Annotated in this window: 52 protein-coding genes and 1 tRNA gene (2 of these 53 running past the window's edge); 39 read left to right on the top strand and 14 right to left on the bottom strand. The window is 30.8% G+C overall.

Going from position 1 to position 57,671, the window contains the following annotated elements; translation table 11 throughout:
• From H0I32_RS04270 to H0I32_RS04250, 5 genes are all read left to right on the top strand, one after another.
• A protein-coding gene (locus H0I32_RS04270; RefSeq protein WP_173589005.1) for a response regulator crosses the window boundary here: on the top strand, positions 1-349 show its 3' portion. The gene continues 95 nt to the left of window position 1, outside the view; 349 of the gene's 444 nt are visible here — the last part of the coding sequence; its start codon lies off the left edge, out of view; the stop codon is at positions 347-349.
• A 3-nt stretch (positions 350-352) separates the two neighbouring features.
• Positions 353-2,131: a sensor histidine kinase gene (locus H0I32_RS04265; protein WP_173589004.1), complete on the top strand. Its 1,779-nt coding sequence runs from the start codon at positions 353-355 to the stop codon at positions 2,129-2,131.
• A 178-nt stretch (positions 2,132-2,309) separates the two neighbouring features.
• Positions 2,310-2,462 carry a lmo0937 family membrane protein gene (locus H0I32_RS04260; protein ID WP_173589003.1) on the top strand — a complete coding sequence of 51 codons (153 nt, stop codon included), beginning with the start codon at positions 2,310-2,312 and terminating at the stop codon, positions 2,460-2,462.
• Between the two features lie 453 nt (positions 2,463-2,915).
• The gene (locus tag H0I32_RS04255) at positions 2,916-3,932 is read left to right on the top strand and encodes a helix-turn-helix domain-containing protein (protein ID WP_179314697.1); all 1,017 of its coding nucleotides are present in this window, start codon (positions 2,916-2,918) and stop codon (positions 3,930-3,932) included.
• Positions 3,933-4,046: 114 nt separating this feature from the next.
• A complete protein-coding gene (locus H0I32_RS04250) occupies positions 4,047-4,505 on the top strand; it encodes an RNA methyltransferase (RefSeq protein ID WP_179314696.1) in 459 nt (152 codons plus the stop codon).
• Between the two features lie 87 nt (positions 4,506-4,592).
• Here the strand turns inward: H0I32_RS04250 and rho are convergent, their stop codons facing one another.
• On the bottom strand, positions 4,593-6,314 hold the full coding sequence (rho, locus tag H0I32_RS04245; protein ID WP_173589000.1) for a transcription termination factor Rho: 1,722 nt from the start codon (positions 6,312-6,314) through the stop codon (positions 4,593-4,595).
• Positions 6,315-6,531: 217 nt separating this feature from the next.
• Between rho and H0I32_RS04240 the strand changes: the two genes are divergently transcribed.
• Together H0I32_RS04240 and H0I32_RS04235 are read left to right on the top strand one after the other, a co-directional pair.
• Positions 6,532-6,942, top strand: a complete 411-nt coding sequence (locus H0I32_RS04240) for a DUF4293 domain-containing protein (protein ID WP_173588999.1) — start codon at positions 6,532-6,534, stop codon at positions 6,940-6,942.
• Between the two features lie 203 nt (positions 6,943-7,145).
• The gene (locus tag H0I32_RS04235) at positions 7,146-7,301 is read left to right on the top strand and encodes a hypothetical protein (protein ID WP_173588998.1); all 156 of its coding nucleotides are present in this window, start codon (positions 7,146-7,148) and stop codon (positions 7,299-7,301) included.
• Positions 7,302-7,344: 43 nt separating this feature from the next.
• On the opposite strand, the gene H0I32_RS04230 is transcribed toward H0I32_RS04235, so the two are convergent.
• Positions 7,345-7,836 (bottom strand): metallophosphoesterase family protein, encoded by a 492-nt coding sequence (locus H0I32_RS04230; protein WP_179314695.1) that lies wholly within the window; start codon positions 7,834-7,836, stop codon positions 7,345-7,347.
• Between the two features lie 144 nt (positions 7,837-7,980).
• Here H0I32_RS04230 and truA point away from each other — a divergent pair, with 144 nt between their 5' ends.
• Both truA and H0I32_RS04220 read left to right on the top strand, forming a co-directional pair.
• Entirely contained in the window at positions 7,981-8,730 is a 750-nt protein-coding gene (truA, locus tag H0I32_RS04225; protein WP_179314694.1) for a tRNA pseudouridine(38-40) synthase TruA, read from the top strand.
• Between the two features lie 56 nt (positions 8,731-8,786).
• Positions 8,787-10,556 (top strand): ABC transporter ATP-binding protein, encoded by a 1,770-nt coding sequence (locus tag H0I32_RS04220; protein ID WP_179314693.1) that lies wholly within the window; start codon positions 8,787-8,789, stop codon positions 10,554-10,556.
• Here H0I32_RS04220 and H0I32_RS04215 read toward each other — a convergent pair.
• The 5 genes from H0I32_RS04215 to folP form a co-directional block, all read right to left on the bottom strand.
• On the bottom strand, positions 10,553-11,374 hold the full coding sequence (locus H0I32_RS04215) for a DUF3667 domain-containing protein (RefSeq protein ID WP_179314692.1): 822 nt from the start codon (positions 11,372-11,374) through the stop codon (positions 10,553-10,555). The two genes, H0I32_RS04220 and H0I32_RS04215, sit on opposite strands and share 4 nt — an antisense overlap.
• 202 nt (positions 11,375-11,576) lie before the next feature.
• Positions 11,577-12,155 carry a DUF3667 domain-containing protein gene (locus H0I32_RS04210; protein ID WP_179314691.1) on the bottom strand — a complete coding sequence of 193 codons (579 nt, stop codon included), beginning with the start codon at positions 12,153-12,155 and terminating at the stop codon, positions 11,577-11,579.
• Positions 12,156-12,158: 3 nt separating this feature from the next.
• Positions 12,159-12,941 carry a diadenylate cyclase CdaA gene (gene cdaA, locus H0I32_RS04205; protein WP_173588992.1) on the bottom strand — a complete coding sequence of 261 codons (783 nt, stop codon included), beginning with the start codon at positions 12,939-12,941 and terminating at the stop codon, positions 12,159-12,161.
• Positions 12,942-13,046: 105 nt separating this feature from the next.
• Positions 13,047-13,736 (bottom strand): hypothetical protein, encoded by a 690-nt coding sequence (locus H0I32_RS04200; protein ID WP_179314690.1) that lies wholly within the window; start codon positions 13,734-13,736, stop codon positions 13,047-13,049.
• A gap of 3 nt (positions 13,737-13,739) precedes the next feature.
• Entirely contained in the window at positions 13,740-14,567 is an 828-nt protein-coding gene (folP, locus tag H0I32_RS04195; protein WP_179314689.1) for a dihydropteroate synthase, read from the bottom strand.
• Between the two features lie 95 nt (positions 14,568-14,662).
• Between folP and H0I32_RS04190 the strand changes: the two genes are divergently transcribed.
• From H0I32_RS04190 to tpiA, 4 genes are all read left to right on the top strand, one after another.
• Positions 14,663-15,205 (top strand): DUF1599 domain-containing protein, encoded by a 543-nt coding sequence (locus tag H0I32_RS04190; protein ID WP_173588989.1) that lies wholly within the window; start codon positions 14,663-14,665, stop codon positions 15,203-15,205.
• 54 nt (positions 15,206-15,259) lie between these two features.
• On the top strand, positions 15,260-16,354 hold the full coding sequence (locus H0I32_RS04185) for a BT_3928 family protein (protein WP_179314688.1): 1,095 nt from the start codon (positions 15,260-15,262) through the stop codon (positions 16,352-16,354).
• Positions 16,355-16,684: 330 nt separating this feature from the next.
• Positions 16,685-17,761, top strand: a complete 1,077-nt coding sequence (locus H0I32_RS04180) for an ABC transporter permease (RefSeq protein ID WP_179314687.1) — start codon at positions 16,685-16,687, stop codon at positions 17,759-17,761.
• Between the two features lie 83 nt (positions 17,762-17,844).
• Positions 17,845-18,594 carry a triose-phosphate isomerase gene (tpiA, locus tag H0I32_RS04175; RefSeq protein WP_173588986.1) on the top strand — a complete coding sequence of 250 codons (750 nt, stop codon included), beginning with the start codon at positions 17,845-17,847 and terminating at the stop codon, positions 18,592-18,594.
• A gap of 122 nt (positions 18,595-18,716) precedes the next feature.
• Here the strand turns inward: tpiA and H0I32_RS04170 are convergent, their stop codons facing one another.
• The gene (locus tag H0I32_RS04170; RefSeq protein ID WP_179314686.1) at positions 18,717-19,919 is read right to left on the bottom strand and encodes a porin; all 1,203 of its coding nucleotides are present in this window, start codon (positions 19,917-19,919) and stop codon (positions 18,717-18,719) included.
• Positions 19,920-19,990: 71 nt separating this feature from the next.
• Between H0I32_RS04170 and prmA the strand changes: the two genes are divergently transcribed.
• Both prmA and H0I32_RS04160 read left to right on the top strand, forming a co-directional pair.
• A complete protein-coding gene (gene prmA / locus H0I32_RS04165) occupies positions 19,991-20,824 on the top strand; it encodes a 50S ribosomal protein L11 methyltransferase (RefSeq protein ID WP_179314685.1) in 834 nt (277 codons plus the stop codon).
• 76 nt (positions 20,825-20,900) lie between these two features.
• Positions 20,901-21,173, top strand: a complete 273-nt coding sequence (locus tag H0I32_RS04160) for an ATP-dependent Clp protease adaptor ClpS (protein WP_173588983.1) — start codon at positions 20,901-20,903, stop codon at positions 21,171-21,173.
• A gap of 52 nt (positions 21,174-21,225) precedes the next feature.
• On the opposite strand, the gene H0I32_RS04155 is transcribed toward H0I32_RS04160, so the two are convergent.
• From H0I32_RS04155 to H0I32_RS04130, 6 genes are all read right to left on the bottom strand, one after another.
• On the bottom strand, positions 21,226-21,495 hold the full coding sequence (locus H0I32_RS04155; RefSeq protein ID WP_179314684.1) for a heavy-metal-associated domain-containing protein: 270 nt from the start codon (positions 21,493-21,495) through the stop codon (positions 21,226-21,228).
• Positions 21,496-21,540: 45 nt separating this feature from the next.
• Positions 21,541-22,947, bottom strand: coding sequence for an MBL fold metallo-hydrolase (locus H0I32_RS04150; RefSeq protein ID WP_179314683.1), 1,407 nt, complete (start codon positions 22,945-22,947; stop codon positions 21,541-21,543).
• A 71-nt stretch (positions 22,948-23,018) separates the two neighbouring features.
• Positions 23,019-23,822, bottom strand: coding sequence for a sulfite exporter TauE/SafE family protein (locus tag H0I32_RS04145; RefSeq protein ID WP_179314682.1), 804 nt, complete (start codon positions 23,820-23,822; stop codon positions 23,019-23,021).
• Positions 23,823-24,239, bottom strand: coding sequence for a DUF6691 family protein (locus H0I32_RS04140; protein WP_179314681.1), 417 nt, complete (start codon positions 24,237-24,239; stop codon positions 23,823-23,825).
• A gap of 2 nt (positions 24,240-24,241) precedes the next feature.
• Positions 24,242-24,799: a YeeE/YedE family protein gene (locus tag H0I32_RS04135; protein WP_179314680.1), complete on the bottom strand. Its 558-nt coding sequence runs from the start codon at positions 24,797-24,799 to the stop codon at positions 24,242-24,244.
• Between the two features lie 57 nt (positions 24,800-24,856).
• Positions 24,857-25,492: a Crp/Fnr family transcriptional regulator gene (locus H0I32_RS04130; protein ID WP_179314679.1), complete on the bottom strand. Its 636-nt coding sequence runs from the start codon at positions 25,490-25,492 to the stop codon at positions 24,857-24,859.
• A gap of 69 nt (positions 25,493-25,561) precedes the next feature.
• Here H0I32_RS04130 and H0I32_RS04125 point away from each other — a divergent pair.
• From H0I32_RS04125 to queC, 24 genes are all read left to right on the top strand, one after another.
• Positions 25,562-25,635: transfer RNA gene (locus H0I32_RS04125), tRNA-Arg, on the top strand.
• A 184-nt stretch (positions 25,636-25,819) separates the two neighbouring features.
• Positions 25,820-26,596, top strand: coding sequence for a phage integrase SAM-like domain and Arm DNA-binding domain-containing protein (locus H0I32_RS18120; protein WP_317618117.1), 777 nt, complete (start codon positions 25,820-25,822; stop codon positions 26,594-26,596).
• Between the two features lie 9 nt (positions 26,597-26,605).
• The gene (locus H0I32_RS18115) at positions 26,606-27,121 is read left to right on the top strand and encodes a site-specific integrase (protein ID WP_317167004.1); all 516 of its coding nucleotides are present in this window, start codon (positions 26,606-26,608) and stop codon (positions 27,119-27,121) included.
• A gap of 210 nt (positions 27,122-27,331) precedes the next feature.
• Complete coding sequence (locus tag H0I32_RS04115; protein WP_179314702.1) at positions 27,332-28,078, top strand: RteC domain-containing protein; 747 nt, start codon at positions 27,332-27,334, stop codon at positions 28,076-28,078.
• Between the two features lie 299 nt (positions 28,079-28,377).
• The gene (locus H0I32_RS04110; RefSeq protein ID WP_173588976.1) at positions 28,378-28,650 is read left to right on the top strand and encodes a helix-turn-helix domain-containing protein; all 273 of its coding nucleotides are present in this window, start codon (positions 28,378-28,380) and stop codon (positions 28,648-28,650) included.
• 8 nt (positions 28,651-28,658) lie between these two features.
• Positions 28,659-29,426, top strand: coding sequence for a hypothetical protein (locus H0I32_RS04105; RefSeq protein WP_179314678.1), 768 nt, complete (start codon positions 28,659-28,661; stop codon positions 29,424-29,426).
• Positions 29,427-29,464: 38 nt separating this feature from the next.
• Complete coding sequence (locus H0I32_RS04100; RefSeq protein ID WP_179314677.1) at positions 29,465-30,148, top strand: ATPase; 684 nt, start codon at positions 29,465-29,467, stop codon at positions 30,146-30,148.
• 178 nt (positions 30,149-30,326) lie between these two features.
• On the top strand, positions 30,327-30,503 hold the full coding sequence (locus H0I32_RS04095; RefSeq protein WP_179314676.1) for a helix-turn-helix transcriptional regulator: 177 nt from the start codon (positions 30,327-30,329) through the stop codon (positions 30,501-30,503).
• Entirely contained in the window at positions 30,503-31,105 is a 603-nt protein-coding gene (locus tag H0I32_RS04090; RefSeq protein ID WP_179314675.1) for a DUF1819 family protein, read from the top strand. The genes H0I32_RS04095 and H0I32_RS04090 overlap by 1 nt, the downstream gene beginning before the upstream one ends.
• Before the next feature lie 2 nt (positions 31,106-31,107).
• Positions 31,108-31,692 (top strand): DUF1788 domain-containing protein, encoded by a 585-nt coding sequence (locus H0I32_RS04085; protein ID WP_179314674.1) that lies wholly within the window; start codon positions 31,108-31,110, stop codon positions 31,690-31,692.
• Positions 31,689-35,171 carry a BREX system P-loop protein BrxC gene (gene brxC / locus H0I32_RS04080; protein ID WP_179314673.1) on the top strand — a complete coding sequence of 1,161 codons (3,483 nt, stop codon included), beginning with the start codon at positions 31,689-31,691 and terminating at the stop codon, positions 35,169-35,171. The genes H0I32_RS04085 and brxC overlap by 4 nt, the downstream gene beginning before the upstream one ends.
• 1 nt (position 35,172) lies before the next feature.
• Entirely contained in the window at positions 35,173-38,694 is a 3,522-nt protein-coding gene (gene pglX / locus H0I32_RS04075; RefSeq protein WP_179314672.1) for a BREX-1 system adenine-specific DNA-methyltransferase PglX, read from the top strand.
• Positions 38,695-38,696: 2 nt separating this feature from the next.
• A complete protein-coding gene (locus H0I32_RS04070; RefSeq protein WP_246293651.1) occupies positions 38,697-39,311 on the top strand; it encodes an alpha-ketoglutarate-dependent dioxygenase AlkB family protein in 615 nt (204 codons plus the stop codon).
• Positions 39,311-40,327, top strand: a complete 1,017-nt coding sequence (locus H0I32_RS04065) for a DUF1848 domain-containing protein (RefSeq protein WP_179314671.1) — start codon at positions 39,311-39,313, stop codon at positions 40,325-40,327. Before H0I32_RS04070 ends, H0I32_RS04065 begins: the two co-directional genes overlap by 1 nt.
• Positions 40,328-40,338: 11 nt before the next feature.
• On the top strand, positions 40,339-41,433 hold the full coding sequence (locus H0I32_RS04060) for a 3'-5' exonuclease (RefSeq protein ID WP_179314670.1): 1,095 nt from the start codon (positions 40,339-40,341) through the stop codon (positions 41,431-41,433).
• An 11-nt stretch (positions 41,434-41,444) separates the two neighbouring features.
• Positions 41,445-43,169, top strand: coding sequence for a hypothetical protein (locus H0I32_RS04055; protein WP_179314669.1), 1,725 nt, complete (start codon positions 41,445-41,447; stop codon positions 43,167-43,169).
• A 4-nt stretch (positions 43,170-43,173) separates the two neighbouring features.
• Complete coding sequence (locus H0I32_RS04050) at positions 43,174-44,616, top strand: hypothetical protein (protein ID WP_179314668.1); 1,443 nt, start codon at positions 43,174-43,176, stop codon at positions 44,614-44,616.
• Positions 44,617-44,619: 3 nt separating this feature from the next.
• Positions 44,620-47,118: a BREX-1 system phosphatase PglZ type A gene (gene pglZ / locus H0I32_RS04045; RefSeq protein WP_179314667.1), complete on the top strand. Its 2,499-nt coding sequence runs from the start codon at positions 44,620-44,622 to the stop codon at positions 47,116-47,118.
• Between the two features lie 67 nt (positions 47,119-47,185).
• Positions 47,186-49,477, top strand: coding sequence for a DUF262 domain-containing protein (locus H0I32_RS04040; RefSeq protein ID WP_179314666.1), 2,292 nt, complete (start codon positions 47,186-47,188; stop codon positions 49,475-49,477).
• Positions 49,478-49,484: 7 nt separating this feature from the next.
• Positions 49,485-52,016 (top strand): DUF262 domain-containing protein, encoded by a 2,532-nt coding sequence (locus tag H0I32_RS04035; RefSeq protein WP_179314665.1) that lies wholly within the window; start codon positions 49,485-49,487, stop codon positions 52,014-52,016.
• 86 nt (positions 52,017-52,102) lie between these two features.
• Complete coding sequence (locus H0I32_RS04030) at positions 52,103-52,936, top strand: glycosyltransferase (protein ID WP_179314664.1); 834 nt, start codon at positions 52,103-52,105, stop codon at positions 52,934-52,936.
• Positions 52,933-54,357, top strand: a complete 1,425-nt coding sequence (locus tag H0I32_RS04025; RefSeq protein WP_179314663.1) for a glycosyltransferase — start codon at positions 52,933-52,935, stop codon at positions 54,355-54,357. Before H0I32_RS04030 ends, H0I32_RS04025 begins: the two co-directional genes overlap by 4 nt.
• A complete protein-coding gene (locus H0I32_RS04020; RefSeq protein WP_179314662.1) occupies positions 54,354-57,635 on the top strand; it encodes a glycosyltransferase in 3,282 nt (1,093 codons plus the stop codon). Before H0I32_RS04025 ends, H0I32_RS04020 begins: the two co-directional genes overlap by 4 nt.
• Positions 57,622-57,671, top strand: the 5' end (the start) of a protein-coding gene (gene queC / locus H0I32_RS04015) for a 7-cyano-7-deazaguanine synthase QueC (RefSeq protein WP_179314661.1). 592 nt of this gene lie beyond the right edge of the window; only the first 50 of its 642 coding nucleotides appear in the window; it begins with the start codon at positions 57,622-57,624; the stop codon falls past the right edge of the window. The genes H0I32_RS04020 and queC overlap by 14 nt, the downstream gene beginning before the upstream one ends.

Genomic DNA, 57,671 nt, shown 5'->3' with positions numbered 1-57,671 from the left:
TAGAGTATCTACTTTTAAAGATGGGATTGAATTAATGGAGTTTCTAGAGGAATCTAGTTTACTGCCTGACTTATTATTTTTAGATTTAAACATGCCAAAGAAATCTGGGATTGAATGTTTAAAGGAAATTAAAGCAAATTCAAAATTCAATGAAATTATCATAGCCATTTATTCTACGTCTTCTTCTGAAGAAGATGTGGAAAATACGTTTGTTTTAGGTGCCAATATTTACATTAAAAAACCTAACGATTTCGAAAAATTAAAGAAAGTACTTTCTGAAGTCGTTACCACTAATTGGCAGTACGAGACTAGTGGTTTAAATAAAGAAAATTTTCTATTACGATTATAATTTATGTTTTTAACTCCTAGTAAACTTTTAAAAATTGTATTTGGCTTAGGTCTGTTTGTTATTTTATGTATTGGTGGTTTTACCTATAAACATATTAATTCACTTTCAGAATCAACCGAAGTAGTTAAGGATACTTATAATTTAAGAAGCGAGTTAGAGTACATCATTTCTAATCTTAAAGATGCAGAATTGGGTCACAGAGGTTATTTACTTACACACGATTCAATCTTTTTAGAACCTTATGAAGAAAGTGCTGAAAAAATAAAGAATAACCTTTCAAGATTAGATACTCTAATAATTAAAAATAAAATACAAAGGCAAAACTTAAATCAATTAGAGCTAGATATAGCCAAACGTTTCGTTATTTTTAATAAGTCTCTAGATATAGCTGAAGATAAAATAATACTCAGCCAAGAGTTGTTATTATTACTACATGATGGTAAGATTAAAATGGATCGTATTAGAAACGATATATCTGTAATGTTGGTTTATGAGAACAAACTTCTAGTAGAAAATCAAAAAAAGAGTGAACAAGCTTTAGGATTAACACCTTTGTTTTTATATGGTATCTTAGTGCTAACGTTAGTGCTTTTACTAATTGCTTATGCTAAAATCAATAGAGATTTAACAGTGTTGAGTGAAACAAATGAAGATTTAGAAATCTTTAAGAAATTAACAGAGCAGGCAGAAGTTGTAAGTAAAAGTGGTACATGGATTTGGTATGTTGACGAAAATACGTATCATTTTTCAGACAATCTATATAAGCTTTTAGGTGTAGAGCCCAATAGTTTTGAACCTAGTTTAGAGAATTTATTTGGATTTATTCATGAGGACGACCGTGAAGGCTTAGGTCAGGAAGTCAATAGTATGATTAAAAATGAAGAGTTACCATTTGTAAATTATAGAATTGTTCAACCTGACGGTACTATCAAGCATTTTAAGGCACATGCTCAGCTTATAGATAATGGCTTTGAAGATAAGCAGTTATTGGGTGTTACGTTAGATGTTACAGATGAGTTTGATAATTTTAGACTTATAGAAGAACGTAATTTAGAATTAGAACGTAATAATAAAGAGCTATCTGCTTTTAATTATGTTGCCAGTCATGATTTGCAAGAACCACTTAGAAAGATTCAAACATTTATATCACGCATAGAAGCTAAAGAACTAGTTAATCTTTCAGAAAAAGGGCAATTTTATATTGAGAAAATAAAATCTTCTTCATCTAGGATGAGAATGCTAATAGAAGACCTATTACAGTATTCGCGTACCAATAACTCTAAGAATGATTTTAAAAATGTAGATATAAATCTATTGTTAGAACAAGCTAAACAAGAACTTTTAGATAGTATAGAAGATAAGAATGCAGAAATTATTAGTAGTGATTTACCAACCATGGAAGTGGTTTCTTTTCAAATAGAGCAGTTATTTATTAATTTAATAAGTAACTCTTTAAAATATTCAAGAGAAGGGGTTGCTCCTGTAATAAAGATTAAACATCAAGAAATATTATCTAATGATGTAGAGTTTTTACAAAAATCGTTATTTAAATACCATCATAAAATAATCTTTAAAGACAATGGTATAGGCTTCGAGCAAACTTATTCTAAAAAAATCTTCGACTTATTTAATCGATTACATGGTAAATCTGAATACTCTGGTACGGGTATAGGTTTAGCAATTTGTAAGAAAATTGTAGATAATCATCAAGGTGTAATCATCGCTGAAGGAAACCCAGGAGTAGGAGCAACTTTCACGATCTATTTACCATTTTTAAAATAGAGACAGAATACGACTCTTGAAATTATATAAGAGATTTTTGAAATTGTATAACAGTCGTTAGTTTCAATTAATGACATTTGTTAGCGTTATTTAGCACGCATCATATATTTCAAGTCTTCCCATAGTAATTTAATATATTTTGTTAAAGCTAGATCTTTAATTAAATAGTTTTTCATTTATGAAAACCCTTCTTTACATATTTCTTGTACTTCTCGTTATATTATGGGCGTTTGGATATTTTGTGTTTTCACTTAATTCTAAAATTCACTTGTTATTAGTTTTTGCTGTTATTATTTTAATTGTAATAGGTAAAAAGATTCCAAATTTCTAAAACTTCATTTTAGTTCAAAATACCTTTCAAACTTATTAATTCTAAGTTTTTTTATCAATTATCACTTAATTTAGTGTTCTAAAGTCTTTTTATGGTGTTTAAGTCTGTATTCTTTTAGTAACTCTATTAAGTTTTGTTTAATAATAAATATAAATAATACAACAAAACTAGAGAATTGTATAACAGGTTAAGAGGTTAAGGTTTGTTTCTTTGTATAAACAAAACGAACTTAAAACTTACAACCATGAAATTTCCATCACAACTTATCCAAAAGCAATTTGCTAAAGTCGGAAGAATATTTCCGAAACCTTCATTTAAGACTACTTCTCAAATAGAGACCAGTCTTCATAATGTGGAGAGAAAGAATCAACTCGCTTAGAATTTTACAAAATTTTATTCACTTTTTCTTTTTTCAAACTAAAATAACAATCAGTCTAACCAAAACACATACTCATGAAAACTATAGATATAAAAGCAACTAATTTACAATCAATGTTTCAAACTTTAAAAAGTACTATTGGAGGAACATTTTCTATGCAGCTCAATGAGGGAGAACTATATGTTGACAATGGAGTAGGTAAAGGGTTTATTAGAGGTATTGAATTAGAAAGAGATACAATTTTTGTAGAATTTGATATAAAGTTTAAAGAAGATGTAAAGTTTGTAATTAAGAGTCCACAGCGTGCAGTTGCTAACTTTCTTTACTGTAAAGAAGGTAAATTATCACATTCTTTTGTAAACTCTAGCCAAGCTAAAACCGTTGAAACATTTCAAACTGGAGTATCAGCAAATATTACGACTAACGAGAATCACATTAGTTTTTATAAAGATATTTATGTGAATTCAACTATAATCTCTGTAAATACTTCTAAAACAAGTAGTAAAGAACACCCTATTAATAAAATGGTGTCTGAGATTTTTATAAAAAATAAGACTAAAGATTACAGTTACACTGGATCTTACAATTTAAAAATTGCAGATAGCATAAATCAATTAAAAGCTATAAAACAAAGTGGTGTAGTAAGAACATTGTTGATTCAAGGGTTGGTAAATGTAATACTAGCTATGGAAATTGAGCAACACTCAATTGATGTAAAAAGTGCTCAAAATCCAACAGGATCATTAACTGGGTTTGAGTTAAAGCAAATAAAAGAATTATCTGATTATATTAATAATTTCCCTGAAACTAATTTAAGTGTTACAGAACTTGCTGCAAAAATATCTATTAGTCCAGCAAAAGTTCAAGAAGGATTTAAATTAATGCACGATAAAACGCTTAACAATTACATTAGATATGTAAGAGTTAAAAAATCAGAAGAACTAATTAAGAATACGGATTTAAATATTTCTGAAATTGTTTATTCTCTTGGATTTTCAAGTAGAAGTTATTTTTCTAAAATTTTTAAAGCGCAATACAATTGTTCACCAATAGAATACAAACAAAACATTAAGTTAGCTGCAACAGCATAATATATACCTTATATTAAAAATAAGAGGTTGTGTAAATTATTACTTAGGTAGTATTTATACAACCTCTTTTGTTATTCTTGATGAAAGATAAAATGAAATTTATATTTTTGATTTATGAATGATAATTTTACAAATGAATTCTTCGGAATTGGGATTCAGAATGGAAAAACACCAGAAAATCTTGGTGTACTTTGGAGATCTGCTCAAAATCTTGGTGCGAGTTTTATATTTACTATCGGGAATCGTTATGCAAAACAATCTAGCGATACACACAATGCGGTAAAATCGATGCCTTATTTTCATTATGATAATTTTGACGAATTCTTTAATAACTTACCAAAAGGAGCTAGACTTGTAGGTGTAGAATTAACAGATGAAGCAGTTCCTTTAGAAACCTTTAATCATCCACGCAGATGTGTTTATTTGCTTGGAGCAGAAGATCACGGATTATCTAATCAAGCGATTGAAAAAAGTCATTTTCTAATAAAATTTAAATCACAATTAAGCCTTAATGTTTCTGTAGCAGGAAGTATTGTTATGTATGATAGAGGTATTAGTAAGCCAAGAGTATAAATTGATTAAAGAGATTGAAAAACATAAAAAAAGCCTTGAATTTATAAATTCAAGGCTTTTTACATTATACATACTGTGTTACGAACTTTAACCGTTCATAGAAATTAAAAACTCTTCATTATTTTTAGTTCTTTTGAAACGCTCATTGATGAATTCCATAGCTTCCACAGGATTCATATCGGCTAGATATTTACGCATTACCCACATTCTCTGAATTGTAAGATCATCTAATAAAATATCATCACGTCTAGTGCTTGATGAAGTTAAATCAATAGCAGGGAAAATACGGCGGTTAGAAATCTTACGATCTAACTGAAGTTCCATGTTACCAGTTCCTTTGAATTCTTCAAAGATAACTTCATCCATTTTAGAACCTGTTTCTGTTAATGCCGTAGCAATAATTGTTAACGAACCACCATTTTCAATATTACGTGCAGCACCAAAGAAACGTTTTGGTTTATGTAAAGCATTAGCATCAACACCACCAGAAAGAATCTTTCCAGATGCTGGTTGAACCGTGTTATAAGCTCTTGCCAAACGTGTAATAGAATCTAAAAGAATAACCACATCATGGCCACATTCTACCAAACGTTTTGCTTTTTCTAATACAATATTAGCAATTTTAACGTGTTCGTGAGCTTCTTTATCAAAAGTAGAAGCAATCACTTCTCCACGTACATTACGTTGCATATCTGTAACTTCTTCAGGACGTTCATCAATTAATAAAATCATTTGATAAACTTCAGGATGGTTAGCTGCAATAGCATTAGCAACATCCTTAAGAAGCATTGTTTTTCCTGTTTTTGGTTGTGATACAATCATACCACGTTGTCCTTTTCCGATAGGAGAGAACAAGTCCATAATACGAGTAGAAATCGTTGCTTGCTTATCTGCAAGGTTAAATTTCTCTTCTGGGAATAATGGTGTTAAATGTTCAAAAGCAACTCTGTCTCTTACAACATTTGGATTTTGACCATTAATTTTACTCACTTTAATTAATGGGAAATATTTTTCACCTTCTTTTGGAGGTCTTACATGTCCAAGAACAGTATCACCAGTTTTTAATCCAAATAATCTAATTTGAGATTGTGATACATAAATATCATCAGGAGAAGATAAGTAATTATAATCTGAAGATCTTAAAAAACCATATCCATCTTGCATGATGTCTAAAACACCTTCACTTTCAATAATAGCATCAAATTCAAAATCTGGCTCACGGTAGCGATTTCTGCTATCCTTGTTACCATTGTTTTTTGAGCTATTACCATGAGTGTTACCATCTTTAGCACGTGGTTGCCTGTTGTCGTTGCTTTGTGGACGTCTTTTGTCGTCTTTGCGCGGATTAGGTTTCTTTTGTTCTTGTGGTCTTGGTGTAGGTTTATTTTTTGTAGAATTGTCTGTGGTAGACTTATCCTCTTGTGCCTTATTGTTAGCTTGAGGTTTACGCTCTATAGTCTTGCGAGCTCTTGGCTTACGTTCTTGAGGTGTTGATTTTACCTCGTCTGTTTTTTCCTTTAAATCTAAAGATTTTTGATCTGTATCATCTTTAGTCTCTTGTGCTAATTTTGGTTTTTGCGTAACTCTAGCACGTTTCTGAGGAGGTTTGCTTTGTGGCTCTTCTTGTTTTGCAGGCTCTTCAGTTGCTACCTTAGCTTTTACAGCATCAGGATTTGCTGCTTGGTAATCTAAAATTTGATAAACCAGGTCTAATTTTTTTTGTGTACGGTATTTAGGTACATTTAGTTTTTTCGCTATCTCCTGTAATTCAGGAAGTTTTTTAGCTTTTAACTGTGAAATTTCGAACATTCGTATGTTGTATAATGTATTATAATTTAGATATTATTAATTCAATATTTTCTAGATGAAATAAAAAGAAAAAAAGTGAGATTAATTTGGAAGATTAGAAAGATGCAATTCAGTATGTTACTTCTTCCTATTGCAATAATACAATTTTATTTTAAAATAATTTCTATCTTTTTAAAAAATAAACTCCTAATTTTGCATAAGATTTAGAGTAAAAGATATGATTCAACGCATTCAAACCTTATATTTATTTTTAGCAGCCATCATTTCATCAGGCTTAATATTTGTTTTTTACCTGTGGACAAACAATGAAGGCGCTAAAGTTTATGCTTTAGATAATTATTGGTGTCTAGGTTTGTTTTTGGGTTCAGCTTTATTATCTTTGATTTCGATTTTTAGATTTAAAGACAGAAAGTCTCAATTTGTATTGGGACGACTTAATATAATATTAAACTTTATTTTACTAGGAATCTTAGTTTACGAATCTTCAAAGGTACCTGGAGAAATTAGTTTTTCTGAGAAGGGTATTGGGATTCTTCTTCCTGTTTTTTCTATTGTGTGTTTAGTCTTGGCTAACAAGGCTATTAAAAAGGATGAAGATCTTGTAAAATCAGTAGATCGTTTACGATAGACCTATAATCTTAGTAGTATTAGTGTGAAAAACCCAGACTCTGCCGTCTGGGTTTTTTTTGTTATCATTTTTTAATCTAAATGACTAGAAATAAAAAGAGTTAATGATTGATAATTTATTAAAAAAAAATAAGTTTAGAATCTTTTTTATCTAGAAAAACCTATATTGAATATAGTTTTTATATTTAAAAATATAATGATAGTATGAAAAAACAAGTTTTAATGCATGGGATAGCTGCTGTGTTATTAAGTTTATTACTTTATAAATTTGCTTCTTTTACAATAGGAAATTCTGTATTTATTGGTTTTGGTACAGCTTTTTTAGGTATATTATATGTAATGAATAAATCAAAAAAGTAATTGTATTATTTCAATTTATAATCAATATTTATTTTAATGATGGCTAAGACTCAAATTCAATAACTTCTAAATCTTTTATAATCTTACCATCAATTTTAAATCTTAGCATTGTTCTTACTTTATGAAAACCATGTTTGCCTGCAGCACCTGGATTCATATGTAGTAGGTTTAATTTTTTATCAGGCATTACTTTTAAGATATGAGAATGTCCTACAATAAAAATATCAGGCGGGTTTTTAGTTAATTCTTCTCTAACGGTTAAATTGTATTTGGGCGGATAACCTCCAATATGGGTAATCCATATATCCATGCCTTCACACATAAACCGATTGTGAAGCGGAAATTCAGTTCTAGCTTTAGCATCATCAATATTTCCATATACAGCTTTCAATGGTTTTAAAGCCTTAATTTGATCCGTAACCTTTAAGTCGCCAATATCACCAGCGTGCCACACTTCATCTGCTTGTTTTACATGCTTTAGAATAGCATCGTCTATATAACTGTGTGTATCTGATAAAAGAAGTATTTTTTTCATGTTTATTTTCGGAAAGTGTAGAAATCTAGTTTAATTAATTCAGTATCTTTTTATAACAAATTAGAAAAAGGATAACTTTATATTTTAGGTTTTCTTTAGCAACTAAAACAGTAACTTTGTACTTTAACAAAAGTAAGATTTCTATTGCGATTTTTCATTGAACTTTCATATAATGGTAGCGCTTATCATGGTTGGCAAAATCAACCGAATGCAATTTCTGTACAAGAAGTATTAGAAAAGGCGTTATCTACAATTTTGAAAACCAAAATAGCTATAATGGGTGCCGGTAGAACTGATGCAGGTGTGCACGCGTCGCAAATGTTTGCTCACTTTGATTTTGATGGAAATTTTGAATCTAAAGATTTAGTCTATAAACTAAATTCTTTCTTGCCTAAAGACATAGCAGTTAGTTCTATTTTTGAAGTAAAGCCAGAGATGCACGCTAGGTTTTATGCAACAAGCAGAACATATCATTATAAAGTTTCGACATCTAAAAATGTATTTGATTACAATTTTAGTTACCAAGTGCATTTGCCTTTAGATTTAGAACTGATGAATGAAGCTTGTAAAATCTTATTTGAGTATAAAGATTTTCAATGTTTTTCTAAAAGTAAAACAGATGTAAAAACGTATAATTGTGATATAAAAGAAGCTTTTTGGACCAAAAATAACGACCAATTAGTTTTTACTATCACAGCTGATCGTTTTTTACGAAATATGGTTAGAGCTATTGTTGGTACAATGGTTAATATAGGTTTAGGAAAATTGAAAATAGACGATTTACATACAATTATAAAATCGAAAAACAGGAGTGAGGCTGGGTTTTCAGTTCCTGCACATGGCTTATACTTAGTTAAAATAGTTTACCCAGAAACAATAAAAATTGATAGTTAATTAGAATATGTTTCCGTTTTATCGGAAAATAAGTACTGAAATTAGTTCAGCATAAAATGGCAGAAAAAGGAAAAAAAATATTTGATATATCATTATTCACAAGGTTATTAAAGTACATAAAACCATATCGTACAGTATTCATTATATCTTTATTTTGTGTTGTAGGTTTGGCTTTATTTGGAGCTTTTAGACCTTATGTTTTAAAAGAAGCTATTGATGTAAAAATTGCCAATAAAGAATACGATGGATTTGTTTTCTACATGGTAATTATGCTTGTTTTATTGGTTTTAGAAGTTTTATCTCAATTACTTTTTATCTATTATGCAAGTTGGTTAGGGCAATCTGTTGTTAAAGATATCCGTGTAAAGTTATTTAAGCACATGCTTAAATTTAAAATGACCTATTTCGATAAATCCTCTGTTGGTGTATTAATCACAAGAGCAGTAACAGATATGGAGCGTATTGCTGATATCTTTGGTGAAGGTCTTTTTATGATTTTTAGTGATATCTTAAAGATGATTGTGGTTGCTGGTTTTATGGCGTTTATAAACTTAAAGTTGAGTTTAATTGTTTTTATAACAATGCCAATTGTACTTTTTGCTACTAAGATTTTTCAGAAGTATATGAAAATTGCTTTTGAGGATGTACGAACCGAAGTTTCTAACCTAAATTCATTTGTACAAGAGCGTGTAACGGGTATGAAAATATTACAGTTATTCACACGCGAAGATACCGAGTATAAAAGATTTAAAGCTATAAATAATCGTCATAAAAATGGATGGTTAAAAACGGTTTGGTATAATTCTGTTTTCTTTCCTATTGCAGAATTTTTAGCCTCTTTAACAATGGCGATGGTAATATTAGTTGGTGGATTTGACGCTATCTCTGATAATCCGGAGACGACTTTAGGACACTTAATTTCGTTTACCATGTTTATTCCTATGTTGTTTAGACCTTTAAATCAAATTGCGAATAAATTTAATACTCTTCAAATGGGGATGGTTGCAGCAGATCGTGTATTTAAAGTTTTAGATACAACGTCTAATATTGATGACTCTGGCACTATTGAAGCTACAGGTTTTAAAGGGAATATTTCGTTTAAAGATGTTCGATTTTCATATATAAAAGATGAAGAAGTGCTTAAAGGGATTTCTTTTAATGTTAACGCAGGTGAAACAGTTGCTATTGTTGGAGCTACAGGTGCGGGGAAGTCTACTATTATTAATTTACTGAATCGTTTTTATGATATCAATTCAGGGACCATAAAAGTTGATGAGACAGATATTAAAGACATGACTTTAACATCGCTTAGAAGCCAGATTGCTGTTGTGTTACAAGATGTGTTTTTGTTTGCAGATACAATTCTAAATAACATCACTTTAAATAACGAAAACATTACAGAAGAAGATGTTGTAAATGCCGCAAAAGCAATTGGTATTCACGATTTTATTGCAAGTCTTCCCAATGGATATCATTACAATGTAAAGGAAAGAGGTGTGATGTTATCTTCTGGTCAGCGTCAATTAATTTCCTTTTTAAGAGCTTATGTAACTAACCCAAGTATATTAATTTTAGATGAAGCGACCTCTTCTGTAGATTCTTATTCAGAGCAATTAATACAAGATGCTACCGATAAAATAACCAAAGGACGAACTTCTATTGTCATTGCTCATAGATTGGCAACAATACAACAAGCGGATAAAATTATTGTTATGGATGCTGGTGAAATTGTAGAAATTGGTACACACCAATCACTTCTTGCAAAAGAAAAAGGTTATTACAAAAATCTGTATGAAGTTCAATTTTTAAATACTGAGGTAGCTTAACTTGCTGATTTTGCTGCATCTTCTCCTATTTTTTTACCGGCTTCAAAAGCTGGTCCAAATGTTTCTTGCAAATCTCCTGTAAAATACATTATAGCGAGTGTAATTATAGTTAAGAAAATCATAGTTATACCTAACACAACAAAAAATAATAATGTTCTAACTATGATATCTGAAGCGCTTAGTTTTAATAGTCGTTTAAGGACATAAGCTGTGTAGATAATCATTAAGGGTATCATTAGCATTCCAACAATGCTTGAGCTTATACCCAATAATCCTAAAGTAATGACCACTATTGCACTCGCAATTGATATTTGTGCCTGTATGTACATAAAAATGACAAGCAACTCTGTATAATTGTATTTTTTAATATTAAAAAATGTAACACGAGCCATTAAAGCATATAAAGGCACATAAAGCATCATAATTATCGATTGATACTCTTCAATAAATGCCATATTATTTTTCTGAAATTTTTCTTGTCCAGCAAGAGTTATTTGAGAAAAATCAAGGGTTTCTGGAAAGAATTTTTTAACTATTATAAGGTAAAATCCAGAGATGGTTATTGCTAATGCAAAATAGCTGATGACGTTTACATGTTTTTTTCGTGTGCCATTGATGTAACTATCAATAACATCTTCGGGATGTTTAAAAAGTTGAATAAAAGTTTGTAATAACTTGTTGTCATAATTGAAAAACGTTTCACTAATGTGCTCAAAAAGATTTCTGAAAGTCAAACGATTTCTAATCACTTTACCACCACAACTTTTGCAATAATCGTCTTGTTCTTGTAATACAGCTTGGCAATTTTTACAATTCATTTATATAATGTTACTACTGTTATTATTAGAGCAATTAATCCGATAATTAAAAACGATCCAATATATATAGCCATAACTAATGAAAATCGTCCTAATGTATTCCAGAAATTCGTTTTAAAAACACATTTTAGAACATAAAATAAATAAACAAAAGTAAGTACATATACAATTGAGGATATAACTAAGTAATCTAATCCAAAGACTAAAAAAATAGTATGGTTAGTAAAGCTGTAATAATTATGACTTGAGCAGAGTAGTATAGATTAATTACTAAATGTTCCGTGAAATTATAAGATCTCTCTCCGATAATATAATATGCAAACCAAGTTCCAAGTGCAGAAAAAGGTACCGTTAAAATGTAAAATAACCCCTGGTAATTATTTAAGGCATTAAAATCATAATCTTTAAATGGATTATCTGTTGTCGTTGAAGCATCATTAAAACCGTTTATAAATTGTGAACCCATATCAGTAGATTCTTTAAAAAAGGTACTCATTAAAAAGACTTGAATTCCTGTTAAAGTTAGTGATAAGGCAAAATACTGAAGAACATCTATATATTTTTTTCGTGTGCCATTAACATAACCTAAAATAACGACCTCTGGTTTTTTAAAAAGGTCTAAAAAGGTAATTAATAATTTATTATCAATAGAAAAGTAATGTTCATTGACTTGTTGAGCCAATACTTTTGGCTTTAATCGATTTTGAATGATTTTAGCCCCACATTCGTCGCAAAATTTTTGCGTAAGTCTAAGAGTATTATTACAATTTTTGCAATTCATTAATTACGCTAAATCATGTTTAATCTTTTCCCTTAGCTCATCCGTATTTTTAAACATTTCAAAACCTCCATTTTTTATATAAGAAATTTGTCCTGTTTCTTCACTTACACAAAGCGCTAAAGCATCTGTTTTCTCTGTGATACCAATGGCAGCTCTGTGTCTTAATCCAAAACGTTCTGGAATATTTTTCTCGTTATTTACAGGAAGAATTACACGTGTCGCTTTTACTACATTTTTATCGATAACAATAGCCCCATCATGCAGTGGACTATTTTTAAAAAAGATACTTTCAATAATAGGTTGAGATACTAAAATATTCATTTCATCTCCTGTATTTGTCAAGAAATCTAAATTGTTATTTCGTTCTAAAACAATTAAAGCACCTGTGTATGAAGCCCCCATTTTTGTACAGGCATTAATAATAGCATCAATATCAGTTGTTGTTTTGTCATCGTTTTTAAGGAATTTAAAGTGTTTAAATAGATTTCTTTTTCCTCCTAAGTTTGTTGATCCAACCATTAGTAAGAATTTTCTAATTTCAGGTTGAAACACTACAATCAAAGCAATAATACCTACTTTCATAAAACCATCAAATATGCTGTAAAGCATGTGCATATTAAGGTAGTCGGTTAATCGCCAAGCAAAGTAAATAATAAGGATACCAATAAAAATATTGATAGCAACGGTTCCTTTTACCAGTTTGTAAATGTAGTAAAGGAGTATAGCAACAAGGAAGACATCTATGAAGTCAATAAATCTAAAATCCCAAAGTTGTAAGTTTTCCAAAAGTTTAGTCTTTTTGCTAATTTAACAATTTCTGTTAAGTAGAAGCGTGAATTGTTTATCAATAATTAAAGTAATTATACTTTTTTAGTTTTAAATAGTTGAATTTTAGAAAATAAATTCTTTTTTAGAGATGCTTATTTTTTCAGCTTTTAGATTTAATAATGCTGATTTTATAGATATATAATCTTGAAAAGTTAAACCCTTGCTTAAATTAAGAATCAATGTAGCATCTGTAATTTCTTTAGATTCACATAGCATATAAATAGCATTTACTAATTGATTAAGATTCGTTTTCTTAATATCAGAAGTTGTTGAGTCAATTGAAAGATTGATATCGTTTAAAGAATTAACTTCTGCTATTATTTTGTTACCAAATTTATTTAAAGGCTGTTCTTCTTTAAAGGAGTTGTAAGACTTGTTAATAAAATAAACATCCGTAAATTCAATAAAACCTAGATTACTAATATCCGTCGTATTGCAAGTAAAATAATTTTTAGCAGCTTCATTCTTGTGCATTTTAGCATTTCGCTTTTTATTTTGCATCAATGTAATTTTCGGAATCGCTTGTTGTAAAGTCAGTCGTTTATCTACGTTTACCAACCAATTAGTCGTGCTAATTAAATTTTTACGATTTAGTAAGGTTGAATCTGGTTGAGTTTCATCATAAAAAAGATAGGCTGGTGAAACATCTAAAACTTCAGTAATTTCTGTGTTTTCAATTTCAGGAAGAAATAAAGTACGTTCATTGTTACAGCTAAAACAGCATAAAACAATAAGTAAATAAATATAGCGCATAGGTTAATTAGATTTCAATTGATTATAAAGTGTAACACATTCCATGGCTTCTTTAACATCATGAACGCGTAATATTTTAGATCCTTTTTGTAAAGCAATCATGTGTAATGCTGTTGTGCCATTTAAAGCATTTTTAGAAGTTGTATTTAATGCTTTGTATATCATTGATTTTCGAGAGATACCTGATAAAATTGGTGATTTAATAAGTTGAAGGACTTCTAGTTTATTAAGTAATTCAAAATTCTGTTCAATGGTTTTTGCAAACCCAAAACCAGGATCAATTATAATATCATTTATTTTTTCTTCATATGCAGCAGAAATACGTTCTGCAAAATAAGAAATAACTTCTTTTACTAAATCCTTATAATTTGTGTGCTGTTGCATGGTTTTGGGATTCCCTTTCATGTGCATCATAATATAAGGAACACCAAGTTTACCAACTGTAGATAGCATATTATTATCAAGCAGTCCTGCAGAAATATCATTAACAAGTGCGGCACCAGCGTCAATACTTTGGTGAGCAACACCACTTCTAAAAGTATCAATAGAAATCAATGTTTTTGGAAAATACTTTAAGATTAACTGAATTACAGGTATCACACGTTTCAATTCTTCGGCTTCAGTAATATCTTCAGCATTTGGTCTAGAACTGTAACCACCAAGGTCTATAAAAGTAGCACCATGTTTTAGCATGGTTTCAACTTGAATTAAAATTTCAGATTCATCGTTATATTTTCCACCATCAAAAAAAGAATCAGGAGTTATATTAAGGATTCCCATCACTTTTGGTGTAGATATATCTATTAATTTTCCTTTGCAGTTTATATTCATGTTTTATCTAAAAAAAGTGTTAAGAAAACTTTAAACCTCAAACCTTGAACTTCTAGTTTATTTGTCCGAAATTTACGGAAATTATTATGTAATAAATGCAAGATACTTCAAAACAATACGATGCCGTTATCGCTAAATGTAGAGCACTTTTTGTAAATAAAATGAGTGATTATGGTAGTGCGTGGCGCATTTTACGATTACCATCTTTAACCGATCAGATTTTTATAAAAGCACAACGCATTAGAGGTTTACAACAAAATGATGTTAGAAAAGTAGATGAGGGAGAGGTTAGTGAGTTTATTGGCATTATAAATTATTGTTTAATGGCCTTAATTCAGTTAGAAAAAGGCGTTGTAGAACAGCCCGATTTAAATACTAAAGAAGCCTCAGAACTTTACGATGAAAAGATTGCAATTACTAAGCAATTAATGTTAGATAAGAATCACGATTATGGTGAAGCTTGGAGAGATATGCGCGTGAGTTCTTTAACCGATTTAATTTTACAGAAATTATTACGCGTTAAGCAAATAGAAGATAATGCAGGTAAAACAATTGTTAGCGAAGGTATCGATGCTAATTATCAAGACATGATTAATTATTCAATTTTTGCCTTGATTCATTTAAACGAAGCCAATTAATTTATCATTTTAGCGGAAATAAGAATCCATAAAAAAAAATAATTCAATAAGAATATGAAATATATAGTTCACCTTAGTAGAATATTTACAGGAATATTATTTATCATCTCTGGATTTATAAAACTTAATGATCCGCTTGGGTTTTCTTATAAATTAGAAGAGTATTTTGGATCAGATGTATTAAATATGGAATTTTTAATTCCTTATGCACTTGGTATTTCTGTTTTAGTTGTTGTATTCGAAGTTGTTTTAGGAGTCTTTTTACTGATAGGTTATAAACCAAAACTTACAGTTTGGAGTTTGTTGTTAATGATTGTATTTTTTACATTTCTAACCTTCTATTCTGCATATTTCGATAAAGTAAAAGATTGCGGTTGCTTCGGTGATGCTTTAAAATTGACGCCATGGGAAAGCTTTTCTAAAGATCTTATTTTACTGGTCTTAATTTTAATTTTGTTTGCAGGTGTTAAATACATCAAACCTGTTTTTTCAAATTTGCCTACAACTGTAATTGCACTGTTAAGTTTTATTGTTTCACTTTGGTTTGGTTACCATGTATTAATGCATTTACCATCTATAGACTTTAGAGCTTATGCTATTGGTAAAAACTTACCCGATGAAATGTCAACTCCAGAAGGAGCACAAAAACCTATTTTAGAATATACATGGGTATTTAATGTGAATGGTGAGGAGCAAGAATTTGTAACAAATGGAAGTTACCCGAGTGTAGAAGGTGAGTTTTTAAGGGTAGATACAGAAACAATAGATGAAGGTTATGTTCCTGCAATTCAAGATTTTTCTATAGAATCTGAAGATGAAAATTTAACCGATTATTTCTTAGAAAAGGAAAAGCTAATTATGGTTACCATGTATAATGTTAACAAGAGTGAAGCTGAAGGAATGACGAAGTTGAAATCTTTTACAGATAAAGCAATTAAAAAAGGATATACTGTAATCGGTTTGTCATCTTCTGGAGCAGCTGATAAAGCACAAGTGAAATCAGATTATGGATTGAATTTTGAAATTTATCTATGTGACGAAAAAGTAGCTAAAACTATTGTACGTGCAAATCCAGGAATTATAATATTAAATAAAGGAACTGTAACAAATAAGGCACATTGGAATGATTTTGATGATGTGGAATTATAATATTTAGTTCTAATTTTTAAAATTGAAAAAATGGAAAATAAAAGGATATTATTAATAACAATACTGATTTACTTAATATTCATTTTCCTTTTTTGGATGCTAACTAGTGGTTATGCGAAAAAAAATATTGCATAAAAATGTGGAAACATTGGCCAACGCGATTATCATATTGGCAAGCTTTAGTATTATATAGTACAGGCTTTACAGCTATAGCAATGTTTATTTTAAAATGGCTGAATATTTTGAGTTTTTAGTTGGTGACAAATCAACTTTAAAATGAATATGTACTTTTAATAATTTGATTTTCAACTTTAAAATAAAACCTATTTTTTGATAAAATATTTAGTACATAAAATCGGTTACGCTTTCATCACTTTGGTGGGCGTTATTACTGTGATTTTCTTTTTATTTACAATTCTTCCAGGTGATCCTGCGAAGATGATGTTGGGGCAAAACCAAAATGAAGAGCAGGTACAAGCTGTAAAACAGAAATATGGATTTGATAAACCCTTAGGAACTCAGTTTTTATACTACCTTAATGATTTATCTCCGATATCTTTTCATTCTAATACATCAAAAGATTACACTTATTTAGCACCAAATAAATATAGTGCAGTAAAATTGTTTCAAATAGAAAATACTACAACTGTTTTAAAAGCCCCATATTTACGAGAATCTTTTACCAAACAAGGTAAAAAAGTGACTCAGATTATTGGAGAAACTATTCCTAATACTTTTGTTTTGGCAACGTCTGCCATTGTTATAGCGATTTGTTTAGGCATAATATTCGGAATTATTTCTGCGTTGTATAAAGACACCTGGATAGATAAAACCATACAAGTCCTTAGTACATTTGGTATGAGTGTACCATCCTTTTTTAGTGCCATTCTATTTGCTTGGTTATTTGGTTTTGTATTGCATAAATACACCCATTTAGAAATGACAGGCAGTTTGTACGAGCTTGATGATTTTGGAGAAAAAATGACCATTAAATGGAAAAATTTAATTCTTCCAGCCATCGTTTTAGGTATAAGACCTTTAGCCGTTGTTATTCAATTAATGCGTAATTCATTGTTAGAAGTTTTAAATCAAGATTATATAAGAACCGCTAGAGCAAAGGGTTTGAGTGAATTTCAGGTTATTAAAAATCATGCTGTAAAAAATGCATTAAACCCTGTAGTTACAGCAATATCGGGTTGGTTTGCATCGATGTTAGCCGGAGCCGTTTTTGTAGAATATATTTTTGGGTGGAATGGATTAGGAAAAGAAATTGTAAATGCACTTAATACGCTAGATTTACCTGTAATAATGGGAGCTGTTTTAGTTATTGCCATTATATTTATTACGATAAATATTTTTGTCGATATTATTTATGCTTGGTTAGATCCAAGAGTGAAATTATCTTGAGGATAACTGACAAATGTCAATTTATCTTCATTTTTAAAGTATTATTTTTGTTAGAGAATTTATAAAATCAATATACATATATTATGAGAAAGCATATCGTAGCAGGAAACTGGAAAATGAATAACGATTTACCACAGTCGGAAGTTTTAATAACGGACCTATTAAAGCAAACAAAAACGTCAGATGCTGAGGTTATGATTGCGCCAACTTTTACAAATTTAAAGCAAGCTTTTGATACTTTAAGTGAAGATTCAATTGAAGTTGTTGCTCAAAACATGCATTTTGCAGAAAATGGAGCTTATACAGGTGAAATTAGCGCAAGTATGCTAAAAAGTATTGGTATCAAAACTGTTATTTTAGGACATAGTGAGCGTCGTGCTTATTTTAATGAAACTGACGAATCTTTAGCTAAAAAAGTAGATGCTGCTTTAGCTAATGGTATGCGTTCAATTTTCTGTTTTGGTGAAGAATTACAAGATCGAAAATCTGAAAATCATGAAGCTGTTGTTGAAGGTCAGATTAAAAATGCATTATTTCATTTAGAAGCTGATGCTTTTAAAAGTATCGTTTTAGCTTACGAACCAGTTTGGGCTATCGGAACAGGTGAAACTGCAAGTCCTGAGCAAGCACAAGATATGCATGCTTTTATTAGAAAAACTTTAGCTGATAAATACGGAAACGATGTTGCCGATTCTGTTTCTATTTTATACGGTGGAAGTGTAAAACCAGCAAATGCAAAGGAGATATTTGGAAAACCAGATGTTGATGGTGGATTAATTGGAGGAGCAGCACTTAACGCAGAAGATTTCTATGCTATTGTAAATGCATTCTAAGAATATTATTTCTTACTAAGAATTAAAAAAGTCCTTAAATAATTGATCTTAATCAATTGTTTAGGGACTTTTTTTTGTGTAAAATATAGATGATTTCTAGAAGTCTATGTGCGTTAAAAGAATTAAATTCCTATTTCAACTTGAAATCTTAAATACCAGTTATTAGTTTGGCTATTATCTAAATAGTTTAATTCCGTACTGGTAACTTCAGCTTGTAGTTTTAAGGCATGCTCCCAAATATATTTAGTAACACCAAGGCTGTATTGATTAGTTTGTGGTGTTAATGCTTCAATATCTTTATGTGGTTCTTGGTGAGAAAAACGTCCGATAACCTCATAGTTATTTTTAAAAATATAACTCAATTGGGTGTCAAAACCATTTCCTGCAAAAACATATTCAGAATCTAATAAATCATCAGGATTATAAGTTATTGGGTCATCAGCTCTACGCTCCATATAAGCTGTTTGAAAAGCCCAACCATTATATTTTACAATAGCATCTAAAAATAAAGATTGTATATCGCGCTGTTCAAATAAATCATCACCAATAGTTCCACGAGTTCTTCGTGCGTTGTTATTATAATGATAAACACCAGAAAGCATTAATTTAGGCCTTTCTTCACGTTTTAAGTCTCCTTCAAATAATGTGCCGTTACTTTTAAAAGCTCCAAAAGGAAAGAGCTCTAAACGGCCTGTATAGGCTAAACCATTATCAGGTTCTTTGGTCCAGTTTCTGCCTTCACCTGTGCTAATTGCTGTTTTTACATTATAAGAAAACTTGTCTTGTAATTCATTTAAATAATACACTTGTAATCCAAAATCCCTGTCAATATTAAATCGAGAATTGTTAATTGAACGATCTGTAAGTTGTAAAGCTCCAGAAGAATTGATACGCTGTCTGTTTCCTGGAAGTTTAGTTTGACCAAAACCAATATTCCAATGATTATCTGGTCTATAAAATACAATTGCATCTCTAATAATATTTAGATTGTCACCATCTTCAATCGCACCAACATCATTTGGAGAGAACGATAATTGAATCACATAAATAATACTAGGATCACCAACATAACCATCAAAACGCAAACGTAAACGTCTAATCATTGCTTCGTAACCATCTTCTGCGTCTTCATTATATAAAGAGGTAAATCGGTTTTGCATTCTAAAACGAATATTTAGTTTAAAAATACTATCAGGGGAGGTAATTCCTAAACCTTTACCATAACTGTAATAAGGTAAAGCAGATAATTTAATATCATTATTGTCTTGAGCAATAGTGATTTGAGATAGCGCTAAGAATAGAAAGGCAACAATATATTTATTCATATTATTTTAATTTGATGTAAAAATACTAGTAACTAAATTAATGATTAGTAAATTTGCAAAAAAAAAGATTAATGTCTGAAATATACATAGGTTACACGTTTAAGGTAAGTCCGCTACAACCGGGAGTAGAAATTTTAATAGCTGAATTAGGTTATGCCGGATTTGAAAGTTTTGTAGAAAATGAAGAAGGTGTAATTGCTTATATTCAGAAGGAAGAGTGGAATGAAAATATTTTAGATGATGTTTACATTTTAACTTCAGATGAATTTGAGATTACTTTTGAATTTGAAGAAATAGCCCAAGTAAATTGGAATGAAGAATGGGAGAAAAACTTTACACCTATTATTGTAGATGATTTAGTTTCTGTACGTGCACCGTTTCATGAAAAACCAGATACTAAATTCGATTTAATTATTGAGCCAAAAATGAGTTTTGGTACAGGTCATCACGAAACTACACACATGATGATTCAGCATATTCTTAAAAACGATTTTAAAGGTAAAACGGTTTTAGATATGGGTTGCGGAACAGGTGTTTTAGCCATATTAGCCGAAAATGTTGGTGCAAATAAACTCGATGCTATTGATATAGATAATTGGTGTTACCTAAATAGTTTAGAAAATGTAGAACGTAATAATTGTGAAAATATTTCGGTTTATGAAGGTGACGCAACATTGTTAGAAGGTAAAAAGTACGATAGTATTATTGCTAACATTAATAGAAATATATTATTAGCAGATATCTCTCAATATGCAAAGTGTCTAAACCCAAATGGAACCTTATTTTTAAGTGGTTTTTACAAAGAAGACATTCCGATGATTGAAGAAGAATGTAATAAATACATGTTAAAGTTAGACGAAACTATACAAAAAGGGCAATGGGTTTCGTTAAAATTTATAAATTAGTAGAAAGTTAATAATTAAGTTTATTGTGTTGACAGTTTGGTTGTTACCATAATTTACTCTAAAATCCATTAACAGAATGACAAAAGAAAAATATGCAGAAGATCTGCTTTTAGAAGAAGTAGAATTAAAACAAAATGAAATTGTATTATTTAATGATGAGGTTAATACCTTCGATCATGTTATTGATACTTTAATTTATGCTTGTGATCATATGCCAGAACAAGCAGAACAATGTGCTTTATTAGTGCATTATAAAGGAAAGTGTACTGTTAAGACAGGCACTTATGAAGATTTAGAACCACGATGTTCTAAGCTTTTACAAGCTGGATTAAGTGCAGAAATAGTTTAATAAAAAAAATCCCACCATGAGTGGGATTTTTTATTATAGTTACTTATTCTTTTTATTTTGTCATTCTACCAACAGCACAACTCACAAAAGATTTTGCCTTTTTAGGTAAAGAATTAGCATCACCAACAATAGGATAACCTAAGTCCGATAATTTCTTAGAAACAGCTTCAATAGTAGCTTCAGTTTCAGTATTAAAACTTACTTCGTTTGTATCGTTATTAACTGTAACGTCAGTAATACCATCTAATTTAGATAATTGTATTACAATAGTGTTAGCACAACCACCACATTTTAAATTTTGAATATTAAGTGTGTTTTTCATTTATGTGGTTTTTATAGACCTATGAGGTCTGATTATTAATAATTTTTATAATGTAGAAGGACAAACAAAATTTGTTGTCTTTAAATTGGTGTTTTTAATAGCAGCAAAGCCACCAGCAACATCAATTAATTTATTAAATCCTCTAGCTTTTAAAATCGATTCTGCAATTACAGAACGGTAACCACCTGCACAATGCACATAGTAAGTTTCGTCTTTATTAATTTTATCCATATTCTCATTAATTAAATCTAATGAAAAATGTGTCGCTTCCTCTAAATGTGTTGACTGATACTCACCATCTTTACGAACATCTAAAATATGAATAGTATCTGCTTTTGCTCTCTTTGCAAATTCTTCAGCAGATATAGAATCTAGAGTAGAAATATCTTTTCCTGATTTTTTCCAAGCTTCTATTCCGCCTTTAAGGTATCCTAAAGTGTTATCATAACCTACACGAGATAATCGAGTAACTGCTTCTGTAGATTTTCCTTCAGGAACAACTAAAATAATAGGTTGTTTTAAATCCTTAATTAAAGCACCAACCCAAGGGGCAAATTGTCCATTAAGTCCAATAAATATTGAATTAGGGATATGACCCGCTATAAAATCAGATTGAGACCTTACGTCTAATACTAATGCTGATTCTTGGTTTGCTACAGCTTCAAAATCTTCAGGGCTAAGTGCTACATCACCAGTTTTTAAAACCGTATCAAAAGCATCGTAACCCATTTTATTCATCATAGCATTTTTTGCGAAATATTGTGGAGGAGGAGCAATACCATCAAGAACTTCCTTAACAAATTCAGCTTTAGTCATATCTGCACGTAAGGCATAATTTGTTTTTTTCTGTTCACCTAAAACCCCAACGGTTTCTTTGCTTAAATTTTTTCCACAAGCAGAACCAGCGCCATGAGCAGGATATACAATAACATCATCAGCTAAAGGCATAATTTTAGTTCTTAAAGAATCGAAAAGCATTCCGGCTAAATCTTCTTTTGTTAAGTCAGATTTGATTGCTAAATCTGGACGACCAACATCACCTAAAAATAGCGTGTCACCAGAAAAGATAGCATGATCTTTTCCAATTTTGTCAATTAATAAATAAGTAGCAGATTCTAAAGTATGACCAGGTGTATGTAAAACCTTTATCGTAATATTTCCTAATTTTAATTCTTGACCATCTTTGGCAGAAAGAATATCGTACTCCGTTGTAGCTCCAGGTCCAAAAACGATTGTAGCACCTGTTTGGTTTGCTAAATCTACATGACCAGAAACAAAATCAGCATGAAAATGTGTCTCTAAAATATATTTAATTTTGGCATTATTAGCCTTAGCTTTATCAATGTATTGCTGAGTTTCTCTCAATGGATCAATTATAGCAACCTCTCCTTCAGATTCAATATAATAAGCACCTTGTGCTAAACAGCCTGTATATAATTGTTCTATTTTCATGTGTAAAATGTATTATGTTATGCAAATTTAATAAACTTCAATTTTTGAAGTGTGATAATTGTCACAAAGTGTTAAAAGAGTTCCTTGTAAACGATATAAGTGGCCATAAAAACGGTGAAATATCCAAACCCTTTTTTTAAGCCTTTTGCACTAATTTTTTTTGAAAGTGTTAAGCCTATAAAAATACCAATAATAGAAATAAAAGTAAACGTCAGTAGAAACTTCCAATCTATAATTAAGGTGTTTAGATCCCCTAAGAAACCAATAAGTGACTGTATAGAAATAATAAATAGCGACGTACTAATTGCTTTTTTTATAGGAAGTTTTACGAGTAAAACTAAAGCAGGTACAATTAAAAATCCGCCACCAGCACCAACTAAACCAACTAAAGTTCCAATACCAATGGCTTGCGTTCCGATAGCAAAATAGTGTGTATTGTCAAACTCCTTAATTACGCTTTCTGTACTTATATCTTTAGATTTAATCATAGACCAACCCGCTAAAAGCATAATTAGTGCAAATAATAACATTATAAAAAGCGAATTGGTAAATTTGAAAGTTCCAATTGAAAATAGCACTTCAGGTAAGTTGGGTATGACCAAACTTCTTACCATAAATACGGTTATTATTGATGGTACAGCAAAAACAAGTGCTGTTTTAAAATCTATACTGTTCTTTTTTAAGTTTCTTAAAGTACCTATCAATGAAGTGCTTCCTACAACAAAAAGAGAATAACCTGTTGCAACAATAGGACTAAAGCCTAAAAAATAGACTAAAATAGGAACCGTTAAAATTGACCCACCTCCGCCAATTAAGCCTAAGACGAGTCCTACAATTAAAGCACCTGAATATCCTAAAATTTCAACTAGTTCCATTTAGTGTGGTAGTTTTTTCATGATTAATCCGTAGAAATAGGTTCCTATTAATGCACCAATAATTACAATTAAAATAGAAAATGCACCAGTACCTATTAAAATATACATTGGTCCAGGACATGCTCCACTTAATGCCCAGCCTAAACCAAAAATTGTTCCTCCTAAAATATAACGTGTAAAACCACGAGCTTTAAGTGGAACGTTTACATTTGTTCCTTCAATATTTTTGATTTTTTTAGCTTTCGAAATTAATAAGATAACAATACCTGTTGCAACAGCAGTACCAATAATACCAAACATGTGAAAGGATTGAAATTTAAACATTTCGTAAATTCGATACCATGAAACGGCTTCGGATTTAACTAAAACGATTCCGAAAAAAATACCGATCAAAAAGAATTTTATATACTTACCCATAATTAAAATAGTATTGGAAAAATGATATGAATCATAATTAAACCGCCTAAAAAGAAACCTATAACAGCTATAAGAGACGGAAGTTGTAGGCTACTTAAACCTGTTATTGCATGCCCGGAAGTACATCCGCCAGCGTAACGTGTTCCGAAACCAACAAGGATTCCTCCAATAAGTAGAATAGATAAACCTTTGAAAGAAAGAACAGCATCCCAACTAAATAATTCTGGTGGTAAAAGATTTTCTCCTGCATTTTCAAAACCAAGAGCTTTTAAATCTGTAATTGTATTTTGACTTAAATCTATTGGATTAGGGTTAGATAAAACATATTGTGCAATAAAGCCACCAACAATAGCTCCGAGTACCACGACTAAATTCCAACGTTGACTTTTCCAATCGAATTTAAAAAAATCAACACGTTTTCCAGCTCCTCCAATAGCACACATCGTTCTAAGGTTAGATGACATTCCGAAAGTTCTTCCGAAATATAGGAGTAAAAACATGATAATAGCAATACATGGACCAGAGATATACCATGGCCAAGGTTGTGAAATATATTCCATAAATTAATAATTATACAAAAATAAAGTTCTATAGTTTAGGCTATGTGATAAATGTTACTAAAAGTCTAAAACATTTATTTTATTACGGCCAAGTTCAATTTTATGTTCTCTTTCGAGTTGTTTTAGTAGACGGGAAACGACCACTCTAGAAGTATTAAGGTCTTCTGCGATTTCTTGATGGGTAATTGCCAAGCTCGTTGATGCTGTTAATTTTACTTGATCTGTAAGATATTTAAACAAACGCTTATCCATTTTCATAAACGCCAATGTGTCTATGGTTTCTAACATCTCATCAAAACGAACTTGATAGCTTTGCAAGATGAAGGTCCTCCAGCTTTCATTAGAATTAAACCAAAGTTTCATATTAGCTATAGGAATCATTATGACAGTTACATCTTCATCTGCAATAGCACGAATTTTGCTTACAGATTTTACCATGCAACACGTTAAAGACATGGCACAAGTGTCACCAGACTCTAAAACATATAATAAAAGCTCGTCACCATTTTTATCTTCTCTCAAAACTTTTATGTTCCCTTTTATAAGTAAAGGGATGAAATTTAATTCTTGACCAATATCAATAATGATATCTGATTTTTGAAAAGTTTTAAGTAAAGCAACGTCAGCAATACTGTCGATTATTTCGGAATCGAATAGGTAATTAAAAGGCTCGAGTAGTTCTTTAGAAATCATATTTCAAAAATAAGAATAAAAATTTGGTTGTATTTAAATAAAAGTGTTATATTTGCACCCACAAAAAAAGGCCTCGTGGCGCAACTGAATAGCGCACTTGATTACGGCTCAAGAGGTTACTGGTTTGAATCCAGTCGAGGTCACTAAAAGGAATCACATTCCTTATCAAAAGCTTGTAAAATCTATGATTTTACAAGCTTTAGTCGTTTTTAGGAGGCAATAGTATTTGATATCATTTCATATCTGTTGACGACTTCGCGGTCAACAAAAAATATCCGTGGTCAACATGTTGACCGATTGCCCTTAAAACGCTGAAACATAGTTTATTTGACTTTCGTCCTAAAGTTTAATCTTAAAAGACGTATAACTATGAAATCTTCAAACACATTTTCAATCCTATTCTGGATAAACGCTTCACGTGCAAAAAATAATGAAGCAGAAATCTATGCTAGAGTAACTGTTAACCGCAAGCGCGTCAACATAAGCCTTAAGCGTAAGGTCAACGTTGACCACTGGAACGTAACTAAAAAACGTGTTAATGGTACAAATGCAACCGCTAGACAAATTAATAGTTATCTAGATGAAACCTACACCCAACTCTTTCAAATCTACCAAGACTTAAAATTTAAAGGAGAACTCATTACGGCGCAATTAATAAAAGCAAAGTATACTGGACAAGATGACCAGGAAGGAAAAACGCTAAATAACATTATAGAGTATCACAATCAAAAAATTGCGAACACGCTTGCTGCTGGTTCAATCCGAAATTTTGGAATAACAGAAAACTATGTCAAGAAATTTCTGTTGAAGAAAAAAAATACCTCAGACATCTATCTCAAACAGCTTAATTTTGAGTTTTTATCTGATTTTCAAATCTACCTTTCCAACCTTTGGCCTGTTGGTCATCCAAAAGCATTGAGTCATAATACGGTAATGAAACATATACAGCGTCTACGAAAAATCGTGACACTAGCCTTTCATATGGAATGGATTAATAAAGATCCGTTTGTAAGATGGAAAATGACTTACGAAAAAACAAACAGAGAATTCCTTTCAGAGCAAGAACTAAAAAATCTAGAAGACAAAGTGTTCATATCAGAATGACTCGATCGTGTGCGCGACTTATTCGTCTTTAGTTGTTATACAGGAATCAGTTATGTAGACCTAATGAGTCTCACATCGAGTCATTTAGTATTAGGTATGGATGGGGGAAACTGGATCATGACCAAAAGACAAAAAACCAATACAATTGTAAAAGTACCATTGTTAGGAAAAGCATTAGAAATCATAACCAAGTACAAAGACCATCCAGTAACAAGAGTAACAGAATCACTTCTTCCTATAATGACAAACGAGAAGCTAAATGTATACTTAAAAGAAGTCGCTAACTTTGTGGGCATCGAAAAAAATCTCACGTTTCATATGGCCCGACATACCTTTGCAACAACAATAACCCTGTCAAACGGAGTACCTATAGAAACCGTTTCTAAACTGTTAGGCCATACTAAAATTTCAACCACTCAAATTTACGCACGTGTTTTAGAACACAAAGTGAGTGGGGATATGAAGGCCTTAAAAGAAATCTTAGATCTTAAAAATAAAAAAACAAAAATGAAAAAAGCAGATTGAATGAGGTAGCTAAATTTCTGTCATTTAGACGTTTAATTTGGTTTTTGTTTTGAGTTTTATAAAATCTTATATAATTTATGGGGTTTATTTAAAACCCCATCTATGCTACACATCACCCCAATCGTTGAGCAGTATAAAAACCAGCTCGAGCAAAACAAAAATCAAAACCTACAAGACATCAATGTTTTAACCCAAAAATTAGAACTTTAAATAAATACCTTAAATCAATTAAGGGTACTATTAAGAACAAAAGAATGTCTGTTTACTCAAGAAGCAGAAATTTACTTCTTTAAAAGAATAAAACCATTTGTCAATGGTCGTATTAAATACTTCTTAAAAATAAGAAAGTTTATTTTTGAGAGGCCTAGTGCAAGCATCAAAAAACAAGTTAAATATGTTTGTTTATTAATAGATGAATTAGAAAAACAGAAGATCCGGAATCTGGAATTCTATCATTATATCAGACATAATAGCGCGTCTCTAGATCATATTTATTTCGTTAGAGGCAATTGTAAATTAAATTTCCCTGTAGATACATCGCATTATTTTTCGGATCCAGAATTCTCAACCAGTCATGATAATCTGGCGGCTCAAGTCGTTTGTTATGATTTATTATCCGTGTATTATCAAAAAGAACTTCATGCACTAACAAATCAAAATACAAAAGTGAAAAGAGTAGAGGACAATCCATTGCTGTCTTGCGATCTCTCATGGACAGCTTCAAAAACAGATTTAGTAGAATTAATTTATGCATTACATAGTGCCGGATCCATCAAAAACGGGCAAGTGGAAATCAGTAAAATGGCAGAAATATGCTCTGAGTTATTCGACCTCAACCTAAATAACGTCTACAAAACCTATGCAGAAATCAAAAATAGAGGCAAAGACACCACAAAATTTTTAGATCAATTAAAAAGGAGTCTTGAGAAACGTATAGATAATGATAATGCGAAATGAAAGAAGATGAAAACCTAAAATAATTCATTTTAAAAATGTTAAAATAAGTCGGTACTACCGAAGCCATACCGAAGAAAACCACGCAAATAATAGCAGCTTTGTAGAACGAAAGTCAAATTGATAGATTCATGAACACCTGTTTATTAAAATAGAAAAGTTCGTGAACTAAATTAACCTAAGTACTATCATAGAGAGTGAAACCTCAATATGGTAGTACTTTTAGTTACCCCGCACGTAATGCGGAACCTCCCAAAGGGGGATCTTTAACCATTTTAATAACCATTAAAAAAAATTCTACAATGGCAACAACAATTTTAACCACAGAAGACCTTTACGATTTCAAAATGCAACTATTTGGCGAACTCAAAAAACTACTTGCAGAAACCCCAAAAACCACAACCAAAAAATACATCAAATCAGCTGAGGTTATGGAAATGTTACAAGTAAGTCCTGGAACACTTCAAAATCTACGAATTAATGGGACGCTGCCCTACAGTAAAATTGGCGGAATCATTCTCTACGAGTATGAAGAAATTCTAAAAGTACTCAAAGATAATCGTGTCGCTTCATAAGAGATGCTGTGGCAGAAGTTAATTACATCAAGCACCTCAACGCAGTATTTAGTCAGTTTTCAAAAGACACCAGACTTAATCCAACACACATTAGTTTGTACCTCGCATTTTTTCAGGTGTGGAACTACAATCGGTTTAGAAACAGTTTTCACGTCAATCGAGACGATATAATGAAACTGTCCAAAATTGGTTCTAAATCCACCTACCACAGATGCACCAAAGAGTTACATCATTACAAATACCTTGTTTATGAACCATCGCATAATCCATTCAAAGGATCGGTAATTAAGATGCTCATCTTCAGCTCTCGCGAAAGCGAAAATCTCAAGAAACAAGGTCAAAATCAGTTGGAATCAACAATCCCAAATGCAAGACAAGTAGTGGAACAAGCACTAGACTTAGCTGTCCCAAATCAAAGACAAGCACTGGTACCTTCTAATAAACATATACAAACAATAGAAAACAGTTATAAACTACCGCAGCCTAAAAATGAAAATGAAGTTTTAGAATTTTTTAAAAAAGAAAAATGGCCAGAAATAGAAGCCCAAAAATTCTATAACCATTATTGCGCTATAGGCTGGAAAATTGGAGGAAAGATTAAAATGGAAGATTGGCACGCTTCTGCTAAAAATTGGATGCTTAAATCAGAGGAGTTGTCAGTTCGAGCAGGTCATATCGAGCGCAGTCGAGATACGAGAACAAATGATAAACGACAGTCCCAAATCAAAGACAACCTACACACTATAAGAAACAAAGACTATAATCAACCGCTCTAGTTCCTGCGAAGGCGGGAATCTCTTAAATGAACTCCAAAATGACAAAAACAGCTAGCACATATAATGTAAAGAATCCAAGTATCATTTACGAAGGCACCACGCAATTTCAGTTAGGCAGTTTTGATGGTAAATACATTTCTTACGATTTTCCTAAGATACGTACCTACCTAGATGCAAAAGGAAAAATGCGCTTTGGTAAAAACTTCAAAATCTACAAAGACGACCATCAACTCTTACTAAAATTAGCAAGTTATTTTATCCAAGATCACGACTACTGCAAGAAACTAAATATCGATACAGAAAAAGGAATCCTACTATCGGGTCCCGTAGGCTGTGGCAAAACAACATTAATGCAATTACTACCATACCTGGTACCTCATAGAAAAAGCTATAATGTCATACCAGCACGGAATATTGTTTTTGGTTTTAATAGAATCGGCTTTAAAATGATTGAAGACTATAGCGACAACAAAGTATACTGTTTTGACGATTTAGGAGTAGAGCATATAGGAAGACATTACGGAAAAGATTGTAATGTAATGGGCGAAATTCTAATATCACGTTACGATCTATTCAAAGAAAAAAGGATTAAAACACACCTTACTACAAACCTCAACGCTGAAGAAATAGAAGATAAATACGGCGAACGTGTCAGATCCAGAATGCGAGCCATGTTTAATTTAATTAGTTTTCCTGCTAGTAGTAAAGACAAACGCTTATAAATAATACGCAATAATAACTAAGCTTAATTTTCTCACCTTTACGGTTTACCTTAACTATAATACAGTTGGATAGATTACTTTTCAATTTTGAAAGTTATTTTGAATAATAATCATTAGTTAGTCATGCTTTTTTTTATTTTTGATATGAAGACAAACTTTAATTTTTATTAAACTGAATATGCTTAAAGAGATTTTAAAATCTAAAGGTGTTAAACAAAAATGGCTTGCTAACAAAATTGGTGTTAGTGAGGTTTCTGTGAGTAATTGGGTGAAAGAAAAAAGTGAGCCTACTTTAAAAAACTACCAGAAAATAAGTGAGGTTTTAAATATCCCATTAACAGAATTAACGAATTAATGGTTGCAGAAAAGAAATATAGTTTTTCGTTTACTGCAGCTTCCTTGCGTACAAGAGAATTAGTGCTTGTAGCAAAGCATGTTTTGGTGCAACCTATTGATGATATCGAAGGTATTTTGGGTCATGGAAAAAGAACTACAGGTAAACGCTATTTAGTAGAAATGGTGAAATGGTTGAATGTCCTTACAGAGGAGCAAAAGGCGTTGTTACTGGAAGGGAATTTTAATGTGCAGAAAGAAATAACATTCATTGCAGTTTGTAAAAACTTTGCTTTTGTACGCGATTTTATTATTGAAGTCATTCGTGAAAAGTATATCGTTTTTGATTATGAAATAACAAATGGAGATTATCTCTCATTTTTTAGACGGAAAGCAGAAAGTCACCCAGAAATGGATAAACTAACAGAGGTAACTCAAAATAAAGTAAGACAAGTAACCTTTAAAATATTAGAACAAGCAGGATTGATAAACAATATAAAATCAAAAATGATACAACCTCAAATTATAGAGCCACAAACCAAAAAGGTGATTCTTAATGATAATTCAGAATTGTTCAAAATCTTCTTGTACAGTGATTTTGATATTCAAACATTGACAGCATAATTATGGGGAATCTTACAAATAAATTCGAGCATTTATTCAATGTTATCTCATCGTCTAATTTCTTAAATAAAGAATCGCTAGGAGGCGAAATCCCTTTCTTTATTTCTGCTTATAATGCGGAAGAAGAATTGGCATGCAGAGAAGAAATAGGTTTACTAACAAAGAAATTAGAAAATCAAGGAATACCCATTTTAGAACTAAATCTTTATGACCTTGTTTGTGAGATATTAGAGTCTAAAGGCGGAATGGAACGTATGTTTAAAGTAGAAAAAGCGAAGTCTAAAGAGAAGTTTTTAAACGCTTTACAATCGTCCTTAAATATGCATCAGGTGTTGATGCCATTAATAAAACAAAAAATAGAATCTAACAATGCTAAGGTATATTTCTTAACCGGAATTGGTTTAGTATTTCCTTTTATACGTTCTCATAACGTACTTAATAATCTTCAAAACATAGCAAAAGAAGCGCCTACGGTTGCTTTTTTCCCTGGAGACTATAATGGACATACACTAAATCTTTTTGGATTACTAAAAGATGACAATTACTACCGTGCATTTAATATGGATAAAATAGAAGTTAAGCTATGATCAAAAATTATTTTGAAAAACAAATAGACCGCCCAATTGAAACGGTTATTAAAGCCGATGACCGCGATAACATTTCAACCGAAGTTACCGAATACGTCATCACTAACGAAATAGGAAAAAAGATAAAAGACTTTTTTCAGGCCTACAATGATTATTCTGGAGCCAATGGTGTTTGGATCTCTGGTTTTTTTGGTAGTGGTAAATCTCACTTATTAAAAATCATCTCGTATGTTCTTGAAAACAAAGAATACGATGGCTGGAAATCGGGAGAATTATTTGCTGAGAAAGTAGATAATGATGCGGTTTTAAAAGACGATATTTTAAAGGCAACACGTGTACCTTCAGAGTCTGTTTTATTCAATATAGATCAACAGGCACAGATTACCAGTAAGGAGGATGCAAATGCCATTCTTTCTGTATTCTATAAAGTATTTTACGACCATCTAGGCTATTACGGTTTTCAACCACACGTTGCTGAGTTCGAAATGTGGTTAGATAGTAAAGGTAAATACGATGCTTTTAAAACGGAATATGCAAAAGTTAACGACAATACTTGGGAAGTAGATCGTTTAGAATATTTTGTACTAGATGTAAAAGATATTCTAGCAACGGTTTTTAATGAAAGTGCCGATAAGTATGAAAATATACTTGATGAATTAGAAGACAGAAATAAACAATCTATAGAAGATTTCTGTAATCGTGTAAAAGCATATATCGACTCTAAGCCAAAAGGGTTCCGATTAAACTTTTTTGTAGATGAAGTAGGTCAATACATTAGTGACAACACCAAGTTGATGCTTAATCTGCAAACCATAGCAGAAACTTTAGCAACTAAAACAAAAGGTAATTCTTGGATTTTAGTAACCTCGCAAGAGGATATGGAAACTGTTGTTGGAGATATGAATAAAAGCCAGCAAAATGACTTTTCACGTATTCAAGCACGTTTCAAAATTAAAATCCCTCTAACATCTGCAAACGTTGATGAAGTTATCGAAAAACGTCTACTAGATAAAAATGATAATGCGCAAGAAGAATTAGCGACTGCACACAAAAAAAACGGTCCTCATTTAGAATCGTTATTATCGTTTTCAGAAGCTGGTGTGCAGTTTAAAGGTTATAAAGATGATGCGGATTACGCCAACAAATTCCCGTTTGTTCCCTATCAATTCGATTTATTTCAGCAATGTAGAATAGCCTTATCTAACCACAACGCCTTTCAAGGTAAACATGCTTCTGTAGGAGAGCGATCTATGCTTGGTGTCTTTCAGCAAGTGATAAAAGCTATTCAAGAGCGCGACAAGAATGCTTTGGTTAGTTTCGATTTAATGTTCGAAGGTATCCGTAACGAATTGCGAGGCGAAATACAACAATCCATCATTCTTGCCGAAAAACAGTTAGATGATGTTTTTGCCATTAAAGTGCTAAAAGCCTTATTTTTAGTGAAGTATTTCGGGAATTTTAAAACAACAAAACGTAACATTTCCGTTTTATTAATAGACGATATTAATGTAGATCTTAAAGCACACGAAACCAAAATTGATACCGCATTAACCATTCTAGAAAACCAAAGTTATGTGCAGCGTAATGGCGATATTTATGAGTTTCTAACCGATGACGAAAAAGATGTTGAAGAAGAAATAAAGAATACAAGTATTGATGAACAAGCGGTTACGCAGTTGCTAAAAGAAATTCTTTACGATGAAATTATAGAGGTTAACCGCATTAAATACCTAGAAAACAAACAAGATTACGATTTTACAACCAAAATAGATGGTAGCTTTTTTGGTAGAGAAAAAGAGCTAGAGATAGAAATTATTACAGACGACTCTAGCAAAGATTTTAACGAATCGCACATACAATCCCAAACTATGGGAAGCACAGGTATGAAGGTTGTTTTAGCATCTAATGCCACCTTTATGCGCGATGTTAGAATGTATATTAAAACAGCCAAATACGAAATGCAAAATAGAGGTTCTGGCATTAGACCTCAGGTTGCAAGGATTCTTCAAGAAAAATCCATGCAAAATGTAACGCGTAAAAACAATTTAAAAGTCATGGCAAATACTGCTTTGGCGGCATCTAAAATTTACCTTAACGGTGGAAAACTAGAAATGGCAAATTCTAGCGACGGAAAAACACGTGTTATCAGTGCCTTTCAAAAATTGGTAGCGGTTGTATATCCTAACTTACGTATGCTAAAAGCGGTGACATTTAAAGAAGATACTATTGTGACTACTGTGCGCTCTGCACCAGAACAATTGTTTACAGAAGAAGCCGCAATAATGTCTGAAGCCGAAGGCGAAATTTTAAGCGAAATTTTAAAACGTAAAAAACGTAGTGATCGTACCACGCTTATCGATCTTAAAAATGTTTTTATTAAAAAACCTTATGGTTGGTATCCTAATGCAATTTGGACCATTACAGCAAAACTGTACAAGCGTGGTAAAATAGAAGCCAAACAAGATTCTAATTTATTAGATAATGACGCGTTTTTAAACGCTTTGTTAAATAGTTCTAACCATGGTAATACCATTTTAGAACCACAAGCATCCTTTGATGCTTCAGCTGTAAATAAACTTAAAGAGGCTTATAAAGACGCCTTTAATGAGAGTTGTCCGTTACGTGAAGCTAAAGATGTTGCTACTGCTTTTAAAGATAAATTAATACAAATGCGTATTGATGTGGATCAGCTTTTAGCCAACAGACAATCCTATCATTTTCTAAAAAGTCTAGAACCATTCTCAGAAAAATTAGAACGTTGGTCTAAAAAGGACTACAGTTACTTTATTACCAATTTAGCTGAGTTTGAAGACGATTTATTAGATGCTAAAGAAGATCTATTATCACCTATTCAAACGTTTATGAATGGCGAACAACGCAACATTTACGACGAAGTAAAAGCACTTTTAGAAGGCAACACCGCAAACTTCGATTACATACAAAGTGACGAGTTAGATATTTTAAAAACTTTATTAGCAACTAACACGCCTTATAAAGGTAGTGCTGTGCAATTGGCTAAAGCAGCAAAAGACCAACTCTCTAAAAAAGTACTTGAACTAATAGATGAAGAGAAGCGCAATTTTACTAAAACAGCAGAAGACTTTATAACAGATATTACAAAGCGTAAGGCATTTAAAGACTTAGGTATAGAACAGCAAACTAATGTAATTAGTGCTTTAAGTTATAAAAAGAGCGCGATAACTAACGAAAGGTATATTTCTAACATTCGCCAATCTCAACATCAGTTATCGCAGATACATACAGATGCCTTAAACCTTATGGCAAATTTGGCTGCACCAAAACAAGAAGATGGTAAAGCAAAAGAGCCCGTTGCCAAATATATAAGACGCTCGCAAATACATGTAGATTACGATAAAAACGAGCTGGTGTCTGAAGCTGATGTAAACGGTTATGTAGAAGCCCTTAGAGAAGCTTTTTTAAAGCGTATTAACGAGAATATTAAGATCAACTTAAAGTAGCATGAATACCAACCAACTAAAACGATTTGCTCAAGACGCACGTATAAAATTGATAGACCAAATTGGTGCCAAGCTTGAAAAAGTATTGACAACCGATAGTGTAGCACTACGTGAAAAAGCTGGGCATTTACAAAAGCTACAACAGGCTATAAACAAAACCTCTAAAGCAGACGTTATAGATACCGTTGCTTATACTTGGTTTAACCGATTTGTAGCCTTACGGTTTATGGACGTTAATGGCTACCAACCCATAGCTGTCTCTATTGTAAGCCCAGTAGAAGGTGGCACACTACCAGCTATTTTACAAGAAGCCAAACAAGGTGTTATACCAGAAGAATTACCTGTGCAACAGCAACACGTTTATGAGGTATTAGATGGTACAATACCAAGTACAGATGCACAAAATGAAGCCTATGCAGATTTATTAGTTGGTGCATGTAATCATTTAAGTGAAACACTACCTTTTTTATTTGAAAAGATTGATGACTATGCAGAACTACTGCTACCAGACGATTTAATTTCTCAATTTTCTATTTTACAAGATGTGCGAGATGGCATGACAGCCGAAGACTGCGCAGAGGTTGAAATTATAGGTTGGCTCTACCAGTTTTATATCTCAGAGAAAAAAGATGAAGTGTTTGCTAGTAAAGGCAAAGTAAAAAAAGAAGATATTCCTGCAGCTACGCAATTGTTTACACCACGTTGGATTGTGGAATATATGGTACAAAATACCGTAGGTAAATTATGGTTGCAAAACAACCCAAAATCTAAGTTGCGAGAGCATATGCCTTATTTTATTGAGTCGCCTAGTGTAACTGAAGACGATTATCTTACAATAAATAGTGTAGAAGACATTACTTTATTAGATCCAGCTTGTGGTAGTGGTCACATCTTAGTGTATGGCTTTGAGTTACTTTCCAAAATATATGAAGAACAAGGTTATAATGAAAGCGAAATACCAAAGCTAATCATTGAAAAAAACCTTCACGGGTTTGAGATCGACACACGTGCTGCACAATTGGCGGGTTTAGTACTAATGCTAAGAGCTAGACAATATTACCGTCGTGTATTTAAAAAAGATATTAACCCTAATATCTTTTGTTATCAAGATTTAAAAGTAAACGAAGAAGAAATTAATGCAACATTTGCAGCTATTGATGAAACTTTGAGTGATGCACTCTTATTTGATTTAAAAACAATTCAACAAGCCACTAATTTAGGCTCGTTGATAATTCCGCAAACCAATAATCATGAACTTAATAATGTTTTAGAAGTTATAAATAATAAAGTTAACACTAACGATATTTTTTTAAAACAAAGCCTAACGCAAATTAAAGAAGCTTTAAACCAATTGGTATTGTTAAGTAAAAAATACCTTTGTGTTGTTGCTAATCCACCATATATGGGAGATGGTAAGATGAATTCATATATGTCAGGATGGGTTAAATCAAATTACCCACTATCTAAATCAGATTTATTTGCTTGTTTTATAGAGAGGTCTTTAAATTTTGTTCCAAAACGAGGGTTTAATGGGCTTGTTACTATGGAAAGTTGGATGTTCTTATCAAGTTTTGAAAAATTAAGGAATAGAATAATTAAGGATACTAAAATTCATAGTCTTTCTCATTTTGGATGGAATATAATGAGAATTGCCTTTGGAACAGTTTCTTTCGTTTTAGAAAATAAAAAACCTAAAGAAGGATTTAGGGGAATTTATTCTTATATGAATTTTAATAATATCAATAAGCAAAAAGAAAAGCCAATTCAATTTCCTGTTATGGATAATGGTAGATATAAAATTACCAATCAAAATGATTTTAGCTTATTACCAGGAACACCTTTTGCCTATTGGTTAAGCGAATCAGTTGTTTCTTTGTTTCAATCAAAAAATATCGCTGAATATTCTATTTCAAAAGCAGGAATAGTCTCGGGGAATGACGCACAACTATTGAGATTTTGGCAAGAGGTGGGACGAACAGATATTTCGTTCAATGAAGATGTCTTTCGTAACAAGAATAAGCTTAAATATGTCCCTATTAATAAAGGTGGGGAATGGAGAAAGTATTTTGGAAATCAAGATTATATCATCAATATACACAAACTTTGGGATGGAGTATCAACAACTAAATCGGTAAGACGTGGAGATGTGAAATTCTATTTTAAAGAGGCAATTAATTGGTCTTATATTTCAAATACTAATTACGGTTTCCGTAAAAGTAAAAATGTTGTGTTTGGTACTCAATCACCTAGTGTTTTTGTGCATGATAACGTTCATACTAATTATCTTTTAGGCTTTTTAAATTCAAATATTTGTAAACTATTGTTGCCAGCAATAAATCCAACAGTTAGCTTGGTAACAAGTAACATAGAATGCTTGCCAGTTATCTTTTCTCATGAAATTTTACTAAAGGTTAATGACATAGTGGAGAGCCAATTTGCTAGTTCCAGAAATGATTGGAACTCAAGAGAAATCTCGTGGGATTTCCAACAAAACGAACTAATTCGCATAAAAGGACAAGACTTACAGCAAGTTTACGACGTCTATTGCAAATATTGGCAAAACAAGTTTTTTGAGTTGCACAGAAATGAAGAAGAACTTAACCGTCAATTTATAGACATCTATGGTTTGCAGGATGAGTTGACACCAGAGGTGCCTTTAGAAGACATTACCATTCTAAAAGAAGAAACCACAATTAAAGATGGTCAACTAGTATTCCGCGAAAGCGAAATTATGGCGCAGCTTATAAGTTATGCAGTAGGTTGTATGTTTGGACGTTATAGTTTAGATAAACAAGGTTTAATATTGGCTAATCAAGGAGAAACCTTAGAGACTTATCTTGAGAACTTACAAGCCTCAAATTCTAAATTCAAAGCATTAGAAGATCTTACGTTTGTACCAGATGATGATAACGTTATCCCCATACTAGACAATGAGTGGTTTGAAGATGATATTGTAGGTCGTTTTTATGCCTTTTTAAAAGCCACCTTTGGCACACAGCACTTTAATAAAAACTTAGCCTTTGTAGAAGATGCAGTTGGCGATATACGTAAGTACTTTTTAAAGACGTTTTATAATGATCACTGGAAACGTTACAAAAAGAGACCAATCTACTGGATGTTCTCTTCGCCTACAGGTGCGTTTAACGCATTAATCTATATGCATCGTTACACACCAGATACGCTTAATACGGTGCTTAATGGCTACTTAAAAGAATATCAAGAAAAACTTAAAGCGCAAAACCAACAGTTAGACCACGTTAAAAACGTAGGAACAGACCGTGAAAAAGTAAGTGCAGAAAAAGAGCAAGCACGCCTAAATAAAGTATTATTAGAATTACAAGAATACGACCGTGAGTTATTTAAAATAGCCACAGAGCGTATTGCTATAGACCTTGACGATGGTGTGTTGGTTAACTATAATAAGTTTGGTAATGTAATTAAAACGGTTTCAGGCTTAAACGATAAAAAAGCCAAGGATAAAGTAAGAAAGTTTGATTGGATAGATGTAACTGAAATACAGTAATTATGGACACACTAGATATGTTTTCGACACCACCAGAACAAGGTAAACCTATTAAAATAGAAAATGGGGAATATATTTATATTCCAAATTTTTATGATAAGCCAACTGCCGATAAGTATTTGAAACGCTTAATTGAAGACATACAATGGAAACAAGAATCCATGAATATGTATGGTAAACAAATACCGTTTCCAAGATTAACATCTTGGTATGGTGACCAAGATAAACCGTATAGTTTTTCAGGGATTACGTTACAACCACATCCGTGGAGTCCAGGTTTATTAAAAGTTAAAAATGATATAGAACCAAAAGCGAACGTTATTTTTAATAGTGTATTACTTAATCGCTATCGTGATGGCAATGATTCTATATCGTGGCATACAGATGCGGAGAAGGAATTAGGAGAAAACCCAGTAATTGCCTCTGTTAATTTTGGAGCAGAACGTAAGTTTCAGTTAAAGCATAAAGACACTAATGAGCGTATCGACATTGTTCTGCAACATGGTAGCTTATTAATTATGCAAGGTGAATTACAACATTATTGGAAACATCAAATCCCTAAAACTAAGAAGCCTTTAGGAGAACGTGTGAATTTAACCTTTAGAGTGATAAAATAATGTGGAAAAAAGTCGACATACTAAATGATAATGGAGAAACTGTAAGTGCACAAGCCCCAATAATTATTTCGGCAAGTCGCTCTACAGACATACCAACGTTTTATGCCGACTGGTTTGTAGAACGCTGGAAAAAAGGGTATGTAAAATGGATGAATCCTTTTAATGGTGTACCTTCTTATGTCGCTTTTAAAAATACAAGATGTGTGGTGTTTTGGACAAAGAATCCTAAACCCATGCTAAAGCATATTGATTTTTTAAATGAACATGTAAAAAATTATTATTTCCAATTTTCTTTAAATGATTACGATAAGGAAGGTTATGAAGGTAAGGTGCCAAGGTTAGAAAGTCGTATAAAAACGTTCAAAGAATTATCCGACCGCATTGGGAAAGAACGTGTGGTCTGGCGTTTTGATCCTATGATATTAACGGATGACATTGATGTTGATGAATTATTGAGAAGAGTTAAACATATTGGTGATCAATTAAAAGACTACACCAAAAAATTAGTATTCAGTTTTGCAGATATCGCTATTTATAGAAAAGTAGCAATTAATCTAAAAAAAGAAAATATTAGCTATGTTGAGTTTACGGAAGCTACGATGCATCAATTAGCAAAAGGACTTCAAGAGCTAAACAAAACATGGAATTTGGAATTAGCAACTTGTGCAGAAAGAATACCATTAGAGCAATATGACGTTACACACAACAAATGTATTGACGACGACCTTATGATTGACTTGTTTTCGGATGATAATATATTAATGGATTTTTTAGGTGTAAAATTTGAAGAAGCCACGTTATTTGAGCCTGAGAATAAAATTAAAAAGACTAGAGTACTCAAAGACAAAGGGCAGCGCGAAGCTTGCGGTTGTATTATGAGCAAGGATATAGGGCAATACAATACATGTCCGCATGAGTGTGTGTATTGCTATGCAAACACTTCTAAAGAATTAGCTTTAAAGAATTATAAGAAACATAAAGAGAATCAATTTTCGGATACTATAACGGGTAATTAAAAGTATTGCATATGGCATATTATTTTAGACTTCCAGTATTAACAGACTTAACCATAGAGCAACAAGCGGTTTTAAACGAACCCAATGCTATTGCAGTTTCTGGTGGTCCAGGGACAGGTAAAAGCGTAGTGTCTCTGTGGCGCCACATTCAAAACCATGGTATGGGAAGAAGACATAGTTTGTTATTAACCTATACAGTTTCTTTAGAAAGCTATTTAGCTTCATCTGCTAGCTCAGAAAACCGAGCAGCTGGTTCTAACGTAAACAGAACCTATGAGTGGACAACTAACGAAGCTTCTAATGAATATGATGAAATAATAATAGATGAAGCACAAGATGTAAGAAAAGACAGGTATGAACAAATTCGAAATTTAGCATCTATGATTTCATACTCAGCAGACGACAATCAAATACTATACCCTAATAGGGCAACTACAGAAAAGCAATTACAAGAACTTTTTGCTAATCCGAGATTCACCTTGCATGCAAATTATAGAAATACAAATGAAGTAGTACGTTTTGTACGGTCATTATTTCCAAAAACAATAATTTCTAATGGACAATCAAGCGGTCCTAAACCACAATTAATTTGCAGTGATGGCATCAATGAAAATCAAACACAAATTATAAAAGATGTTATTGATACATTTCAAAGTGATACACATAATATAGCTATTTTAGTACCTCTTGCCAGTCATGTAACTTATTGGTATAATGAGTTAGTAAATAGTGGTTATTTGTGCAGTTTTTACAGAAATGAAGAAGAAGAATTAAATTTGATTGAAAATATACATGTTACAACCTTTAAATCTAGTAAAGGATTAGAATTTGATACGGTAATTATTCCTTTCTTTAACAAATATGAAGATTTTATCAAAACACAATTAGATGTGGTTACTGAAAAGGATTATTATGTGGTTTTTACAAGAACAAGAAGAAACTTAATACTCATAGACCACAAAAAAACTAAAAATGGTAATTCGAGCATTCCTTTTATCCAAAATCAAATAACTAATGGTATTGTTGAGGTAGATAAAAGTTATTTAACAAATACAACACCACCAATTAGAAGAATAATAGAAGACCATGACGATCTTCCTTTTTAAAACGTAAACCAATGGAAAATAAGTATTATGTACACCTTAATACCAATACACTACCACATTATTTAGTGGATGGCATTATTCGTCCAGCAAGCTTGATTAAAAATCGAGAGCATGATTTCCAAAATAATAGTGGTAATCAAATTATATTATCCTTAAAAAAATGGAATAAAATAAGTGATTGTTCTATTGAGGTGGTACTAAACAATGATGAAGACAAAGCATTAGAACAAATGTCAAAAGACTTTTTTTTATGCCATACAGCTATACCAATATCGCGTATAAAAGCCATTAATTTTGAAGATAAAGAAAAAGCTGATACTGTAATCTGGAATATTAACAGTACCGTTGCCTTCATACCAAAATGGTCTATAAACTATACAGATAAAGAGGAGTCTGATGTGGCTGAAGAGTTTCCTTTTACATATATCACTAAAAAAGATCAAACAAAAGAACTAACAGTAACTTTAAAACGCTTCGATCGGTTACTAGGTGGTCTGGCTTTTCTAAAAGTTAGTGCTGCTATTAATTCTGAAAATCACATTAACTTTTCTGAAAGTTATTTTTCAACATTGGCATATTTCAATAAAAGAATAGCTTCTGATATTAAAAAAAATAATGTAGTTACAGATGATCGATTCCATGATATTTTTAAAGGCGATTCTAGGATTTTTAATTACTTGGCAAAACAAGTTAACACGGCTTTAGTAGAAGAAGTATCAAAACAAGAAAGAATTCAATTAAAGTCAAAGTTTGGAGTTATAGACCTTACCAGCTTACCAAAAGACTCGCTTACCTTTAAATTAGCAATTTTAGAATCCTTTGGAAAAGACAGTTCTAAAAGTGTAGAAGACTTAATTAATAGTTTACTATCAAATCTTGAGGAAGGTATTAGTGAAGAAATAGCTTTAATTTATGGTTTATACGTAGGTTATAATGCATTAAGAAATTATTATAAAATCGGCAATAAAAAAATTCAAGTAAAATTTGATTTAAATTCAAAAATTGATTTTTACACAGTTGAGTCGATATATCAATACGCATTTCACAACAAAACGATTAGTAATGATTTCGATTATTTGAGTATTAATTTTCTCTCTAGTAAAACTGCAAATAAAAAAGATGCAAAATATAAGTATATAAAGGTTTTAAGTAATTACTATCCATACAAAAAAGTAGATTATAAACTTCAGAAAACAAATATTATTGATGCCTTAATTAAAGAGGTTTCAAAATGGTTTCCTGCTGAATTATTTAAATTAGATAATGATAAATTATCAGATAAACTAAACACACTTATAAATCCCAAACTAAATGGTTTAATCGAAAATGTTAGATCAGACAGCGAAGCACTTTATCAAATGAATGATGAAGAAACACCGAACATTTCAATAAATAAAATTGATTCTGAAAAAGAACAAAGCAAATCAAACGAAGTAAAGTTAAATCCTGCTATTGATCCGATTAAATCAAAAAACAAAGAAGAATATAAGGAGCCATTAAATGAGGAGTCTGATTTATTTAGTGGTGCAAATAAACCAAATTCAGAAGTTGAAGTTGAGGCGAGTTTAAATGAAGATACTACATCAAAACACAAAGTATATGATGCGTCAGAATTAGATAAAGACTTTACAATCCCTACATTAAAAAAACTCGCTAATGATTTGCAAATAAAGATACCTAAAGGCATTACAAAAAAAGGCGACATCATTAAAATTATACTTTCAAATCAAGAATAATTGCATGAGTTTTATACAATCTTATAATGACGCATTAAGCAGTTCAAATAGCTTACAAGAATTTATCAATTCCAATTTTGATAAGGTCTATGACAATTACAGCTTATCGAATCACGAAAATATTTCAAAAAACAGAGAAGAGTTTAAGAGATTAGCGTTGCGTATTAACACGATAAGAACATTAGATTTTAATGTTAAAAAAAATGAAGCGTATTTAAACCTTATTTTAAACACATCTGTTAGATTAGGAGACTTATTTGTGTTTCAGCAGTTTTATAGAATATTAGTTGAAGAAAAATTACACCAATCGAATCTAGTAAAAGCATGTGCGTTATTTATGTTGTCAAGGACTTCGCATGATTTTATGAATGCATATGACGCTATGCTTACATTACTAGAAGAGACATATAAAAATGACACAGATACTAATAAAGAGCCAATTGCCATTTTAGTCTATTTTTATGCGCTTTTTGTAAAATACTTTGCTGAATTTGCAAGGGAAGATGTTTTAATTCTTAAAGAAAAGATAGAAACGAGTTATAATTCTAAAACCTTCGGTTTTTTAAATGATGTATTTATTGAAGATATTTTGGCGGTTACTATTGATCACCAAAAGAATCCTTACAGTAACATTCAGAACTTACTCGATAAATTTCTTGAAAGGCATCAAATTTCTACGTCTTATATTACGGGTTTCCTATTAGAGAAAAATACAAATTACGCTTTAAAATTAATTGGAAATAACCTTAACATTGTAGAAATACAAGAATTGAATAAAAAACTTTACATGCCAATCCAAACAAATGAAATATTTTATTCATTAGGTCGTGGTACTGCTATTTTAGAATCAGAAAACCAATTATTGGCATATATGTATGCTCATGGAAAAAAGCATATTGCTAAACTAAAAGATGCATTTAAGGGCATTAATATCACTGAATTAAAAAATATAAATCTTATTGATTGGGGATGTGGTCAAGGTATAGCATCCAAAATGTTTATAGATACTTTTGGAATTAACATGGTAAATTCTGTGACATTAATTGAACCTTCAGAGTGCGCTTTAAAAAGAGCTGCACTTCATATTAATAACGACGTTACAAATATTAAAACTATAAATAAGGGTTTTGATGAATTAAATATTTCAGATTTAAAGGGGAAATCAATTCCAGAAACTGAAAACGTACATTTATTCTCGAATGTTATCGACATGGATTTTTTTAACTTATCTTCTCTAATTAATAATATTCAGAAGAGTTTTTCTGGGATACAGTATATAGTATTAAGTAGTCCATATATTGATGTAGCTAAAACAGAAAGAATAAATCTTTTTACGTCTAAATTGTTGCTAAATAAAGGTGCTCTATTATTAGAAGAGACAAAAAGTAAAGGATCTTGGATTAATGGATGGTCTAAAGTAGTACGTGTTTTTAAAATAGAATTATAATAAATGAATATAAAAATACAAGAAGCATTAGAAAAAAAATTCCAAGATCATAACGTAATTTTTTGGTATGATGAGCGCAATGAATTAAAGGGAAGTTTTGATGCTTTATCTATTGATAGCGTTGAGAAATACCATATACAAGGCAATGAGTTTGAGATTAAATATAAAATAACATCTAATACTTCTAAAACAAAATTTTTAGTGTATTCTAATCAACCAAAACCAATAAATAACGAAAATTGGTTGTTAGATTTAGAGTTGGCTTACCATATATTCTACACAGACCAAGAAGCCATTATCCTTCAAGACTTAGGTTTAGATTTAAGTTTAAGAGAATTAGTTGCAGAGCATATGCTGTTTTTTAAATCAAAAGAGCGTATTGATAAGCTAAAAGAGCTTCTAGGGAAAGGAGATGTTCTAAGAGATATTCAATATAAAATGGTAGCGGTAACTCTAAACACCGATTACGTTAATTTAAATACGTTTATACATGCACATGGAACTGCTTTTGCAAATGGTAATGAAAAGTTGCAAAGAGATTTAGAACGTTATGAACTATCAGGTTTTTATTGGAAACAAATTTTAAATAAATTTAACTATAGTAGTGAGTCACCTTCTATTTACGATTTTCTCGTAGAAGCATTTACTGATAATTTTAATGTGACTGATAAACCAAATTTATCTAAAGAAACGAGGCTTTTGCTATCGCTTTGGAAGGATACCATTACTTACAGAGAAGGCTTTGATAAAATATCGGCAAAAATTGCAAATGATATACAAATAGAAAGCACACTTAACACGCTACCTCTAGAAAAAGCAGTTAATGATGAGCTTTTTAAGTTAACAGATAAAAAAATAATATACGATTTAGTACAACGTCTAATTACAAATGACATTGCTAACGATACTTTACAGAGCTATATAAAACAAAGGGAACATACGTTTTGGTATAGACCACATTTTGAAGCATTTTATGAAAGTGTTTCGTATGCCGCACAATTACAGCATGACCTTCAAAAATTAAAAATAGATTTTAAATCTATAGAAGATGGATTAGAACAATACACATCAACTCTTTATGAAATAGACTTTTTATATAGAAAGTTTATTCTTAACTACCGAAGAACAAACCAAGATACGGTATTAAGTGAATTGGCAGAAAAGGTAGAAAAATTATATACTAATGATTGGTTATTGCATTACAATGATGAATGGCAAACAGTAGTTGATAATCTTGAGACTTGGCCGGTAAAAGAGCCTTTCAGTCAAAGACAGTTTTTTAAGAATCATATTCAACCGTTTGTAGATAAAAAGCAACGTGTTTTTGTGATTATATCGGATGCTCTGCGTTTTGAATGCGGAATGGAATTAAATAAACGATTGGCGCAAGAAAACAGATATGACAGCGAAATAAATGGAGCGATAACATCATTACCATCATACACACAACTTGGTATGGCATCTTTATTACCTCATAATGAATTATCTGTAAAAAAAGGGACAGATCAAATTCTTGTTGATGGCATGACTTCAATGGGTATTGCTTCACGTTCAAAAATTTTGGCTAAAAACTCTGGAGCCCGTGCAACGGCAATTTTAGCCGAAGATTTTATGAAGTTTAGTGCCCATACAACAGGTAGAGATTTTGTAAAGCAATATGATGTTATTTACATCTATCATAACGATATAGATGATACAGGAGACGACACTACATCTCAAGATAAAGTCTTTGATGCCGTAGAGAATGAGTTAGATTTCTTTATGGATTTACTAAAGAAAATTTCTAATATGAATGGAAGTAATATGATTATTACTTCGGATCACGGTTTCATATATCAACATGAAACATTAGAAGAAAGTGATTTTACATCGGCTGATATTAAAGGAGATGTAGATAAGCAAAATAGACGTTTTGTTTTAGGAACTGATATAACTGCAAACGATGCTGTAAAATCATTTACGCACAAGCAATTGGGCTTAGAAAGCGAAGGCGATGTACTTATTCCGAAATCTGTTAATAGATTAAGAGTTAAAGGTGCAGGATCTAAATTTATTCATGGTGGAGCATCATTACAAGAAATTGTAATCCCAATAGTAAAAGTGAACAAGAAACGTCAGGATACCACAGCTCAAGTAGACATAGATATTATAAAATCTTCGGATAAGATTACTACTAATTTGTTAGCGGTTTCATTTATTCAAACCGATGAAGTAAGTGATAAGATGCTTGAAAGAAAAATTAGAGCCTCTATTGTTGCAGAAGATGGCACCTTATTGAGTGATCAGTTTACATATACCTTCGATATTAAAGAAGAAAATCAACGTCAACGTGAAGTTAAAAACAGGTTTCAACTAACCGCTCAGGCTAGTGGAAAGTATAAAAGTCAACGTGTTAAATTAATCTTGGAAGAGCCAATGGATCGTGCCAATAAGTGGAAAATTTACAAAGAATATTTCTACACGCTAAATATTTCTTTTACTAATGATTTTGATGAGTATTAGGATAGCTTGAATTGGTTTTGAATTTTAAAAGTCAGTTTGTTTAATGAAGTAATAAGTAAATTAAAGTATGCAAAGAGAAGAGTTTAAAAAATGGCTTACAGATAAAGGTTATGATTCAACAACCGTAAACTCTCGAATTGGCAACTGCAGTACAATTGAACAAGCTTATGGTAACCTTGACGATCAATATAATAAAGATAGTTTACATTCAATTTCAACTTACCTTAAATACTCTAAGCAAGATGAAAGGGATGATATAAAACCACATCCACCTTTAGAAATAACAGGTGATATTTATAAAGGTTTAGCTACTTTAAGACAAGGTTTAAGTAGATATACTGAATTTAAATTACAAGCTGAAACTAATGCAGGTAGTTTTGAGAATACCATTTCAAATGATGCTTTCAAAATAACATCCAATAACCAATTATTATCTGACAAGTCTCAATTACATTTAGAGAATGAGAACACATTGTTGTTACTTCCAATCAAAAATTTGAGTAATAAGATTTTTGAAATAGGTAGTTATCAAAGAGGTTATAAATGGGGTAAAAAGGAAATACTAGAGCTATTGAATGATATAGATAGCTATGATAAAAAACAAGGTTTGTATTGCCTACAGCCACTTGTCTTAAAACCTCTTAATAATGAGATAGAAAAAATAGAAATAAATAATACTTCATATAATATTTGTAAAAAAAATGAAGTTGTAGATGGTCAACAGCGCACAACTACCCTATTTCTATTGTTAAAGTATTTTGAATATAAAGGATGGGTTGACAAAAAGCATTTATATATAATAGATTTTAAAACAAGAGAACGAAGTGGAGTGTTTTTAAATGAGAAACTTCCTCTAGTTTTTGAATTCCCTCTTGATAAGATAACCAAGGAAGAACTTATTAAAAATGAATACCATGATTTAAAAAATGTCAATGAATTATGGGCAAATTTTATTGATCAGAATATAGATTATGATAATGTAGACGTTTATCATTTTTTTACTGTAACAAGCTATATAATTCGTTGGGTTGAAGAGTTTTTATCCGAAGAAAATAAAAGAAAAAGTTTTATTGAAAAACTACTTAACAGGGTAAAAGTAATTTGGTATTCTATAGATGATTCTGAAAATGATAATCAAATTATTCAAGTCTTTTTAAACAACAATAAAGGAAAGATAGGTTTAACGTCTTCAGAATTAATCAAGGCGCTTTTTATTCTAGATATTAAAAATAGTGAATCGGTTTCTATTAGCGATATACAAATCAATCAATTTGCTTCAGAATGGGATAGTGTAGAAAAACAATTACAAGATGATAGTTTTTGGTATTTCATTCAACCAAATGAAGGTAAATACCAAGATGGGACAAGAATAGATTACCTATTTGATTTACTATTAGAGAAACCTAAAGATTCTGATGATTTCTTTGCATATAGACATTTTGAGGGAAAATTCAATTCTCCAATAGGTATTTTAAAATCGTGGGAAGAAGTTGTTCAGCTCTATTACAAATTACTTAATTGGTATCAAGATTCTGAAATATTTCATTTTGTTGGTTTTTTAACGAATTCAGGCGTAAATAATTTACAGAGATTACTAATTGAAAATAAAGGAAATACAAAAGAGGAATTAAAAAAATCTTTAAGAAAGACTATTAAAACCAGTTTTGAAAAGACAGGTAAGACAGAAGATAAGAAAGAATTTTTCATCTACAGTCTTGACAATCTACATTATGAAAATTATTATCAAGAAACGAGGAAAGTACTACTACTTTATAATGTTTTTTATTACATGGATAATATGGCAGGACATAAGTTTCCTTTTGAGTTATTTATAAAAGAAAAATGGAGTATTGAACATATCATACCTCAAACACCTAAAAATATTGAAGATGTTACTATTTATGCTCAGTGGTTTGAAGATATTATGGAGTATAGAGATTTAGAAATAGATACTGATCTAATTAGTAGAATTAGAGTTCATGATTCTATGGAAAATTTAAAAAAAGACAAAGAATTGAAATCTGACCTTGATATAATCATTACTGAAAGTGAAGATATCACACATGACTTGAATAACTTATTACTTCTAGATAGAAATACAAATAGCACATTGAGTAATAAATTGTTTGCTGAGAAAAGAAGTATAGTATTACGGTTTGATAAAAATGGTTTTAATGACAAAGAAAAACCGGTATTTATTCCAAATGAAACCTTGAATGCTTTTAATAAAACATTCGGTGAAAAAATCAATATAGAAAACTGGACAAAAGAAGATGGTGAAAATTATGTGATTGCAATTCAAGAACGACTAAATGAATTTTTACCAACAAAATTAGAAAACATAACTCCAAAAGTATAATCAAATTATGAAAGAAAATAGCACGCTTTGGAGTATTCTAAATCAATTTGGAATTGAAATTCCTCCTATACAAAGAGATTTTGCTCAAGGAAGAGAAACAGTACACGCAACTAAAGTCAGGAAAGGTTTTTTAGACTCTATATGTAAAGCATTAGATAAAAACGAACCACTTTCTTTAGACTTTGTCTATGGGAAAGTCTATGGATTAAAAAACGAAGAGGAAAACAGAAAAAACAAGAATGCTATTCAGTCTTTAGTAAATAGTGTGAGAGATTATGCTTTGACAGTAGATCTAACATTAAAAGATATTGTAGTGGAAGATAAGTCTTCTGAAAAATCAGATATAGTTTATTTAATTCCTTTAGATGGTCAACAAAGATTAACTACGCTGTTTTTAATGTATTGGTACATTGCTAAAAGAATAGGAAATCTGGAAGGATTGAATATTTTAAGTAGATTCCGTTATAAAACGAGAAAGAGTTCTACTTCATTTTTAAAGCTTTTAACAGACGTAGACATGTCTTTAAAATTTGAATTAGATGAGCAAATTGAAAAGGATTTAAAAAAGAAGAAACTTTATAACGAAATCACCAATTTAGAACATTTTTCATCTTCTTGGTTAAACGACCCTACTGTAAAAGCAATGTTGATAATGATTCAAGATATTCATATAAGACTGCAATCTCATAATGAAGAACAGTTGAAGGAATACTGGGTTAATATAACGGATAATCAACTTTTATGGTTTGATTTTTTGGATTTGAAGGATTTTAATTTATCAGATGAGCTTTATGTTAAAATGAATGCACGTGGTAAGCAATTGTCCTCATTTGAGAATTTTAAAGCATGGTTGTTCGATTTGATTAAGGAAAAAGAATTAATTGAAAATTCTCTTTGGGAATCACATTCAAAAAAGTTTGATGTTGAATGGAATGACATTTTTTGGAATCAAAAAGGTGATGCTATTTTCTCTATAGATAATGTCTATTTTAATTTTTTTAAGATTTTATTTTTATACGATAATTTAAAAATAATAAAATTAAATGGAACTAGTTTTGATAAAGAAGCAAAAGAACTTCAAGTTATTAATATAGTTACCAATAGTTCCTTCTTTGATTGGGAATATTTATGTGATGATTTATTTAAAAATAATATCGAAAACTATTTAAAGGTTTTAATTTATTGTGAAGGAATTTCTGTTGAGAAAAGTGACAAGTATCTGAAAGATTTTTTTAAGTTTCAATTTTCTTCAAAAGGAATCAATCCAAGTTGGCCGGATTTAATTAAAAACTTCATTACACTTTCTTTCATCTTACATAAAGAAAAAGCTTTAAAAGAATATACAGATGATGATTTCATTCATTTAGAAGAATATCATAGAATTTTATTTAATCTTTTTGATAATGCCATAATTGACAATCCGAGCTTATATCAAAAAGCTATTTATGAAATAGATCAGTTAAATACTGCTTTAAAAGACTTTAATTATAATATTGTTGATTGGGTTGAGAATTTTGTATACACTACAAAGTCTGTGTTTACAAAAGAGCAATTTTTAGAAGAGATATTAAAGTATAGACTCTTTACTGATGACGATTGGAAAAAAATAATCCTAGAAGCTGAAAAAGTTATCTATTTCAAAAGACAACTAAATTTCTGGTTTTTTAGAGCTGCTATTTCATTAGTTAAAGATGATTTTAATATTGCCTTATTAGGAGATTTAAATAAAAAAGAAAACTTTAACAAAACGACTCTAAAAATAAATAAACTTTTTGATAAAAAGGAAATTAATAGGAAGGAAGATTTCTCTGAACGTATTTTTGAAAGAGCATTATTATCTAAAAGTGATTATCTTTTAAATGAAAAAGGATATAAATGTTTTGGTAGAGATATTGGTCGTGATGTAAGCTGGAAAAGGCTATTCTTTAGAGATCGAAATTCTAAAGAAACCAATTTAGCACTCCTGGAAGTTTTTGATTTAGATTTTTCTATTATTAAAGAATCATTTCAATCTTACATAGACAAAAATATTTCTGAGGATACAATTGATGATTGGAGGAAAGTTTTTGTGACCAACAAGGAGTTGTTTGAATATGTTGGTAATTGGAGGTACATAAGAAATATTTCGAATCATGGTTGGGTATTAATAAAAGACAATTACAAAACTTATACTGGTGCCCATTATGAGTTATTTAGTTTAGATTTTTTTATAAATCATCTTGAAGGAAAGAGTTTTCCTCCTTTTAATAAAATAGACTATCATGTTGCTCCTAAAAATGAAATGGGAGAATTTCCATGTGCTTTTTTAGATTGGAAAACAGATAATTATACGTACACATTGGATGTGAAATTTATTTCAAGTAAATATTGTTTAGTTTTCTTTGCTAAAGAGGGTATGTTATCATATGATATTAAAACCATTTTAACAAACTTAAGGTTTAATGCAGTTTCCGATAATTATATTAAAAATATAATTTCAGCAGAGGAAACTATAAAGGAGATTAATGATTTAGTTAGTACTTTAAAGGGTGAAAATTAAGACTAAGTGTAATTATACTATTTTTCAGTAATTAATAAGAAGAAGTACAATATTTAATTTATTAATAAATCCTTACAATAGTCACAATGCCCCAAACTACAATACTTATAGCAACATCAATGAGGCGCACAGATTGGCTTGTAAACAGAAGTTTATTATCTGTTTATAAGCAAGAGAGCGTGAATTCCGAGTTGGTTAATGTTTTAATTGTCGATGATAATAAAGAAGCTGATGAGTTTTTTTATATTAAAAAAGCAATTAAGAATTTGAGATTAAAGCTTAACCTTTCTAGTAATCAATTTTCTACAGATATTATAAGAAATACCGGTGTGAAATTTAAATCTGGAACAGGAGCCTGGAACACTGGGATTAAACAGACTTATTTGTCTTTTAAAAATGGCTTTATTTCTATTTTAGACGATGATGATGAATATTTACCAAGCCATTTATCAGATTGTATTTCTGAAATCGAAGATAATACAGTAGCTGTTTTTCAATGCTTAGAGTGGAGAAATGTAGATGGTTCAGTAATGAATTTTCCATTAAACTTACAAAAATTAACTCCTAAATATTTTTTTGAAGGAAACCCTGGAGTTCAGGGAAGTAATATGTTTTTTAAAACAGAAGCGTTAATTGCTATTAATGGTTTTGATGAAACACTGCCGAATACTACAGATAGAGATTTAATGATTCGTTTTTTGTGGAATAATGAATCACGTCAAATTAAAGTTATAGAGAATGTTGGTGTATTACATTACAACCACAAACAAGCCAAAGTGAACAATATTATTTTTCTTAAACAACAAGGATTAGACTTATTTTACCAGAAGTATATGATGTACTTTTCTAAAGAAGCATATCTAAAGTCGCTTACTAGAGCAAAGAATTATTTCAGTTACGTTCCAATAGAAGAAAGATGAGAGAACAAATTGTAATATGTATGCCTTTAAAGAATGCAGAAAAAACTTTAAGCAAGTCTGTTAATTCGGTTTTGCAACAAGTGAACACGGAAAGAGAAGTTGTTTTGCTAGTTGGTATAGATAACTCTACGGATAACTCTGAAGAAATTTTAAAAAATATTGCATTACAAAATCCAAATGTAGTTTTATTAAATGTTGATTTTAATGAAGCCTATTTAAATAGGAATTTTTTAAACGATTACGCTCGGAAAAATTATCCTAACTGTGTTTTAATTGGAAGATTGGATGCTGATGATATTATTTATTCAGAGTATACAATTAGTCATGTTGAAGCATTGTACGATAAGCATAATTTTGATGTCTTGATGTGTGGAAACAAGCAATTGCTTAATGGAGATGTGTTGGAGTGGGAAAATAAACCAAGTAAAGAATTATTGAAAGATGATTTTTTAATCGACCAACTTTTTGAAATGACACAAGGAAATCCAAAAGCAGAATTAGCATCATGCAATACATTTATTAAGCCAACGGTAGCAATAGAATATCCTAAAAAAGTGAGTGCCGAAGATCATTGGTTCACGGTTTTACTTCTTTTACAAAAAGAAAAAACAAATATTCTTATTGACGAGCAATTACTGTATTGCTTTTATTCATTGGATGGGGTTTTAACTAATGAGAATAAGAATAAAAACAAATACACTCAAAGTAGAGAGGAATTGTATAATTATTGCCTGAGTCAACGTCCACTAACAGATATTCATAATAAATGGAATGATTATATGAGCAAAGGTGGTATGTCCTTTCATGAATCTAATATTCTAAAAAATAAAGAGCGTCTTGAGAATTTTTGGAAGCTAGACTATCCTTTAAACAAAAGAATTGAAAAGCAATTAAAGGAGTTTGCTCATAAAAAAATAAGATTATTGGATATTAGTTGTGGTCCGTTTCCTAAATCTGGAGTACATCTTGAAAATTATACTATCGATAGGACTTTAGTAGATTCTATGGCTGATAATTACCATGCTTTACTTGAAGAGCATAGCATTAATACTTACAGTCAGAAAATAATTAAATGTGAAGCTGAAAAACTAAATGAGAAATTTGAAAACAATTCATTTGAAGTAATCTTTTCAAAAAATGCTTTAGATCACACATACAATCCTATTGGTGTAATATCTAACGCAATTGATTTACTAGTGCCTAGTGGGATTTTAATTATGGAACATTACATAAAGGAAGGAGAATACACGAACTACTTTGGATTACATCAATGGAATTTTTTTATTGAAAACAGTAATTTCTTCATTTCAAATAAAGGAGGTCAAATAATATATAATGTAAATGCTTTTTTTAAGTCTACCCAAATAGAATCTTTTTATGAAGGAAAAAAAATAATTAATATCATAAAGAAAAAATTATGATAGACAATAGAATAGCTGCTGGTTTAAGAATATTGGAAAGTAACTTTCCTCAAAAGAAATTTCACTTCTTGGGTGCAGGCAAAGCTTCTGTTGTTTTCCGCGATGAACACTTAGTTTTTAAGGTGTTTCTTTTGGAGAATTATGAGGCATTAAAGTATAAACGTCATATATTTAATACCATTCAATTAAATAAAAGCAAGATTGACAATTCAACCATTTTTTATCCTATTACTGAAATAATAGAATTAAATAATGATTGTTTCATTCTTACCTATCCTTTTGAAAAAAGCGAAACTTGTGTCGCATTTGAGCAAATCGAAATTCAAAAATTTTTAGTAGAATGTTGGCAAAAACGCTTGATTTTTCAAGATATAAAGCCAGACAATTTTGTTCGAGTAAATAAAAAATTAAAATGGATTGACTACGAACCTGATAAGTTTACAGATAATTTGTTTTTGAATATGGCTACAAGAGCTTTTCTTTTTGTTAAGTATTCAAATGAAAGCGAATCTTTTTTAAACAAATTACGTAGAAGTGCAATAAATAACTTTGATATACCTGAGTTAAAAGGCTTGCAGAGCTTCATGAATGATCTATTTACAAGTATAATTTTTCAAGAAAGTCAATCGGCCATACAAACTAAACAACTAGATAACAACACGTTTGTAAATGAAGGTCCAGAAATTAGAAATGAAGGTAATTACAGTTTACCTTATCAGGATAGTTTCAATGCAGAACAACTATTTTGGCAACTCATAAATAAGAATATTTATCTTGATGAAGTTGGTTTTGATACACCTAGTATAGATGAAAGAAACTATTTTTCTCCTAAAAATATTATTCTTAAAACACAACAAATTATCGAGCCAAAACAGAAGGTATCGTTGGTTATAAAAGCGTGTATTCAGGATTCTGAAGTTTTATACGAATCTGTAAAACATATTATACGACAACTCTCATTTCCAAATAATTTTAATGAAAAAATAGTAGCGTTAGACATTCGTCAAACCGATTTTCTTAGAGAATATAATGGGAAAAATAGTTGGCAACAATTAATTGAAACATCTCAAAAACTTGTTGACGATTTAATCATTGATAAGTTTATATTTCCAAATAAAAATGATGTTGTAAGGGTTAATAAAAAATGGTTTGGCATTGAAACAAATGCAACACATACCATAAAAAAAGTTCCTGTATCTGCTCAGCTTTTTGCTTTTGAAAGTGCAAAAAGTGAATATGTGTTACAGGTAGATTGTGATGCAATAGTTGGTAGGTTGTCTAAAGAACACTCGTTTCTTAATGATATGATCTCGGAGTTAGATAAAAACGAAAATGTTTTATCAGTAGGTTTCAATATTTATAAAGGAAAAGAGAACTCGTTTACTCCATATTTCGGCTTTGAAAATGGAGGATTTGTACCTGAGGTACGCTTTTGTTTATTGAAGAAAAGTCGTTTTGATCATGTATTGCCATTAAAAAATGAACTGGTTGAAAACGCTTTTGAGTTAAGTTGGTATAGAGCATTAGAAATAAGGCAAAAAGAAACGGAAACCTGTTCCATTCGAGGAGGAGATAGTCGCTCATTTTTCATCCATCCTCAAAATTTTAAAAAATCAGATAAAGATGTTTGGTTCACTACAATAGATAGAGTTGAACAGCTTCAAATTCCTGAGAAACAAATTAATGAATTTGATTTGGCAGGTTCATATCACGATTGGACAAACACAAAAAGAAATGAAGACCTAGTTATTATTTCTTGTTTTAGAAATATTTCGCTTTCACGTTTCTTGAGATACTGGTGTTCATTGTTAAGTCAGATAAACCAAGATTGGGGATTAGTTTTAATTGATGACGCATCAAATAATGGAATTAGTCATTTTATAAAGGAACTTATAAAGCCATATCAAGATAGAATTACATTTATAAAAAATCGTTTCAGTATTGGTGTTGCTCAAAATACATATAAAGCGATCCATTATTTTACAGAAAATCAAGAAAGTATTATTTGTATTCTTGATGCAGATGATGCCCTAATAGGCAAAAATGTTCTAAAAAATGTTTTTGAGAAGTACTCTTATTTTGATGCTGATGTTGTTATTGGTAAAATGTACCGAACAGATAAATTACATGCACATTACAAATACACACCTAATTTCACCAACCCTAGATTGTATGGTGGAAATGTTTGGCAACATATAAGAAGTTTTAAAAAGTATTTATATGATTCTTTAGGTTTTGAAGACCTTAAAATTAAAAATCAACAACAGCAAATAGATGATATTTTATTATCTAAAAGGTTTAGTCAGAAAATGGTGTTTCCAGAACACTGTACCGACTATACTTATATGATTCCAATTATAGAGATGTCATCTAACCCAATGTGGGTTAATCATTTTAATATTTTACATGATAGAACTACAATAAATACACCTGAAGTAAAAAAGCGAAAAAATGAAATAATAGATGAGGTTCTTTCAAAAAAAATAAAATCACCCAAAGACGTTTTTTTAGGTAGAAAAACGTTTTTACCAAATTTTAAAAAAATTGAAATAGACATTACCTATGAGTGTAATTTAAAATGCATAAACTGCAATAGATCTTCTACGCAAGCGCCAATAAAGGAAGGTATGTCACTAATACAGATTCAAGAGTTTATTCAGGATTCAATAGATTTAAATAAAAAATGGGAGCTTATTAATCTATTAGGAGGTGAGCCTACAATACATGCTGATTTTATTGAAATTGTGAATGCAATTTTATACAATTATATAATTCCACATGCACCAGATACAATATTACAAATTACAAGTAATGGATTTGGAGAAATAGTACAAGGTAGATTAAAGCTACTTCCAAATCACAAAAATCTAATTATTGATTATGCGTCATTTAAAGACGAAAGAGTAGTACCATACTTTTCGCCATTTAACGATGCTCCAATGGACAATATGAACTTAATTAATCAAGAGTATGGTAAAGGTTGTTGGGTAACGTCATATTGTGGAATTGGTTTAAATCAACTAGGTTATTATCCTTGTGGTGTAGCTGGTGGTATTGATCGTGTTTTTGAAAAAAACCTTGGAGTAAAAAAATTAGAAGATGTTGATAAGTCAATATCTAAGTTGTTAAATGAGTTTTGTAAATATTGTGGAAATTTTACAGACTATGGAGAGAATCAAGGGAATTTTATTCCACGACATGAAAAAGCAGCCGTTAGCAAACCAAAAATATCTTCAACATGGAAAAAACAATACAAAAAGTATAATGGAAAAAAATAAAGTAATACTACTGTTAAGTGGAGGTATTGATTCTAC

The organism is Winogradskyella sp. HaHa_3_26 (genome assembly GCF_019278425.1).
GTDB classification, from domain to species: Bacteria; Bacteroidota; Bacteroidia; order Flavobacteriales; family Flavobacteriaceae; genus Winogradskyella; species Winogradskyella undariae.
Note: the sequence above shows the minus strand (reverse complement) of the source record. Positions and strands in the feature narration are given on the sequence as shown.

Bases quoted from the DNA above. Each gene is read 5' to 3' on its own strand.
- H0I32_RS04065 (WP_179314671.1), top strand. From the start codon at position 39,311: ATGTGGAAAAAAGTCGACATACTAAATGATAATGGAGAAACTGTAAGT.
- H0I32_RS04255 (WP_179314697.1), top strand. From the start codon at position 2,916: ATGAAAACTATAGATATAAAAGCAACTAATTTACAATCAATGTTTCAA.
- H0I32_RS04235 (WP_173588998.1), top strand. From the start codon at position 7,146: ATGAAAAAACAAGTTTTAATGCATGGGATAGCTGCTGTGTTATTAAGT.
- H0I32_RS04230 (WP_179314695.1), bottom strand. From the start codon at position 7,836: ATGAAAAAAATACTTCTTTTATCAGATACACACAGTTATATAGACGAT.
- H0I32_RS04035 (WP_179314665.1), top strand. From the start codon at position 49,485: ATGAAAGAAAATAGCACGCTTTGGAGTATTCTAAATCAATTTGGAATT.
- H0I32_RS04135 (WP_179314680.1), bottom strand. From the start codon at position 24,799: ATGGAATATATTTCACAACCTTGGCCATGGTATATCTCTGGTCCATGT.
- H0I32_RS04265 (WP_173589004.1), top strand. From the start codon at position 353: ATGTTTTTAACTCCTAGTAAACTTTTAAAAATTGTATTTGGCTTAGGT.
- H0I32_RS04170 (WP_179314686.1), bottom strand. From the start codon at position 19,919: ATGAATAAATATATTGTTGCCTTTCTATTCTTAGCGCTATCTCAAATC.
- H0I32_RS04060 (WP_179314670.1), top strand. From the start codon at position 40,339: ATGGCATATTATTTTAGACTTCCAGTATTAACAGACTTAACCATAGAG.
- pglZ (WP_179314667.1), top strand. From the start codon at position 44,620: ATGAATATAAAAATACAAGAAGCATTAGAAAAAAAATTCCAAGATCAT.
- brxC (WP_179314673.1), top strand. From the start codon at position 31,689: ATGATCAAAAATTATTTTGAAAAACAAATAGACCGCCCAATTGAAACG.
- H0I32_RS04110 (WP_173588976.1), top strand. From the start codon at position 28,378: ATGGCAACAACAATTTTAACCACAGAAGACCTTTACGATTTCAAAATG.
- H0I32_RS04030 (WP_179314664.1), top strand. From the start codon at position 52,103: ATGCCCCAAACTACAATACTTATAGCAACATCAATGAGGCGCACAGAT.
- pglX (WP_179314672.1), top strand. From the start codon at position 35,173: ATGAATACCAACCAACTAAAACGATTTGCTCAAGACGCACGTATAAAA.
- H0I32_RS04025 (WP_179314663.1), top strand. From the start codon at position 52,933: ATGAGAGAACAAATTGTAATATGTATGCCTTTAAAGAATGCAGAAAAA.
- H0I32_RS04020 (WP_179314662.1), top strand. From the start codon at position 54,354: ATGATAGACAATAGAATAGCTGCTGGTTTAAGAATATTGGAAAGTAAC.
- H0I32_RS04210 (WP_179314691.1), bottom strand. From the start codon at position 12,155: ATGAATTGCAAAAATTGTAATAATACTCTTAGACTTACGCAAAAATTT.
- H0I32_RS04190 (WP_173588989.1), top strand. From the start codon at position 14,663: ATGCAAGATACTTCAAAACAATACGATGCCGTTATCGCTAAATGTAGA.
- H0I32_RS04140 (WP_179314681.1), bottom strand. From the start codon at position 24,239: ATGGGTAAGTATATAAAATTCTTTTTGATCGGTATTTTTTTCGGAATC.
- H0I32_RS04240 (WP_173588999.1), top strand. From the start codon at position 6,532: ATGATTCAACGCATTCAAACCTTATATTTATTTTTAGCAGCCATCATT.
- tpiA (WP_173588986.1), top strand. From the start codon at position 17,845: ATGAGAAAGCATATCGTAGCAGGAAACTGGAAAATGAATAACGATTTA.
- H0I32_RS04250 (WP_179314696.1), top strand. From the start codon at position 4,047: ATGAATGATAATTTTACAAATGAATTCTTCGGAATTGGGATTCAGAAT.
- prmA (WP_179314685.1), top strand. From the start codon at position 19,991: ATGTCTGAAATATACATAGGTTACACGTTTAAGGTAAGTCCGCTACAA.
- H0I32_RS04145 (WP_179314682.1), bottom strand. From the start codon at position 23,822: ATGGAACTAGTTGAAATTTTAGGATATTCAGGTGCTTTAATTGTAGGA.
- H0I32_RS04095 (WP_179314676.1), top strand. From the start codon at position 30,327: ATGCTTAAAGAGATTTTAAAATCTAAAGGTGTTAAACAAAAATGGCTT.
- H0I32_RS04085 (WP_179314674.1), top strand. From the start codon at position 31,108: ATGGGGAATCTTACAAATAAATTCGAGCATTTATTCAATGTTATCTCA.
- H0I32_RS04090 (WP_179314675.1), top strand. From the start codon at position 30,503: ATGGTTGCAGAAAAGAAATATAGTTTTTCGTTTACTGCAGCTTCCTTG.
- H0I32_RS04200 (WP_179314690.1), bottom strand. From the start codon at position 13,736: ATGCGCTATATTTATTTACTTATTGTTTTATGCTGTTTTAGCTGTAAC.
- H0I32_RS04150 (WP_179314683.1), bottom strand. From the start codon at position 22,947: ATGAAAATAGAACAATTATATACAGGCTGTTTAGCACAAGGTGCTTAT.
- H0I32_RS04050 (WP_179314668.1), top strand. From the start codon at position 43,174: ATGAGTTTTATACAATCTTATAATGACGCATTAAGCAGTTCAAATAGC.
- H0I32_RS04070 (WP_246293651.1), top strand. From the start codon at position 38,697: ATGGACACACTAGATATGTTTTCGACACCACCAGAACAAGGTAAACCT.
- H0I32_RS04185 (WP_179314688.1), top strand. From the start codon at position 15,260: ATGAAATATATAGTTCACCTTAGTAGAATATTTACAGGAATATTATTT.
- H0I32_RS04215 (WP_179314692.1), bottom strand. From the start codon at position 11,374: ATGAATTGTAAAAATTGCCAAGCTGTATTACAAGAACAAGACGATTAT.
- H0I32_RS04260 (WP_173589003.1), top strand. From the start codon at position 2,310: ATGAAAACCCTTCTTTACATATTTCTTGTACTTCTCGTTATATTATGG.
- H0I32_RS04040 (WP_179314666.1), top strand. From the start codon at position 47,186: ATGCAAAGAGAAGAGTTTAAAAAATGGCTTACAGATAAAGGTTATGAT.
- H0I32_RS04155 (WP_179314684.1), bottom strand. From the start codon at position 21,495: ATGAAAAACACACTTAATATTCAAAATTTAAAATGTGGTGGTTGTGCT.
- H0I32_RS04160 (WP_173588983.1), top strand. From the start codon at position 20,901: ATGACAAAAGAAAAATATGCAGAAGATCTGCTTTTAGAAGAAGTAGAA.
- folP (WP_179314689.1), bottom strand. From the start codon at position 14,567: ATGAATATAAACTGCAAAGGAAAATTAATAGATATATCTACACCAAAA.
- H0I32_RS04220 (WP_179314693.1), top strand. From the start codon at position 8,787: ATGGCAGAAAAAGGAAAAAAAATATTTGATATATCATTATTCACAAGG.
- rho (WP_173589000.1), bottom strand. From the start codon at position 6,314: ATGTTCGAAATTTCACAGTTAAAAGCTAAAAAACTTCCTGAATTACAG.
- H0I32_RS04130 (WP_179314679.1), bottom strand. From the start codon at position 25,492: ATGATTTCTAAAGAACTACTCGAGCCTTTTAATTACCTATTCGATTCC.
- H0I32_RS04055 (WP_179314669.1), top strand. From the start codon at position 41,445: ATGGAAAATAAGTATTATGTACACCTTAATACCAATACACTACCACAT.
- H0I32_RS04100 (WP_179314677.1), top strand. From the start codon at position 29,465: ATGACAAAAACAGCTAGCACATATAATGTAAAGAATCCAAGTATCATT.